Raw genomic sequence first — 57,671 nt, forward strand, 5'->3', positions numbered from 1 at the left:
AAACAGCACCTCCCTTGAAGGGATGGTGCTGTTTTTGTGCTTGTCGGGGCTGAACGAGCCGCTTGCGCTTTTCGGTATTGTCCAGCTCCTGCCGCTAGCCCCTCGAGTCGCTTCGAAAAATCCCTAAAAGTCTAAGACCGGACTTTTCGGAATTTTCCTCCAGAGCTTGTCGGGGCTGAACGAGCGGCCTCCGCTTTTCTATTCATACCTAATCCTAGAAACACCCGCTGCCAGAAAACCTGCTGCAAACAAGGTCAGGATGCCGATGCTTGCTGTGATGTCTGCGAGTGTGCCGCCGTTTGCGATCAGTTCTGTGAAGCCTCTCATGGCCCATGTCTGCGGAAGGAATTCAGCGATTTTCTGCATGAAAGCCGGTTCTATTTCAATCGGCCAGTAGACTCCGCTGATCATGCAGGTGGAAATGACGATCAAGGTTCCCATGGAGGATTGCTGCTCCGTTGTTTTCACTACTCCTGCAATGAGAAGGCCAAGGCCGACAATGGCAAGAAGCAGGGCAGATACGAGGATAAAGGCTGCGAGCGGATTTCCCCAGCTTATACCGAGCAGGAAATGGGTCGCTGCCATCAGCATGCCGAACTGCACCCAGCCGATCAGAAAGAAGGACAGCAGGTAGCCGCATGAAATCTCAAATTTAGATGCCGGTGTGGAAAGCATTCTGTACCAAACACCATTTTTCTTCGCTTCTAATATCGTTCCCGTGACACTCATCAGCATCATCATGACGAACATGATCGAAAAGCCTGCGGCTCTTGAAGTAATGCCGCTCATCGTTTTAGGCTGTCCGTCAGAGGAGATCTGCTCTTTTGCTGCACCTGATGAAGCGCCTGTTTCTTTATTGATTTTCTCAAACATTCCTTGCCAATTTTCTCCGCTGTAGCTGCTCCATGTCGCGGCAGCCTTTGCTTCGATGCTGATTTTATTCAGTTTTTCCGACAGCTGCTGCCTGACAGCTGCACTTGATGTGAAATCAGGTATATGCTCAATCGCTACAGCCGGGGCGCTGCCATCCATTATCCCTTCCTGAAAGCCTTCTGGAATGCGGATCACCCCGGATATTTTTTTCTCCTTCAGCTGCTCCTCAGCTGCTTTCGCTTCAGCCTGCTGGAAGTTAAAAAGCTCATTGTCTTTATTCAGTACATCAATATACGCTTTCGACAAAGCAGTGTGATCACTGTCTGAAATCAGCAGTTGAATTTTCGTGCTGCCTTCCCCTCCAAGCAGGCCGCCAAACAGCATGGTGAACAGGAGCGGGAGAGCCAGCATCAGCACATAGCTTCTCGGTTTTTTCAAAAGTCTCATCATTTCAAATGAGCAAAGTGACCATATTTTTTTCATTTGGGCTTCCTCCTTATCGTGCCTTCAGACGCCATGTTCCGATAGTAACGGAAACCAGGCCTATGCCAGCGAGTATCAAGATCGGTGCAGCAAGTGCACTCCATGCAGTTCCTGACATAATGTCAAGAAGGCTTGACAGCGCCCATTTGTTTGGCGCAAAATTTGAGATTTGCTGCATGATTTCAGGAAAAGCTGCGAGCGGGACCATTGAGCCGCCAAGCACGGCGAGAATCTGCACCCCAACGCTTGAGACCATGTCGGCAGCTTTTACACTGGAGATGACAGAAGCAAGAATCATTGATAAACCTGCTACAGCGACCGCGTACGAAATGCCAATGGCAAATACCTGTGCAAGGTTTTCTCCCCAATCTACTCCAAAGAAGAGATGAGTGGCTGTTAGGAACAAGCAAAACTGGATGATGGCGAAAAACATGGTGCCGTAAAATTTCCCAAGCAATATGGATATTCTCCCGGCAGGTGCCATCATCAGCCTTGCCAGCGTTTCCGTTTCTCTTTCCTGGAGAATTGATTTCGCTCCGTTCACGGCATTATAGAGAAGGAACATCACAGCCATCCCCGCTGCATAATACTGCATCGCTGTGACAGATTTTTTTCCTGTTGTGTAGTCCCCGATGGCCATGTCTTTTTCCGCTGTCCCGCTTAATTCCCCGCTGATCTCACCGGCAGCCGCTTTCATGTCAAGCTTGCCTGAGGAAACGGCCGCTGAAGCGGAAAGATCCTCAATTACAAGCTTTTGCGCTTTGGCCATTGTGCTCACTCTGCCTGTAAAGGATTCGGCAATCGAAGCCGCGATGTTTCCTTTGATTTCTTCGCCGGGCTTTGTATACACCTTCAGCTCTTTCAGATTGCCGTTCTTCAAATCCCGGCTCCAGCCTTCAGGGATGATCATGCCTGCGTCTGCATTCCCTTTTTGTATGTCTTTTTCCATAGCTGCTTTGCCGGCTGCCTCTCTTACTGAAACAAACTTGGATAAATCCTTGCTTTTCAGCACTTCTTTTTCAAAAACAGAGGTCAATGGATCATTGCCTTCCTTGACCAGTGCAATTACCGTAGTCGGGAGATTATCACTCCCGCTGAGAACCGATCCAAGGGCGCTCCCTAAAATCGCGGTCAGCAGAAGCGGCAGACAAATCATCATAATAAACCCGCGTCTGTCGGTAAAACGGATTTTGAAATCCTTAGCGGCTACAATCAAGCTTTTCATTCCTGGTTCCTCCTCTTAATCGCGCAGTGAGCGTCCTGTCAGCTGCAAAAATAATGTTTCTAGGTTCGGCTCCTGCAGCTCGAGTGACTGCACCAGAAGCCCCTGCGCAGAAGCGGCGGAGATAATTTTTGCTGCCGCATTCCCCTTGCTGCTCACATAAATCTCAAGTCTTGCTTCATCGCGGTCACTGATAATTTTCTCTATAAAATCAAGCTTGTTCAGCTCAGCGACCAAGCTATCCGAGAATTGGCTCAGGCCGATTTTTACGACTGTTCCTCCTGCAAGCCTGCTGCAGAGGTCGCTTCTTGTGCCAAGAGCGATCACCTTTCCCTGGTCAATGATGCCGATCCGCTCGCACAAGAATTCAACTTCCTCCATGTAATGGCTTGTGTAGATCACGGTCATTCCTTTTTGATTTAACTCTTTTACCGTTTCTAAAATATGATTTCTGGACTGAGGATCAATTCCGACGGTCGGTTCATCCATGATCAGGAGCTCCGGTTCGTGCATGAGGGCAGCACCGATATTAATCCTGCGCTTCATGCCGCCTGAAAAGGTTTCAACCTTCTCCGTTGCCTTGTCTTTTAGGCCGACGTATTCTAAGACCTCTTCAGAACGGATCTTGGCCTCCTTACGGGAGAGACCGTACATTCTTCCCCAGAAAATCAAGTTATCCCGTGCAGACATCGTTGGATAAAGTGCAATTTCCTGCGGCACGATCCCGATCTTTTTTTTGATTTCAGACGGGCTGCTTTTAACAGATGCACCGCCAACTAAAATATCTCCTGAGTCTGAAGCGAGCAAGCCGCAGATCATGGAAATGGTTGTGGATTTCCCTGCGCCATTCGGCCCCAGCAGTCCGAATGCTTCCCCTTTTTCAACTGAGAAGGTGACGCCTTTTACCACTTCTTTTTTATTGAATGATTTTTTTATATTCTGAACGGCCAGCATTCCATTCACTCCTTCGTTTATCTTCCTCCTTATCTTATTAGAAAAGATAAAACCTTCCATCTGCCTGAGGGGAGAAATATTGCCATAAAAAAAAGACCCCTGGAGGTCTTAAGAGATAGCCGCATATGCTGAAAGTCATGTCTCTGGAAACACAGTGATGCCGTAACGGACAGCGAAAATCGCTGCCTGTGTTCTGTCCCGCAGCGCAAGCTTATTGATTAAGTTGGATACGTGGTTTTTCACTGTTCCTTCTGTTATGTAGAGAACGCCCGCAATTTCTTTATTGCTCATGCCATATCCGATCTGCCTGAGCACTTCAATTTCGCGCTCTGTCAGGTCGCGCAGCGCGTCAGGCACAGGAGCTTCCTTCAGGCCTGTTTCAGTGCCTCTTGTTTTTTTCAATTCCTGCAGGATCTGTCCCGTTATATTCGGCGGCAGCACAAGTCCGCCTGCCTGAACGGCTCCCATTGCCTGGACGATGGCATCTGCCGGCATATCCTTCAGCAAATAGCCGCTTGCCCCTTCCTCCAGTGCTTCAAAAATCAGCTCGCTGTCGGAAAAGGTTGTCAGCATCAGCACCTTCACATCCTTCAGATGCTCTTTGATCAGACGCGTCCCTTCCACCCCGTTTGTTCCAGGCATCCGGATATCCATCAAAACGATATCAGGTGCGAGTTCCTTTGCTTTTTCAAAAGCCTCTTTGCCGTCTGCTGCATTTCCCACAACAGAAATGCCATCTTTCATATTTAAAAGGGTTGCAAGGCCTTCCCTCATTAATGGCTGATCATCCACAATCAATACCGTAATCATCCGTTTCCTCCTACTGACCATTTTTTCACGAGCAGCGGAAACTCAGCTGTTACCTTAAAACCGCTGCCAGCCTCGCTTTCAAAAGAAACATTTCCGCCATGCTCTTCCATCCGTTCTTTCATATTGATTAACCCAAAACCATAATCAATCTCTCCTGTGCCTGCTCCGTTATCTTTGATCTCAAGCCTTAAGGATGCTTCCGAACAGGACAGCAATATATTGCAGCCGCTTGCATTGCCATGCCTTCTTGCATTCGTCAGCGATTCCTGAACAACACGAATAATGGTCACATGCAGGGAAGAGGGAATAGCAGCAGGATCCCCTTTTACTTCAAAGGAGGTTTCCAATCCTGTTGTTTTATAAAAATCCTCCATCAATTTGCGAAGAGAAGGAAGCAGATGCGGCTCAGCCTCATCTGTATGAATGGTCCTGACTGAAACGCGGATTTCCTCAAGCGCGGTTCTGGCAAGGGTTCCGCATACTCCAATTGTCTCTTCTGCCTTTTCAGGCGCTGATTTCAAAAATTCCTTCGCCAGCTCAATCTGCACGAGGAGAGCCGTCATTTTATGGCCGACCGTGTCATGGATTTCACGGGCCATCCGGTTTCGTTCTCTTGTCATTGTCAGCTCCTCCACCTGCTTGGAATAATCATGGAGCTTTTCATGTGCCATCGAAAGAGCTTCGTGAGAAGAAGTCAATTCATCATATTGGGTGTTCAGCTGTTCTCTCGCCGCTGTCAGCTTCTGAATCAGGCTGCCGACAAGGGCGCTGAAGACTACAAAGAAAAGCGTCATCACGTTATCAAGAAAGTCAGCCGGCCCTGCTGAAATAAATTTTGTGTATGTCATCACAGAGAGCCAGACAAGAAAAAACAGGATGGAATAGGTTGTGAGAATTCTTTTATCAGAGGTACCCAAAAACACGGTGACGGCGACAATGCCGAACAGGATTAAATAAAGCGTTGTTCCGGGATAAAGAAAACCGAAAACTGCCGTTAAAGCAAAATCTGTTCCTGTGATTAACAGAAAATGCTTTTCAAAAGCAGCCGTATATGTAAAAAGATGAGTGACCGTATAAATAAGTGCAGCTATAACAGGGTAAATTTCAAGAGGGATACTGCTCTTTTCCCCTGTGGAAAAATAGAGATAGCAAATCATTAAAAACATAAGAATGCGGATATATTTCAGCAACTGTACTCCCCCTGGAGGTTCCTTCTTTTTCCTTCATCTTATCACCAGGGGTTCTCCTCCAACAATCCTTTTCCAGAAAGAAAAACAGGATTTACCAGTTTTTTAGCAGAAATAAGTATAATAGAATTTTCTGCGCTGAATCTCAAGCAGAATCCTGCTTCTGAAAGTTTATGCGATCGCCCCTTGACTAAGCAGGCTTAAAGCCGATACATTAATGTTTTAGACTGCTGGAATAATAATCGTATTCCTTCTTCAAAATCAAGCATTTTGTTATAAGAAAGAAGTGTTGTAATGGAAAGAAAATCCTGGATCCTGAGGATCATTAAAATAGCTGTTCCTGTCATCATGCTTTCCCTTATTATTTGGGAGGGCCAAAAGCAGATCGCAGAGATTGATATTGCCAATGTCCTGATCAGGGTAAAAACACTCTCTCCCGATCAGCTGCTGCTGATCATTTTTCTCGGACTGATCGCGATAGCTACCATGTCCCTGTATGATCTTCTCCTTTCAAGCCAGCTGAATATGAACATTCCGCTTTCTAAAATGTTTAAAATTTCCTGGATGGCGAATACCTTTAATAATATGCTCGGATTCGGCGGTTTCACGGGTGCGGGCTTAAGAGGAATGTTTTACAAAGCTTATTTCTCAGATACCGGAAAGCTGATGGCGGCGGTTATCTGGATGACTCCGTTAATGCTGACAGGCCTTTCGCTTCTCGCCTGGCTGCCCATTTTGCATCTCGTGAACATACAGCCGATTTTAGAGATGCACATCTGGCTTAAGTATGCCATATGGGGAATCGCAGCTTATTTGCCGGGTTATATTATTTTTTGGCTGTATTCGCACCGGAAGCAGCCGGACAAAATACCGTTCACTCCAAAAGCGGGATCATTTTTCGGCATGATTCTTGTATCCTTAGTTGAGTGGTCGCTGGCTCTCGCAGCAATGTACGGCATTGCTGAAGTGCTTGGAACAGGCATTTCGTTTCCGCATCTGGCCGCGATTTTTATTGCTGCTGCCATCGCCGGCGTCATCAGCATGGTGCCTGGCGGAATCGGCTCCTTTGATTTAATTATGCTGATCGGCATGGAGCTTTACGGCGCTGCCGCAAGCGATGTACTTATTGTTTTAATTTTTTACCGTATTTCCTATTACCTGATTCCATGGATACTCGGCCTGATGCTCGCTTCAACAGAGCTTGTTTCTTATACACAGGGCGCCTTGAAAAATACAAAATGGGAAAAGGCCTTTAAAACGTGGCGGCGGTATTCAGGTGTTCCAGAGCAGCTTTTAATCAATATCAGCCACTGGGCCCTGGCAGCTCTTGTTTTTCTGAGCGGAGCGCTTCTCCTTTTATCAGCGGCTACACCAGGGATGCTCGGGCGTCTGCGGTTTGCTGAAAACCTTTTGTCAGAACCCTTTTTGCACCTTTCTCATCAGCTTTCCGTCGGTGCAGGAATTGCCCTCTTGATTTTGTCTAGAAGCGTCCTGCATAAAGTGAAGCGGGCCTATACCCTGACGCTTATCGTGCTGCTTGCAGGAGCTCTCTTTACCTTTTCAAAAGGGCTCGACTATGAGGAAGCCTTATTCTTATTAGCCATCTCTGCGATTCTCTGGTTTTCCAGAAAGCGATTCTACCGGGAAACTTACCCCTTTTCATGGGGCTCGATCGCCATCCTGCTTATGACGCTTGGCACACTCCTTTTTTATGTTCTTTTCGGCTATTTAAAGCAGCCGTTTTTACATAAGCGCATTCCGGCTGAGCTGAAGGATCTTCTAGTGATGAAGCCTGATGAGCTCCTGTTCAGCAGCATTATCGGAATCATCATTGCTGTTCTTTTTCTGACAGTCGGCAGCAGGCTTCTTACCGTAAAATCGAAAGAATCCGCTCTTATTGATACAGAAAAAGTAGAAGCATTTCTGAAAAAATACCGCGGAAATGTGCTGACTCATCTTGTTTTCCTGCAGGACAAAGACATCTTTTGGACAAAAGATGAAGAGGTGATGATGATGTATAAACGGGCTGGCAGCAAGCTCGTTGTTCTCGGGGATCCGATCGGCAATCCGGAGAAAATCGGAAAAGCCATTGAGGAGTTTCAAATTTACGCGGATGAATTCGGCTTCTCGCCGATTTTCTATCAAATCGAAAAACAGTATTTCCCGCTTTATCACGAAAACGGCTACCAGTTTTTCAAGCTCGGGGAAGAAGCCTATGTAAACCTGCCGGAATTTACTCTTTCCGGGAAGAAAAAGGCTTCCCTGCGGGCGGTGAAAAATAAATTTGAACGGGAAGAATACACCTTTTCCATCATAGAGCCGCCATTCAGCGACGCCTTGATGGCTGAATTGAAGCATGTCTCAGATGACTGGCTTGATGGCAAAAGCGAAAAAGGCTATTCGCTCGGCTTCTTTGACAAGGACTATTTCGAGCGGGCACCGATTGCCCTGCTAAGAGGGCCTGACGGAAGCCTCGCTGCCTTCGCCACCCTTATGCCTGTATATGATGAAAAGGAAACCCTTTCGATCGACTTGATGCGCCATGTAAAAGACGCGCCAAACGGCACGATGGACTATATCCTGATTTCCCTCATGCTGCATGGACAGGAAACCGGCTACAGGAGGTTCAACCTCGGAATGGCCCCGCTGTCCAATGTCGGCCGAACAAAGTACGCTTTTCTCGGAGAAAGAATTGCTTCAAAGATCTTTGTTCACGGCCAGTTTTTTTATCAATTTTCCGGCATCCGAAAATATAAAGAAAAATACGCCGATGAATGGGAACCGAAATACCTGGCCATCCGCGGCAAAAGCTCGCTGCCTGTCACGATGCTGCAGCTGTCGCTGATGATCGGAAAGAAGCGAAAGAATTCTTAATTTTTATTACAGTCCAGCACAAACCTGTGACATAATGAATAGGAAATATTTTTCCAAAAGGGGTGAAAAAATGCCGGACATATATACTGTTTTGCTGCCCGTTTTAATCATTGGTTTCATCTTGTACAGAAGAATCAGCCGTTCTATCGGATTTCAGCCTTATAAAAAGAGAAGGCTCATCTTTAGAATGTGCCTGTTCGGATTGATCGGGGTGATGGTGCTGCTTGCAAGCTTAGCCCATCCGTTTTCTCTTCTGCTTGATGCAGCAGGCGTCATCGCAGGCCTCGTTCTAGCAAAGCTCGCGATAGACCACACCAAATTTGAAGAAAGAACCGGCGGACTTTTTTTCAGAACGCACATTTGGATTGAATCGATTGTGCTGTTTCTTTTTCTGAGCCGCATCGTAACAAGACTGGTGATGATTTATACAATTGAAAAATCATCCCAGTCTCCTGAGCAGCTTCAAAGCCAATTTTCCTCACCGCTTACAGCGGGAGTCTTCTTTCTCCTGGTGACATTTTATCTGATTTATTACGGAAATGTTTTAAGAAAAGGCACAAGAATGCGGCAAAAAGCAGCTTAAAGCTGATCCCGAGAGGATCAGCTTTTTTTAATATTCTTTGTTTTTGTAGATGTGCACAGTGATGTTGACAGATTTTTTGTAATCGGCACTTCGGGAAAATAAGGGCTGGATTTGGGAATATAACTGCCGGTTTCGGGAAATTCTCCCTCCCATTCGGGAAAAAGAGGGCGGGGTTCGGGAATATGTGATAGGACCGTTTTTTAAAAATGGATTATCACTGTGTAAAAGTTGTTTTTGGCTCCTCCAGTTAAGAGGCTGAGACTCAAATCCTTGCAGAATTCTCTGAAGCTGGCTGTTGGTGAATATTTAAGGCTGTTTGGTGAATATAACTGCCGGTTTCGGGAATATCCTCTCGAGTTTGGTGAATATGAAGCCTGGTTCCGGGAATATGATGCTGGGGTGTTCTTGAAAAAAAGGATTATCTCTTTGTAAAAGTTAATTTTGCCTCCTCCAGTTAAGAGGATAATGAGATTATCTCCCCCATTCTCCACATTAAAAAACCGGCATCCCAAAGAATACCGGTCTCCTGAAATTCTATTATCTTTCCGCCAGCACATCAGCAAAAGCCTTCCCGTACTCCGGAAGATCCGGCGGGCGTCTGCTTGAAACAATATGGCCGTCAGTCACAACGGCTTCATCATGCCAAATGGCGCCTGCATTTGTCATATCGTCTTTTATGCCTGGTGTGCTTGTAACCTGCACGCCTTCCAGAATTCCTGCCGAAATCAGCACCCAGCCAGCGTGGCAAATCTGGCCGATCGGCTTTTTCTCTTCGTGCATGTGGCGCACCATGTCCAGCACCTCTGGATAGCGGCGGAGTTTATCCGGCGCCCAGCCTCCTGGCACTAGAATACCATCAAACTCTGCAGGGTTAATGTCAGAAAAGGCGGCATCGGAAACAGCCGGCACCCCGTACTTCCCGATATAGGTTTCACCGGACTTTTCAGCAGCCAGTACAACCTCAGCCCCTTCTTCCCTCATCCTCATAACAGGATACCAAAGCTCAAGATCTTCAAATTCATTGCTCACAAGCTGAATGATTTTCTTCCCCTTTAAACGCATCGTCAGCTGCACCTCCGTAATGGATTGATGCCTTAACTGTACCATAAGGGAAAGTCTGTCTGCTATGAACTGAATTCCTCGAGCTGGCTATTGTAAAGCGAATAGTAATGGCCTTTTTTCGAAAGCAGTGTGTCATGTGTTCCGCTCTCTGCGATTTCACCATTTTCCAGCACTAAAATGTGGTCTGCATTTTGGATCGTATTCAGCCTGTGGGCAATCACAAAGCTTGTTCTGCCCTCCATCAGCCTTTGCAGCGCCTCCTGAATATTCATTTCTGTAATGGTATCAATGCTGCTTGTTGCTTCATCCAAAATCAAAATCGAAGGCTTAGACAATATGGCTCTGGCGATCGAAAGCAGCTGTTTTTGCCCCTGGCTGATGCCGCCTCCGTCCTGCTTCAGCAATGTGTCATACTGATCGGGAAGTTTTTCAATAAAGCTGCTGGCATTGGCAAGAACAGCTGCCTGTTCAACCTCTTCATCTGCTGCATCCAGCCGTCCGTAGCGGATGTTTTCCCTAATGGTTCCCTGAAACAAGAATGAATCCTGAAGGACAAAGCCCATATGGCTGCGAAGACTTTCCCGGCGGATGGTCTGGATCTCCCTCCCATCAATCAGGATGCTTCCTTCCTGCGCATCGTAAAAACGGGAGAGAAGGTTCGTAATCGTCGTTTTTCCTGCACCTGTTGCCCCTACAAAAGCAACCGTCTCACCTGGCTGGACCTTAAAACTGATATCATGGAGCGTCAGCGTGTCTTCATAGGAAAAGGAAACATGCTGAAACTGAACTTCGCCTTTTACCGACTGAACATCTCCGGCATTCTTTTCATCAGCTGCTTCTTCCTCCATATCCAAAATTTCAAATACCCGCTCAGCCCCTGCAACAGCTGACAGCAGGGTATTGAACTGATTGGACAGATCATTCAGCGGCCTCGTAAACTGCCTGGAATACTCCGTAAAAACAACAATGGTTCCAATTGAAATAAAACCATGCAGAGCAAGGTATCCTCCTACCCCTGCAATGACGGCAAAGCTCAAGTTATTCAAAACGTTCATCAGCTTTGGAATAAAGCCTGAAAACGTCTGCGCCCAGTACCCTGCTTCCCTGAGCTGCTCATTTTTCTCCTGAAATCTTTTGATGACCCTGTCTTCCTGTGAAAATGTTTTGATGATCTTCTGTCCGGAAATGGTTTCTTCAATAAACCCGTTCAATTCCCCCAAATTCTTCTGCTGCTTCTTAAACATTCTGCCTGTTCTGTTCGTAATCCATCTCATGCCAAAGAACATGATCGGAATAATCATCATCGTTAATAGGGTCAGAAGCGGGCTTAGCCAGAGCATGACTGCTACTGTGCCAATCAGTGTCAGAACGCTTGAAAAAATCTGGATCGCGGAGCTGTTCAGGGTCTGGCTGACGTTATCAATATCATTTGTCACCCGGCTCATCAGCTCGCCATGCTGCCGCTTATCGAAAAAAGGAATCGACAGCCTGTGAAACTGCTGAAACAGCTGCGTTCTCATTTTATAGACTGTTTTTTGGGCAATGCTCACCATCCAGATATTTTGCAGCCATGTTGTTAAAGAAAACAAGAAATACACGGCAGCTAACAGCAGCAGCTGGCCTGTCAGTCCATTTGTTTCTTTTGGCACAATATGGCGGTCAATCACATAGCCGATTAAAAAGGGACCAAGAAGCCCAAGGGCTGAGCTGAAAAGAACCATCAAAAGGACGACGGTCAGCATCCCTTTGCTTTCAGCAAGATAGCGCCAGATTCTGGCGAGAGTCCCCGTCCAGTCACTGGCCCGCTGCTTTTCTTTCTGCTCTCCTGCACGCCCTCCGCGAAATGACGGCCTCATACGGTTTCCCTCCTTCCAGCCTGTGAATCAGAAATTTTCCTGTATAGCGGCGAATCTTTCAGCAGCTCTTCATGGCTGCCCTGTGCGAGAAGCTGGCCGTCCTGCATCAGCAGAATATCGTCCGCTTCCATCGCTGTACTGATTTTCTGAGTAATGATAAAAATCGTTGATTGATATTTTCGAACCGCATCAAGCAGTCTGCCTTCTGTTTTCAAATCAAGAGCGCTCGTGCTGTCATCGAGCAGAAGAATCTTCGGCTTCCGAACCAATGCCCTTGCAACAGAAAGGCGCTGCTTCTGGCCGCCTGAAAGGTTGACTCCCCTCTGGCCAAGCGGTGAATCATACTGTTCCGGAAGCTTCATAATCGTTTCATGAATCTGGGCGCTTTCTGCCGCTTCCCTGATTTCCTCAAATGAAGCATCCTCTTTTCCCCAGGAAATATTTTCACTGATGCTTCCTGAAAAAAGCATCGCTTCCTGCGGTGCGTAGCCAATCTGATTCCTTAAATCCTCCAGCCTGAACTGGCGGATGTCCTTCCCATCCACGTGAATGCTGCCTCCTGCAGGATCGTAAAGCCTTGGTATCAGCTGAAAAAGGGAGGTTTTCCCTGAACCGGTCGCTCCCATAACAGCGATCATTTTGCCGGCTTTCGCCTCAAAGGAAATGTCCTTTAATACAAACTCATCTGCTCCAGGATATTTGAAGGACACTCTATCGAATACAACAGACCCTGCGGCAATCTTTTCATCCTGCCTCACATCTGCTGCATCAAACAAATCCACTTCCTCGTTCAGCACCTCGCGAAGACGTGCAGAAGAAGCTTTCGTCCGAGAAAAACTCATAATAATAAAGGAAAACATCGTCAGCGCCATCGTCATCCGAAGCGCATAATTCACAATCGCCACTACATCGCCGACAAGCATGCTGCCGCTTGCGACTTCATGGCTGCCAAGCCATAAAATCACGATGATGCCAGCGTTCATCACAAACAGCAAGATCGGCATTGACGTCTCGATCAGCTGCAGCACCTTGATCGTCCTGTCTTTCAATTTCCCGGACGATTCCGTAAACCGGCTGATCTCATGTCCGCTGTTCAAAAACGCTTTAATGAGGCGGATGCCTGATAAATTCTCCCTCATGATCCCGTTCACCTGATCCAGATTCTCCTGCACCTTCCGGAACATGGCGCCTGCCATTCGGAGCACCCATAAAAGAAAGAGCAGCAGCAAGGGGATCGTCACAAGCAGAACAGCTGCAAGCTTCGCATCGATCACAAGCGCCATCACGGTCCCAAAAACAACCAGCAGCGGCGCTCTCAGCATAATGCGCAAACTCATAAACACCATCGTCTGAATCTGCGTTACATCGTTCGTCAGCCTCGTAATCAGGGATGATGCCTGATAATGATCTAAATTCGCAAAAGAATACTTCTGGATTTTGCCAAACAGGCTCTTTCTAATATCATAAGCAAACCCCTGGCTCGAAAAACTGGCCAGAAACGAATTGGAGATCCCTGATGCAAACGCAAACAAAGAAATGCCAACCATCACCCAGCCCCAGGTAAACACTACATCCATATTTTTTGCTAAAATCCCCTCATTGATGATCTTCGCAATCAGCAAAGGCTGAACAAGCTCAACGCCAAGCTCCACCAGCATCAAAAGCAAGGCAGCGCCCATATGCAGCCTGTAAGGCTTTAAAAAACCAGACACTTTATGCATAGCCACACCGTTCCCCGTTCTAAAGTTTTAAAAATCCCAGCCAAAAACAGCCTCAGTTACTACTATAATAGCCCTTTGCTCAAAATATTTTAAACTTTTTGTTTACTATGTTAAATATTTTATTCGAGTAACGAAATATTGAAGTGCGGAAGCGGCTCGTTCAGCCCCGACAAGCGCTGGAGGAAAAATCCGAAAAGTCCGGGTTTGACTTTTTGGATTTTTCTGAAGCGTCTCAGATCGGGCTAGCCGCTGGAGCTGGACCACTGAAATGCGGAAGCGGCTTGAACAGCAATAAAAGTGAACCAAACTGCCTGATCTTCACTAAAGTCTTGCTCTTTTTCATCCGGCTCTTATAAAATTTGTTTTCGCTCTTTAAAAAAAGCTTTTTCCCGCTGGATGACGCAATTCAGGAGCACGTGAATTTCCTTTACTGTCCATTTTAACCAGTTTACTGTCCGCTTTAATAACTTTACTGTCCATTTTCACCCTTTTACTGGCGGAAACTGAAGATTCACTGTCCATTTTGCTCCTCTTACTGTCCAAACACTGTCCTGCACCGAAATCAAAAGAGCCCCAGCTTCCATAAGCTGCGGCTCTAACCTTTTAACAATCCTGCTTTTTCTCCAGCATATTTTTCAAAAGGCTCAAAAACTCTTCATCGCTTTTTTCATTCTTCTGATAGTCCAGATTATAGGCAAGCATCATCCGGACGAGCAAAAAGGCGGTCAGGGGCAGCGGCACATCGCTGAGGCTTCCCTGTTCGATCCCGCTCTTGACCATGGCGGATAATATCTGGACTGCATCCTCTTCGGAGTGTTTGAAACAGAGGTCAATTTCAGCCAATCGATATTCTCTGTATTCAGCTACAAGGGTAGCGACAAAGGGATCATGCCTCGCTTCTTCACTTATATAGCGGAGGAATTTTTCAATCCGGAACAGCAGGTCTTTCTCTTCACTGCTTCTTTCGAAAGCCCTTTGCCTCGTGACTTTAATATGCTTCATATAGCAATCAAGCAAAATTTCCGTCTTATCATTGTAATAGTAATAAATTGTCCCTTTTCCGATTCCGGCTGTTTTGGCGATTTCTCCAATGGTTGTATTTCGGACCCCGTTAGCCGAAAAAAGCTTCGTGGCAGCTGCTGTTATGCGTGTTTTCTTATCGTTGCCGTCCATATTTGAATCAATCCGCACCTATCCGACAATAGTCTTATGATTTTAATTTTCATTATACTAGTCTTATTGGCAACGTCAAACAAGCCTGAAAAAAGCAATCCTCCCATCCGCCCCCAGGATTTACTTTCCGCTTAGGTCTTATATATGATTTTAACCGGCAGGAGTTGTACTTTTAAAAGAAGGGGTATAGCATAATGAATGTGACCAAATCATAAATTTGGTCGAATTTTTCGCCGCAGTTCGACCAACTCGGCCATTCAGTCGAAAATGAGACTAGTATTCTAGAAAGAAGGTAATATTATGTGCGGAATTGCAGGATGGATTGACTGGTCAAAGGATCTTTCCAATCAGCAGCCAATACTAAAAGAAATGACAGACTCTATTATTCATAGAGGACCTGACGCGGACGGCTTCTGGTTTTCAGAAAGAGCGGCCTTCGGACACCGCCGGCTCATCGTTATTGATCCGGAAGGCGGAATCCAGCCGATGCTTTATGAAAAAGACGGCAAGACAATTGCTCTCACATACAATGGCGAACTGTACAATTACCTTGAGCTCCGAAAAGAACTGGAAGAAAAAGGACACACCTTTAAAACAGCATCAGATACAGAAGTGCTGCTGCATGCTTATCTTGAATGGAAGGAAGACTGCGTGAAGCACTTTAACGGCATCTTCGCTTTCGGCATTTGGGATGAAGCGCGCGGACAGCTGATGCTCGGCCGCGATCATCTTGGCGTGAAGCCCCTGTTCTTTGCCCGCCGCGGCAGCTCCATCATTTTCGGATCTGAATTAAAGGTTCTGCTTGCTCATCCTGATGTGGATGCTGTGGTTGACCGCGAAGGCCTTGCAGAAGTATTTGCCCTTGGACCGATGCGCACACCTGGAAACGGCGTTTTTAAAGACGTGGAAGAAGTCCGCGCCGGCCACTATATGACATTTACAAAAGAAAACACGAACGTTCAGAAATATTGGACGCTGAAAAGCAAAAAGCACGAAGATGACCTGGAAACAACGGAACAGACGATTCGCTCTTTATTGGAAGACACGGTAAAACGGCAGCTGCTTTCAGACATGCCGCTCGTCTCCATGCTCTCTGGCGGCCTTGATTCCAGCGGACTGACAGCGCTTGCAGGAAGAGAGTATAAACAAAACGGCAAAACGCTCAGCACCTATTCGATTGATTTTGTTAACAATGAACGGGATTTTGAAGAGGACTTTCTTCGCCGCGACCTTGATGAGCCATGGGTGAAAAAAGTAGCCGAGCATGTCGGAACCGATCATCACTCCATCGTTTTTGGGGCTGACAAGCTCGTTGAAAACCTGCTTGTTCCAATGCGCGCCCGCGACCTGCCAGGCGTCGGTGAGCTAGAAACCTCTCTCTACCTCCTGTTTGTTGAGATGAAAAAAGACGCAACAGTCGCCCTTTCAGGAGAGTCAGCAGATGAGGTTTTCTCAGGCTATCCCTGGTTTCACCAGGAGGAATACCTTGATGCCGATATTTACCCTTGGCTGAAAAACCTTGGCGGAATCGCGAGAATTCTTTCAGATGACGCCAAAGAGAAGCTGAAGCCGCAGGAATACCAAAAAAGACGCTTCCAGGAAGCTGTTAGCGAAATTCCATTCTTGGAAGGCGAAAGCGAGCTCGAACGAAAGCAGCGGCAAATGTCATACCTGTTCATCACCCGCTTCCTGCCGTTCATGCTTGACCGAAAAGACCGTGCCAGCATGATGACAGGCTTTGAAGTGCGCGTGCCGTTCTGTGACTACCGTCTTGTCGAGTATCTATGGAACGTCCCGTTTGAAGTCAAAAGTGTCGACAACATTGAAAAAGGCATCCTGCGCCGTGCCTTCAAGGAGGTTCTGCCTGATGATGTCCGCAACCGGAAAAAAAGCGCCTACCCAAGCACAAAGGATGACGCTTATCTAAAAGGCATCAGCAAATGGATGCTTGACGTGCTCGATGATCCTTCATCACCGATTCTGCCGCTCATCAACACGGAAATCATCCGGTCGATCGCAGACGGTACAAATGAAAGAGTCAAAGGCACAAATGCCCGCGGCCTGATTGACTATCTCCTGCAGATCAATGGCTGGCTGAAGGAATATAAGATAGAGGTCGTTTTATAAAAAGAGAGCCTGCCCGAGTGTGGGCAGGCTTTAATTTGATTTAGAGCTGATGTCAGGATGAGCTAAAAAGCAATACGTTTCTTTTCCGGCTTCTTGCCTTAAGTTTTGTCGGTATTGGAAAAAAATCCTTCGATCTTGAATGCTATTTTTCTGAGCTAACTGACTAAATAATAGGCTCCCTCTTGGAGGTAAAGCGTTTTTAGCATAATACTACTGAAGTTTATCCTTTAATCTCCTTCTTCTTTCCCGCATTTAAATTATCTATTATCTAAATATTTCTAAATCCACTTTTTCCATCCTAATTGATATACTGTACACAACCAACCCACAGGAGGTTCTTATGTTTCTAGCAATCTTGCTATTTATCCTCGCCGGACTGGCTGAAATCGGCGGAGGCTATCTGGTCTGGCTCTGGCTCAGGGAGTCCAAACCGCTGTCCTTCGGCATTGCCGGCAGCATTATTCTTGTGCTGTACGGCGTTATCCCCACTTTTCAAAACTTTCCTTCTTTCGGCAGGGTTTATGCCGCATATGGGGGTGTTTTTATTATCTTAGCTGTTCTTTGGGGATGGCTTGTGGATAAGAAAACTCCTGATTTCTATGATTGGGCGGGCGCCGCCATCTGCATCATCGGCGTCTCCGTTATGCTCTGGGCTCCTAGAGGCTAGAAGGAAATAAGGCAGTTATAACGAAATAATCCAGCAAAAGGAGGTTTGGGAATGGAGAAATTTGGTTTATACGGCAAGCTGATTGCAAAAGAAGGACAGAGAGGAATGCTTGCTGACATTCTTTTAGAAGCGGCAAGATCGATGAATACAATGAAAGACTGTGAAATTTACTACGTCAGCATCTCAGAAGATGATCCAAATGCTGTTTTCGTCTATGAGGTTTGGGCAAATGAAAGTGCGCATAAAGCTTCGCTCACACAGGAAGCGGCTCAAACGCTGATTGCAAAAGCAAAGCCGGTTATCGCAGGGATGGAGAGGATACATACCCTTGTGCCTCTTGGCGGGAAAGCATCAGGAAAAATAGATTAATTGAAAAACAGCCCAAGAATTTCGTGGGCTGTTTCCATTTACTTTGCTATTTCAATAGGGTGATGGTTTTCTTCAGAGCTCCACGCCTTTGTTTTGCGGATATATACAGCAGCAAGCACCGCAAAAACGAGTAAAATCAAATCATTCACAAACGTGCCGAATTTTAAAACGGTTCCGATCACAACCACAAAGTCTATCGCTGTATGCAGCAGGAGGGCTAAAAAGAAGTAGCCGATTTTCTTATTTTTAACCCCATAGAAAACCATCAGAGACAGAGCAAGCTGAATAAAGAATGCGAGTACCCGCTCAATCCCCATCATAAAGCTCATTTCCGCTGTAATGCCGAGCATGCTCACCTTAATTTGCTGAGCCGTATCTGCCGGCAGGTTCCAGCCATCGAGCGCCCCTGAATTTACCACACCAGACAGCACAATGTATTGAAGACAGGCGAAAGCGCCGACGATGATCATCTCAATCCCGCCATGTCCGGCGCCGTATGCGAGCGCATCCCTTCGCTCCCGGAATTTCTTCAGCATCCAGGCAAAAGCCACATACCGCCCTGTCTCCTCAAAAACCCCTGCTGCAAGCGCCCCGTAGCCGGCAAAATAATAAGGATTGGTTTTTATAAATGCGGTAGATTTGTTTACATTCAGTAAATAAAAATTCAAAGCGGCTTCCAGCACAAGGGCAAATACGACAAAAATGAGCACCCCAGTCAAAGCAGGCCTGACGAGTATTTTCTCTTTTTTTCTAAAATAAATAAATGCGGCGATTGGGAAAAGCAGTGAAAGAATTCCCGAAAAAATGTAGCCTGCGATTACTGAACCACTGACCATTTAGATCACCTCGGATTTTGGTTGTTTTAACAGCCAATTTTCAATACACTCCAGCATTTCTCCTGCCAGCGGCAGCTCTTTTTGTTCCTTGTACACCTTCAAAATCTTCAAGGGGGTTATGTTTCCGCTGTATTTCTTCAAGATATGGGTCATCTCCGGAATGATCGATACTTCTGTTTCACCCTTCACCAGCTCTTTCACTTTAAAAAGGGCTTTCTCCGGCACTTGAATATCCTTTTCTCCTCCTACTACTAAAACCGGGCATGAAAGTTCGGCAAAGTCCTCTGATGGGTCGTAGCTCGCGTGCTCCCGCAGCCATTTGGCGGGGAATTTTCTTCCAGCCAGCCTCATGACCTCTTTATCAGATTGAAGCATCTTGGCAATCAATTTATCATTCTTCTTTTTAGCTGTTTCGACAAGACGAAGCTTCTTAATGAGCCACCCTTTCAACCCCTTCAATTCAGCCAGGGCCTTATATCCGAATTCCCGCTGCCATTCAGACACCTCTGTCATCCCGATCGCTCCTCCGCAAAGCAATACAAGTCCTGCTGCTGACTCTCTTTTATTTATAGCAGGAGCAAGCAAAGCTCCTTCACTGTGCCCCAGTATATAAACTCTTTCTTTATCTACATATGGCAGCTCCTTTAAAAACTTCAGGCAAACGGCGGCATCCTCTACAAGATCGTGCATCCCCCTCCGGAAAGGATCGCCTTCACTTTGATAAGAGCCGCGCTTGTCATATCGAAGAACAGCACAGCCCATTTTGGCAGCTGCCTCGGCTAATTCCTTGTAAATATTCATTTTCAGCTTGCTGCTGTTTCCGTCTCTGTCACTGTCCCCTGTACCTGGAACGATCAAGATGGCTGGAATGTTCCCTTCTGGTTTTTCCGGTCTGGAAACCGTTCCCGCAAGCTTTACTTTGCCATGAATGGATACTTCCTCCTCATTCCATCTGCTATTCATCCTGTTTTCTCCCCTTCTCGCCTTCAGGAATGATAATGGTCGCGATTGTCCGTTTTTTTCTATCTTTCCGCGGTCCATATCCTCCAGCTTGCTCAAAAGCCTTTTTCAAGTTGTGAACAAATTCCCTGAATTCCCCATCTGATAAGTAAAGATCAACTTGTCTAAAAGAAACGCCATCCTTCAAAAGATCAATTTCGCCGTTTTCAACATAACTGCCGAACTGGTCAATCAGACCGCCTGCAAATTGCGTAAAAACCCTTAGCTGCTCTTCTTTTGTGCTATTTTGAAATTCCTCAGGTGAAAGGCTGATCCCTTCCTTTGCGATTTTATAGACCTTTTCGATGGCTCCTCTCACCTGATTCTCTGCCGCCACCTGAATGACATTTCCTTCTGCAAGCTTTTTCAAATGGCGGTACAGGGTAGCCTGCGGCACTTCCGGCAGCATTGAGGCTATTTCCTGCACGGTCAGTTCTCTTCCATTAACAAGTGTCTGTACGATCCGCATTCTAACCGGATGCAAGATAAGGTTTGCTTTAGCGTCCATAGTAACCACCTTTTATTATCATTATCGATAATGATAATAAAAAAGCAGTCTTTTGTAAATAGGCAGAATAATTTATAAAGCCCCCGCTGCGATACCGCAGCGGGGGCTTTCCGTCACACTTAACCGCTTACTCTCTCTCAGCAGTCAGCCTCGCAACTTCCACAATCACCTCAACAGCCTTCACCATATGATCCACAGAAATAAATTCGTACTTTCCGTGGAAATTCTCGCCGCCTGTGAAGATGTTCGGTGTCGGCAGCCCCATATAGGAAAGCAGGGATCCGTCCGTGCCGCCGCGGATCGGCTTTACGACAGGTGTGATGCCGAGATTTTCCATTGCTTTATGGGCGATGTCCACAATCTCTTTGACAGGTTCGATTTTTTCGCGCATGTTGTAGTATTGATCTTTGATTTCAAGCAGAATGTTTTCTTCCCCATAGGTGCGGCGAAGAATGGCTGCCGTGTTTTCAAAGTGTGCCTTTCTTGCTTGGAAGCTTTCTTTGGCAAAGTCGCGGATGATGTATTCCATTGCCGTTTCCTCTACTCCGCCTTCTATGGAGATTAGATGATAGAAGCCTTCATAGCCTTCAGTAAACTCCGGTGCTTCTTCGACTGGAATCATGCTATTGAATTCCATGGCGATTTTGGCTGCGTTTCTCATTTTGTTTTTCGCTGTGCCAGGGTGAACGTTTTTTCCTTTAAAAATGAGCTTGGCAGCTGCCGCGTTAAAGCTTTCGTATTCCAGTTCTCCAAGCGGCCCGCCGTCGATTGTGTAGGCATGGGCTGCGCCGAATGCCTGAACGTTGAAGCGGTGGGCGCCTCTTCCGATTTCTTCGTCAGGGGTAAAGGCCACCCGGATTTTGCCGTGCTTGATTTCTGGGTGCTGGATCAAGTAATTCATGGCCGTCATGATTTCCGTGATGCCGGATTTGTTATCGGCTCCAAGAAGAGTCGTGCCGTCTGTTGTGATCAGCGTGTGGCCTTTGTACCCGGAAAGCTCCGGAAAATCCTTCGGGGATAAAACAGTATGTAGGGCTTCATTCAGAATCATGTCTTTGCCATTATAGTCTTCCCATATTTGGGGGTTCACGTCTTTTCCTGTCATGTCTGTTGCTGTATCCATATGGGCAAGAAAGCCGATAACGGGCACGTCATGATCAGTATTGGAAGGTAATGTGGCCATCACAAAGCCGTTTTCATCAAGTGTGATGTCTTCCATGCCGATCAGTTTCAGTTCAGCGATCAGCATGTTGGCTAGCGTTAGCTGGCCAGGTGTTGACGGCCACTCTTTGCTTGATTCGTCTGATTGCGTGTCTACTTTTACATATGTGGTAAAGCGTTCAATCAATTCTTTTTTCATTCCCATCATCTCCCTTTTGTTTTTCCTCCTTATCATATCATGATCATCAAAAAAGAGCCGTTCGGATGAACAGGCTCTATCTTGTAATCTGCCGATTGGATCTTCTGAAAATCTGGTTCAGCACCTCGGAGAAGATGAGTCCGATGGCGATGGAGCCTGAAATCATGAAAGCTTTTGCTGCAAGGTTTGTTGCTGCATTGTAATCATTCTCAACGAAATTCCTCATCGCATCATACGCCATGCCGCCGGGGACGAGCGGGATAATGCCGGCGACGCTGAAAATGATCACTGGCGTTTTATAAATCTTAGAAAAGACGTGCCCTGTTACTCCGATAACGAGCGAGGCGACGATTGTGGCAACGACCATATCAAACTTCAGTGCCAGCACAACGTAAATAATCCAGCCGAGCATTCCGACGAAAGCGCATTTCAGGATTGATTTTTTCGGTGCGTTAAAGATAATGCCAAATGCGCCAGAGGCGATAAAGCTTGTGACCAGCTGTTCAATAATCATACTGCACCTCCCCTTACATGAGAGCGAAAACAACCGCTATTCCAGAACCGATGGCAAAGGCGGTTAAAAAGGCTTCTGCTCCTTTGGACAGACCTGATACGAGATGTCCGACCATTAAGTCCCTTACTGCGTTGGTAATTAAAAGACCCGGCACGAGCGGCATGACGGAGCCGATAATCATTTTATCAAGCTCATGTCCAAAGCCGTGCGAGAGAAAAAACATCGAAAGCAGCCCGATAACAAAGGAGGCAGCAAACTCTGAGAAAAATTTAATCGGCACAAGCCTGTGGCTGTAATGCAGTGTTAAAAACCCGGCGCCGCCTGCGATCACAGATGGAATAAAGTCAGGCCAATGTCCCATAAACATGATGGTAAAGCAGCCGCTTGAGATGGCAGCCGCAATCAGCTGAATCCAGAAAGGGTATGTATGGCCTGAGGCTTCAATATGCTTCAGCTGGGCATACGCTTCTCCAAGCGTCATCTCACCGCTTGAAATCCGCCTGGAAACCTGGTTAACCTGGGCGACTTTTTCTAAATCGGTTGTTCTTTGAAGGATGCGGATCAGCTTCGTTTTCGTCGGCTCCCGCCCCTCTATGGAAAAAATAATGCCGGTCGGGGTGACATAGCTGTTGGAATCTTCAAAGCCGAATGCTGCAGCCATTCTTGTCATCGTATCCTCAACCCGGTACGTTTCAGCCCCGCTTTGGAGCATAATTTTTCCGCCAAGGAGACAAACGTCCATAATTTCATATGTAAGTAGCGGCTCATTTTTCATCAGTATCTCTCCATGCTCATTTGCTGTCCTGTTCAATACCTCTCAGTGTATAGGAAAAAAACATTGAGGACAATTTTTTCAATTATTTCATTTTCTTTTTATTTTCCTTCAAAACTACAAAATTAAAAAGGGATTTTATGGAATAAGAAGAAGTGGTATGACGGCAAGACTATAAGATAAGGATGGATGCAATGGGAATCATCTTGCGGAATGTAACAGAAGGGAATTTCAGCGACGTTATCGCCTTAAGCGCAGATAAGCCGCATCCGAACGGGCGCCTTCCTTTAATTTTTGAAAAGTACACAGCTTCAAATGTCTACTATATCGCTCTCGCTTCATTAAAATTGTGGGTAAACAGAGTCATTTATTTTGAGGAATGTCCGGTAGGCTTTGCCGTACACGGCTTTTATAAGCACATGGTGCCTGAGCTCATTCACCTGATGATTCACTCTTCCTTCCAAAATAAGGGGTACGGAAAAGCCGCACTGCCTCTTTTATTAGCGGAAATGGCCGATCTTTATGGGGCAGACTATATTCACGCTGCAGTCAAAGCGGAAAACGAGAGGGGAAAAAAGTTTCTCCAAAATGCAGGTTTTCAGGCAGAAAAAGAACCTGGCACGTACAGTCTGTTTCTGCAAAAAAAATAAGCGGGGAACCTCCCGCCTATTTTTTCTTTTCTGCTGCCTGTGCCACTTCATTTTTTAAATCATCAAAGGATTGGCCCTGGAACAGCTTGCCGTCTATAAAGATGGCCGGCGTGCCTTCCACCTGCAGCTTTTTGCCGATGTTCAAATCCTCATCAGAGAGGCTTTTTCCTTCGTTGTTTTTAAAGGCTTTTTGAACTTTGGCGGCATTGTCTTTTCCAGCCGTTCCTGTTAATACCTGCATCAGGACAGGTTCTGTGAAATAGTCCATTTTTTCATATTTCTGGTCGTCAGGCTGTTTGGCATAGAGGCTTTCGTGGAACTTCCAAAAGGCTTCATTGCCGAGCTCCTTGTAGACTGTTTCAGCAAACTCCGCTGCGCGGAATGAGTCATTATTTATAAACGGGAATTGCAAAAAGTAAAATTTCGCCTTTCCGGTGTCAACCAGCTGCTTTTCTATTTCCGGATAAGAGGAGAGGGTGAAAACTTTGCAGTATGGGCACTTGTAATCGCCGAATTCCACAATGCTGACAGGTGCAGATTCTTTGCCTAAGTAAGGCTGATCTTTGAGGGTCATTTCACCTGCATTGTTCTGCTTGCTGCCGAGAACGAACATAATAATAATGCCGATGATCACAATGACACCGATGCTGATCAGTATCCATGGGACACGTTTCCCCTGCTGCTTTTTCGAGAGGTTCTTTTTATTAGTAGGCTTGCTCATTTATTCACTCCCTATATGTATTCACTCAGTTTCCAATCAGTTAAATTATAGCGAAAAATGCTGAAGAAGTGGTGTGAAAGTTTTTCGACGATTTTACCTATTAATTTTCAAGATTTGATTATTTTACCATTTTTTAGGGTATAGGGGTATTGGAATGATAGAAAGGGGGAGGAAGATGTCAAAGAAAGCTACGGCCGCAGTCATTGCGGTGTCGGCAAGTCTTTTACTTGGCGGGTGCGGAATGCTTCCGCGGCTTGTGCCGCAGCAGACAGCCTCTGAAAGCAGCACAAAAACAAATGAAGCCGTCATTCAGGATGATTCTAAAAGCTTGGAAGAATCCGCGGACAGCAGTACAAATACAGATGAAGGAAGCAGCGGGACTTCCGAGGACAGCAGTACGAATATAGATGAAGGCAGCAGCGGGACTTCCGAGGACAGCGGTACAACCGGTGATTCCGGACTTTCGGAAGGCACAGAAACGCAGGAACCCGATCAAGCGGACCCCTCTCCAGAGCCGGCAGCACCAGGCGGCTCAGGTGAAATGCCCGCACGAGACGTCCTTCTGGGCAGCGGCGGAACAGGCGGCTTAGAAGAACTAGCCAGCAAACCGGAAGCAAAGGTGCCGGCAAATGTAAAAAAAGAAGTGCTGTCTATGCTGAAAAAAAATCTCGATACCTTTAATAAGGAAGACCTGGAAGGGTACATGAGCACTCTTTCCAAAAATCCTGAGGGCTTTGACAGAGAGAGCGAGCGCCAGCTATTGGAGGATACCTTTGCTCAGGCTGATATAAAATCAACTCTTTTAACATCAAAAATTATTGAATATGAGAAAAATACTGTGACGGTTTATGCCGAATGCAAAGTGAAGGTTTCAGCACCTGCTGCAATGGCAAGCCAAAAAATCAGCAAATCACTGAACGTTTTTACAAAGGACCCGGAAGGATGGAGAATGTCTGCTTCAATGATGATTGATACCGGGAAAATGGAATAGCCCGATGCAGCGGGCTTTTTTTGTTAGTCTGAGTATTGAGCAGAAAGCCGTATGCGCCTGAAAAATCTTCTATTCAATTTTCAAAAAAGGTATAATACAACAGTATGATAAAAACGCACGGCAATACACATACATAGCCGGAAGCCTTTCTGCTGCTGCGAATGAAAACTTGAGGAGAAAAACATGGAAACAAAAGCAAAAGCCCTCTGCGATTATCTTGTGGAAAACAGCGAACGGTTTACAGAAGATTGGTTTTCCTATCAGAAAGTTAGAAAAGGATCCGATTATTCTGCTGATGCCCCGTCCCACATTCAGCAAAAAATAAAAACACAGAACACAAAATATGTAGAGCTTGTCGCCGCAGCACTGGTCCGTACTGAGGATGACATGAAAGAAAGAATCAGGGAGTGGACCGCACAAACTGGCACAGACAGAGCTGAATCAAATACAACCCTCAATGAAGTAGCCTGGAACATGAGCATGTTTCGGAGGGTTTACTGGAACTTTATTGAACAATTTACAAATGAAACGACTCTGGATATTAAGGCATCCGATGTATTCTACTGGGAAAAAAAGCTGAATCCTGCCCTGGATTATGTGCTGGAATCATTTATTGAAGCTTTCATGGAAGTGCTGATGAACAGGCTTCATGCCCAGTCCATGCTTATCAGGGAATTAAGTGCACCTGTTATCACTCTGACAAACCGAATCGGCCTGCTTCCTCTCATCGGAGACATTGATACAGCACGGGCTGTAAGCATTTTGGAATCTACGGTGCAGCAGAGCCTGCATAACCAGATCTCAACGCTCATTCTGGACTTTTCCGGCGTCTTTATTGTGGATACGATGGTCGCCCAGCAAATTTTTCAGCTGATTGAAACACTGAAGCTTGTCGGAGTGGAATGCATTCTTTGCGGCATCCGCCCGGAAGTAGCGCAAACCTCCATCCAGCTCGGGATTGACTTTTCAGACATCCGCACGGAAAGTTCGCTGAAAAAGTTAGTTCAAAGGCTGGCTATTCAAGAATTTCAGTAACTAAGAAAGTCAGAAGCCATTCCAGACTCAAGCTTGCATCTGGGTCTCGATAAATAGGCTTCAGATACCTTATAAAACCTGATCTTTTTAAAAAGGACATCCGGCACTCTAGGCTGGATGTCCTTTTTCGTTACAGCCCTTTCACCCTAAAGGCTGCTCTTTTGTTTGGCTGCTGCCGCTTTTTCCATCTATATCCTTCTTTTCCTGCAAAGCTTCCACGATAAATATCTGCTTTTATTTACAAAAAATACCATAAAATGAAACATATTGATGGTTTTATAGATATATACATAAATGCCGTTTCATACCGTCCATACCGGGAACCTAGTAACCGTAACACAAAAAAAGGAGGCTAAAAAACATGATGACAACTAAAAAGATTCTTGCATCTTCTGGAATTGCCGTCCTTCTAGCCGCTGGTTCTTTCGGTGCCCCTTCAACTGGATTTGCAGCTCCAAAAGCTGAGGCTCAAGCGCCCGAAGTACCGGTAAGTATTGATCCTGTAGCCATCGGAAATGCTATTGCTGATGCTGTAAAATCAGCACAGAACAGAGACGGATTTGTTAAAGCCGCCAGGGAGAAAGCTTTCTATGCCGCAGATGAAAAAATGAATGTCATGGTCATGAATACAAGCCAGGATTATGATGACACAGGGCTTAATGGTGTGCAATATTTTGATACAGCAGAATATGATGGTGTCACATACGGAATTTGGGTTTTCGAAGATGGAAAGTTCGTTAATAACGGAGACGGCGGATACATCAACTGGGCCTTCAGAGGATGGTTTGACCGTGATGGCGGCACTGTAAACTTCCATCGCCCATAGTCTCAGATAATGTGCTGTACCTATAATAAACAAAAACCCGGCAAACGCTGCCGGGTTTTTGCATTAGATCGCTTTATCCTGTTCCATCGGTGCACTCACACGCACTTCATGAATTTTCCCATCGTCTTCGAGCTTCAAATATGGACTGCGTCCTTTGTTTACCCCATCGACAAGCCATTCCGGAGAATCTCCGAGACTTCCGCTGCACTGTACCTCAATATGGTAGCGCGCTGCACCATATTGGTACTCTATTTGAAAGCTTTCCCAGTCCTCTGGTACACAAGGAGCGATGTGCAGCTCATCTCCTCTGCGCTTCACGCCGAGCACATATTCGAGCCCTGCCTGATACATCCAGCTTGCTGCTCCCGTATACCAGGACCAGCCTGCCCTCCCTTTATGAGGGCTTGCTGTATAAACATCAGCGCTCATAACGTACGGTTCATTGCCGTATATCTGCACTTCTCTTTTCGTATCGGTATGGCTGATTGGGTTCAGCATCGAAAACAGTTCGAATGCTTTATCCCTTCTGCCAAGCTCAGCCCATGCGGCGATTCCCCAGATAACGCCGTGTGTGTACTGGCCGCCGTTTTCCCTGATGCCTGGCGGATAGCCCTGAATGTATCCCGGGCTTGGCTTTGTTTCGTTAAAGGCTTTTGTTAAAAGCTTCGCAAGGCTCCACTCTCTGTCAACAAGCTCTGTGTCAAAGGAGCGCATCACACGCATCATCCGCTCCTCTGTGGTTCCTTTTGACAGCACGGCCCATGACTGGGCAATTGCATCGATGCGGCATTCTTTGTTCTTGATCGTGCCAAGCCATGTGCCTGCATCGGTAAAGGCTCTTCTGAACCAGGCGCCGTCCCAGGCATTCGCATTCAGATTTTCCTGCAGCCTTGCTGCTGCTTTGCGGAATTTCTCCGCTTCTTCTTTCTCCAAGAGGTTCTCCATTTTTTCAAACCGCTTCAGAATATCAACGAGGAACCAGCCAAGCCAGACACTTTCTCCTCTGCCTTTTGCCCCAACACGGCTCATGCCGTCATTCCAGTCGCCAATTCCCATGAGCGGAATGCCGTGCTCTCCGAATTTCAGCGAATGCCGTATCGCTCTCAAACAGTGCTCAAGCACTGTTCCTGCTTCTGATGAAACGACCGTATCCTCATACCGTTCAAGCTCTTCTTCCTTCAGCACTGGACTTGTTAAAAAGGAGACGGTTTCCTCTAAAATACTGAGATCTGCTGTCTGTTCCACATATCTTGAAACGGTATACGGCAGCCACAAGAGATCGTCCGAGAATTTCGTTCTGATTCCCTTGTCTGTTTCTTCATGCCACCAGTGCTGCACATCACCCTCTGCATATTGATGGGCGGCATGAATGAGAATCTGTTTTCTCGTAATAGAAGGCTTTGCGTGAAGAAAAGCAAGCGCATCCTGCAGCTGATCGCGGAACCCGAAAGCTCCGCCAGCCTGATAAAATGCCGTTCTCGCCCACATCCGGCTCACGAGCGACTGATACAGGAGCCAGCCGTTTAACAGAATATCCATTTTCCGGTCTGGCGTCTTTACCTGCACGCTTCCGAGAAGATGGTTCCAGTAAGAAGCTGTTTCTGCTGATGCCTTTTCATAAGCCTGCTCCCTGCTATATTTTCTGACCAGCTCATGGATGCGGTCCAGCGAATCTGTGCAGCCGAAAAGGACGGTGACCTCTGTTTCGCTGTTCGGCTCAAGGGTGATGCGCGCCTGAAGCGCACCGCAGGAATTTGCAAAAATGCCTGAACGGTTCGTAAGCATCCCGTTTTCAAGAGCTGCAGGGTGCTCAATTGTCCCGCCTGCCCCAAGAAATTCAGCCCTGTCTCCTGTATAGGACACACTGCCGCCCTGTTCAGGAAGCACCATATGCAAAAAGGCGATTCCGTCCCTGAAGGTGTCCTGGTAGCTGTTTCGGGCAAGCAGCGTCTGATAAGCGTGGTCCCATTCTGTTTTGATAAAAGAAGCCTGCTGCTCTCTTAACACGCCAAGCACCCATTCGGCATAATAGGTAACGGCAATGTCCCGCTTTTCGCCGCTCGTGTTTTGCAGCGTGAGCTTGATCAATTTCAAAGGATCATCCTGCGGGACCGTGGTTTTCATCGTATGGACAAGATCGCCGTCCAGCTGTTCCACAGTGCTGCTGCCAAACCCATGGGTCACTTTATAGCGCAGCCCGCTGCCGGCAGGTTTCGGTGCTGCCGACCACGTTTTACCGGCATCATCTGTTAAATACAGGCACTCGCCTGGCTTATCAAGCACAGGATCATTGCCCCAAGGCGTCAGCTTGAATTCCCGGGAATTGTTCCACCACGTGTACCCTGTGCCAAGCTCTGTGAAAAGGGTTCCGAATTCAGGATTGGCCATCACATTCGACCATGGCCGAGGCAGGTAGGCGCCGTTTTGAACATGGATTTCATAGGCTTTGCCGTTTTCAGCAAAACCGCCCCATCCGTTGAAGAATTCGCCGTTAAAGCTGAATTTTGCAGTCTTTTGTTCAGCCGTCCCTTGAGGCAGGGCCTGCTTTCTTTCGCTTCTTGCAGGCTGGAACCCGCCCGCAGAAAGCTGTGTGGACAGCGCCGGCCCGCCGGCATGAAGAAGAACATGGGAAGCGGCTGTGAGCAGCGTTCTTTCCTCCTCTTTCATCTGGGCGGCCTTTAAGACAACAATTCGCTTCATTTCTCCGATGCCCTGTGATGCAAGATCATCGCGGAGGCGGTTCTTCAGAAGGTCCTGATAGCCGCCTGCTGTCTGGTCCAGCACAACAAGATCTGCTTCAACCCCAAGCATGCTGATATATTGATGCTGGCGGGAAAGCAAGAGCACAAACGGCAGATCAGCAAGCGACCTGATGGTCACCAGGGCAAAAGGCACATCACCGCTTACTCCGTATGGCCAAAGGCTTTTTTGCCCAACAGTGTTCTGCTGGACTGCCAGGCGCTGTTCTCTTTTCAGCGGCGGCCTGTACAGAAGCCGTCCAGCAAGAATATGGGCTTCAGCTGCTTCTTGAAAAGAAAGATTCCGCTGCCTGAGATCCATTCTGGACCTGAGCCATGCCATGTTAAAGACACGGTCTGCCTGCTTCGGCTCTTTCAGTTTTTTCAACATGCCGAGGGCTTCTTCCCTGCTTCCCGCTGCACCTGTGACAGCATAAACATGTGCCGTTTCTCCTGGTGCAAGGTGGAGGCTTCTTCTCATAATGAAAGCGGGATCTGTCACAGAGCCAGTTGTCCCTTCAAGGCGGGAGCTGATCGCTTTTGGCTCTTTGAGCGAATAGCCGCGGCTGATAAACTTTGCTCTGTCCGTTTCAAACTCGTATTCCGCTGAAGCAGCGCCGTCGGTAAAAACCGTGTGCACCGCCCATTTTTCCTCTTCTCCTTCTTCACGCGGCCTTCTTTTTGCGAGCAGGCAGTGTTCCTGTTCGGCATGGCTTGTATCAACAAAAAGCTTGCTGAAGGCAGGATGAGATGTGTCTTCTGCCTGCTTGGCGAGAGAAAGCTCAAAAAATGTAGTGATTTCAAGCGTGCGTTCTCCGCTTGTGTGATTCACAAGCTTTAGCCTTCTGACTTCAGCATCCTCTTCAGGCGAAACAGCTGTTTCAAGCTTGAATGAAATGCCGTTCTGCTTACCTTCAAAAGCTGTCCGGTCAAACCGGAAAACGGTTTTGGCCTCTTCCGGTTCCCCGCACGGAAACCTTCCAGTGCTATAGGCTTCTTCAGTGCTTCTATCATACAAATACAAGACAGGTCCTGAAGCATCTGATACAGGATCCTCTCGCCATCTTGTCAGCATCGTGTCCTGCCATTTCAGCATCCCGCTGCCGTCAGCTGTCGAAATGCTTGAAAGCCGGCCGTTGGATAAAACGTTAACTTCAGGCTGTGAGGGACGTTCGGTAAAGCTTCTTTGCTCCTGTTCAAGCTCTGCCCCAAAGTCCGGCGGATTCGCAGCAAGTCCGATCGGCTCTTCAATCAGCGCCGCTTTTTCCGGTATGCGTTCCTGCAGCAGCAATTCTGCAGCCTTCACCCCAGGATCGGCATGAAATCTCTTCACAAAAAGATCATCAAGCAGCAGATTGGCAATGGTTAGCAGACTCATCCCCTGGTGGTGCGCCATATAGCTTTCCACTGTTTGATGGGAAGCATTTTTCGGAAGGCGTACAGGGGTAAAATCAACAGCTTCGTAATATCCGTACTGTCCTTTGCCTCCGTATTTCTCATAATCCCTCAGCGCGTCCCACCCTTTTTCGCCTGTTTCAGGCAGTGCCAGGATGGCGGCGTACGGAGCAGAAACAAGGTTTTTTTCAAGCCCTCTTTCAAGTCCAAGACCAGGGACGCCAAAGGCCTGATACTGGTAATTCATCTGATAATCAAACGCGTAAAATCCGCTTTCAGACACCCCGAACGGCAGCTTGTTTTTAAGGGCAAACTGTATCTGGCGGCTGATCGCCCCTTTATACGTTGAACTCCAGATGGTGTCTTCATAGGTGCGCATAATAAGCCGCGGCATAAAATACTCAAACATCGTGCCTGACCAGGAAAGAAGGGTTTTCCGGCCGGCAGCCACCGTCATCGTCCTTCCAAGCGTAAACCAGTGCGACACAGGGATCTGCCCGAGAGCAATTCCGGCAAAGCTTGCCTGCCTTGCCTCAGATGCCAGCAAATCATACAGAATGCTGTCCTTTTGATTGGCTTCCAAATGATAGCCAAGGCAAAAAAGCCTTTCGTCAGGATTGTAAAGCGCCTGAAAATCTGTCTGCTCGATCAGCCTGCTGATTCTATCCGCGAGAAGAAGAGCTCTTTCCGAATGCTCCTCTTCCTGTTCAAGGCCCTGTCTGACAGCCATTAAATAAGAAACATAGTTGCCTGAATCAACCGTTGAAACATATTTCGGAAGCAGCGGCTCGCCCGATTCGGTATCATACCAGTTCAAAAGGTGGCCATGCCACTTTTCAAGTTTTTCTGCCGTACTGATGGTCCTTTCCAGCCTGTCAAGCATCATCTCTCCGTCAATAAAGCCCAGATCCCTTGCAGCAGCTGTACTGGCAAGATATAAACCGATGTTAGTCGGTGATGTTCTGTGCGCAATTTTTTCATTTTCCGCATACTGCACATTATCAGGCGGCAGCCACGAATCCTTTTCCGTGACATAGTCTTCATAAAAAGACCAGATTTCCCCTGCCAGCTGGTTTAATTCCCCGCTTCTTTCTGTTGCCCATTTCAGGCTGTCTGCTTTCTGCGGTTTGTTCAGCATTATTATCAGAGGACGCGCGGCAATCAGCCAAAGCAGAACGGCAGCTGTTCCTGCCAGGATTCCTGCTGCTCCGTCTGCCAGAAAGGCGATACCGATAAAAAGGACGATCACCGCATAGGCGGCAGGTTCAAATAAAAACACAGGCCCTTTTTTCGCTTTTCGGTCTGTTTGAGCAGCTGTCATCCATTCCAGCAGATTGCGCTTGGAATAATAGAGGCGATAGAGCGTTCTTCCTGCCGCATCCAGTGACAGCACCGCTGAAAATGGAAGCACAGAAAGCTGAAGTGCACTTTGCCAAAAGCTTGCCGCGACTCCTTTTGTACCGCCTTTATCAAACATGGAAGAAAAGAGGTTTCGGAAAAACGGCAAAAAGACCGTTAAAAGTACAATGGTTTCCCATACAAGCGCATGGCCCGGAAGCCAAAACAGCCCAAAGAAGGCAGCAGCAAACAATCCTGGTGCAAGCAGGCTTCTGCGCAGGTTATCCATAATCTGCAGCCTCGTCTGGCCGCACAAATCAATCTTCCGGCTGTAGCCTTTCCGGTCAGGACAAGCTCTGCCAAGCCACTTCAGCAGCTGCCAGTCACCGCGGATCCAGCGATGTGCCCGCTTTTGGTAGCTGTAATAAGACGCAGGGTGAGATTCCACTACCTCCACATCAGAAACGAGCCCCGCTCTTAAAAACCCGCCTTCCAATAAATCGTGGCTAAGCACATGGTGATCCGGTATGCGGTCTGCGAGTGTTTTGCGGAACGCCTCCACATCAAAAATCCCCTTGCCGGCGAAAATCCCTTTTCCGAACAAATCCTGGTAAGCATCTGAAACGGCAAAAGCATACGGATCAATGCCAGGCTCGCCCGCCCAAAGCTCTGCAAAGCGGGAGGACTTCACAGAATCATAGCTGACACCGATGCGGGGCTGAAGAACGCCGTAGCCCTCTGTTACCCTTGTGCCCTCTTTATTCAGCTTTGGCCTGTTAAACGGAAAGTGCATGGTTCCGGCAAGCCTTGCGACAGAACCGATGGGAAGCAGTGTGTCATGGTCAGCCGTAAACACATACTTAATTTTTGGAAGAATCTCCAGGCTGCCGGTAATGGCTGTAAAGCTCGTTTTTTCGCTTCCGCCAAGGAGCTCGGCAAATTCTACGAGTTTTCCGCGCTTTCTCTCCCACCCCATATACACACCGTCTCTTTTATTCAATAGGCGCGACCGGTGAAAAAGAAAAAACTTATCTTTTCCATACTTGTCAGAGAGCGCTTGTATCCGCTTGGCAGCATGAGCCAGAATCCGCTCATCATTTGGCACGCTTCCTTCCTTTGCATCTGTAAAGTCAGCGAGTATTCCAAAATAAATATTTTTCTGCCTGTTTGCCATATAGTGCACAAGCAGCCTGTCACAGACATCATCCACTTCCTCTATGCCAGACCAAATAATCGGCATCACAACCATCACCGCGGCATCCTCTGACACCTGTTTTGAAAAATCATAGCGCAAGAGCCCTGATGTCCGGCTGCTTCTGACTATGGCCTCATGCATAAAGGTTTTGACCCATTCGCTTACAGGGAGAGCCAGAAAAACAAGAACCGCTGCCCATGAAAGAGGACCAAGCGTTTCTCCCCTTCCGACCCAAAGTGAGGCCAGAATCAGCAAAACAGCAAATAAAACAGCAGTGCCGGCCAAATAGGCTGTCATCGGGCGCCGCTTCACCGCATTACGCGGCAATCGGCGCGGCCTTGCTGTTTTCGCAAGCTCGTCACGGAGAAGCTTAATGCCATCAGGTTCGATCAGGTAATAGGCAGCACAGCCTTTCCGGCTGAACTCTTCTAAAGCCCTTGCTTCCTGTGCGAGTCTGACAGCTGTTCTTGCTGTCACGGTTTCAGGAAGGCCGAGCCTTCCTGCGATCACTGCAGCATGGTCTCTGAGCCTGTCCCTGCTTTCATCATCCAATTTTTTATAATCGCCCTTTTCATCCCCAAGAAGAATCTGCTCCACATGGCAAATCCTAATAAACGTATGCCTCCAGGGCATCCGTTCAAGATCATGAAGGCTTTTTACAAGATTGCCTGACGTGACCTGAAGCTCTGCCTGCAGCTGATGCTCCATTGAAATCATCTGTTCCAGGCTTTCTTCCCCATTATCAACGTGCGAACTCAGCCAGTCATGAACCACACGGATATCCGGTTCCCGCTCCCGCAGATGCAAAACGAGATGGACGGTTTCGACCGGACCAAAAGGCTTTTTCGCCGCTTCTTTTTCAAGCAGGGCTTTGACCTCTTCCTCATTTAAGCTCTTGATCTGCCGGAGCAAAAAGCTGATGCGGCTGCACACTTCATAATGATGCTCAACCGTTTTCATTTTTTCAGCCAGTATTCTCGTAATGGCAATTCCCATTACAACAGGCAGCGCCCAGCATTCATTTACTTTTAAAACTGAAACTTCCTGATAGGCCTTGACATAATGTTCAAAAGAATGAGTATCATAGGCGCCGTCAGAGGCTTGCAGATAATCCCTGCAAAGTCCATAGATTCGGGGCAGTCCGCCTCTTACTGCAGGCAGCTTGGCGATCGATTTTTGCGGAAGCTTCCGAACGGCAGCCTGTGCCTGTGTTTCCATAAAATTAATATGATCCAAAAGCCAGCTTTCCGCAGGCTGATGGCAATCAGCCCTGCTGCTGCTGAGCTTTACTGCAAATGAATGCAAGTTTTTCATATCCTGATTAAAGTCTGACCAGAATCCAGAAGATGGCCGCTTTTCCGGGTTTAATTCATGGGTCAGGGCAAATTCCTGTGCTCTCTCTCGCAATTGCTCGCTGTTGGCAATCATAGCAGCCTCCTAAACAATAATAAGAAAAATATCCCCCAAGAAGCGCTGAAATATACCAAATACCCACCTAATTCGTGTGAATTCTAATTAGTTGGAATTTACAGAAAAATATCTTATTCTATAAAGTACTAGATTAAAGGGGTGGAAGAAATGGAGAAAGTATCAAAGCAGCATCTGATTTATGCCATGAGTGCAAGCAATGAACCTGTACTGAAAGTAAAGCCGGGAACTGCCGTTTTATTTGAGACGTGCGACTGTTTTGAAGACCAGATTACCTCTGAAGACACACCCTTTGACGCGCTGGACTGGGATAAAATCAATCCAGCAACAGGTCCGGTGTATATAGAAGGCGCTGAATCCGGGGATATTCTGGCTGTCAGAATTGATAAAATCGCCATTAAAGACAAGGGCGTCATGATGACAGGACCAGATTTAGGGGTGCTTGGCGGCGAATTGAAACAAAATACCATCAAAATGATTCCTATTGAAAATGAGCATGCGATGCTGAGCAGCACGCTGCAGATTCCGGTCAATAAAATGATCGGTGTGATCGGAACGGCTCCTGCTGAAGGCGCTGTATCCTGCGGCACACCTGATGATCACGGCGGCAACATGGACTGCAAGGAAATCACAGAGGGCGCCGTTCTGCTGCTGCCAGTCAATGTTCCCGGAGCACTTTTAGCGCTCGGAGATCTTCATGCTGCAATGGCTGATGGAGAAGCTGCTGTCTGCGGTGTTGAAGTAGCAGGAGAAGTGCTCGTCAGAATTGATCTTATTAAAGGAAAAAAATGGCCGCTGCCGATGATTGTCAATGACACGCACATCATGACACTTTCCTCAAAGGAAACCTTGGATGAAGCATCCAATCAGGCTGTCATTAACATGGTAGACTTTCTCGATACAGAAACTGGCATGGACAGAGATGAAGCGATTTTCCTTCTCTCGCTTGCAGGCAATCTGAAAATCTGCCAAGTTGTGGATCCGAATAAAACGGCCCGTGTGGAGCTGCCGCTTCGGTATGTGGAAAATCAATTCAGCCTTGACTCCCTTTTGAGAGGAGCAAAGGAACATGTCTAAAAGTGTTTCAGAATTTGGCTATAAGCAAGAGCTGAAGAGGTCCCTTACATTAAGGGACCTTATCGTTTACGGCATGATTTTCATGGTGCCGATTGCCCCGTTCGGCATATACGGCTATGTCGCAGACGGCTCAAAAGGAATGGTGGCGCTCGCCTACTTAATCGGAATGGCGGGAATGATCTTCACCGCTTTAAGCTACGCCCAGATGTCTAAAGCCTTTCCGATTGCCGGCTCTGTTTATTCTTATGCGCAGAGGGGCATTCACCCTGTCGTCGGCTTTTTTGCCGGATGGGCTGTTCTGCTGGACTACATATTAGTGCCCTCCCTGCTTTACATCGTTTCCGCCAATGCACTCGGTTCGCTGCTTCCCGCTGTTCCGGCGTGGATCTGGCTTGTTCTTTTTATTGTGATTAACTCAGTTATCAACGTACTCGGCGTTGAATTTACCGCAAAAGCCAACATGATTATTCTGGCCTTTGAACTCATTGTGCTCTTTCTTTTTATCATCATCGGCATTGTGGCGATCAACAAAGGCATCGGCTCTGGATTTTCCGCAAAGCCGCTGTATGATGAAAGCCACTTCAGCTTCTCGCTCGTCATGGGCGCCGTTTCCCTTGCTGTTCTCAGTTTCCTTGGGTTTGACGGAATCAGCACGCTCGCTGAAGAAACTAAAGGCGGCAAAGACACAGTCGGAAAGGCTGCCGTCTGGTCCCTCTTGCTCGTCGGCGTTCTCTTTATCGTCCAAACGTGGATCGCCTCCCTGATCATGCCGGACTACAGCAAATTCAAGAGCCTTGACACAGCCTTTTACGAAGTGGCAGAACTCGCAGGCGGCGTCTGGCTGAAAAATCTCTGCATCATTGCAACGGCGATCTCATGGGGGCTCGCAAACGCCCTTGCCGCTCAGGCAGCGATCTCAAGAATTCTCTACAGCATGGGCCGGGACCGCAATCTTCCGAAGGTGCTCGCCAAAGTGCATCCTAAATTTCAAACCCCTTATTTCAGCACCATCCTGGTCGGCGTGATTTCCATTATCATCGGCCTGGCGTTCATGGGGAAAACCTCTGCGTTAACCTCACTCGTCAACTTTGGGGCGCTATCGGCGTTTTTGCTATTGCACGTATCAGTGATCTATCACTTTATTATTCGAAAAAAATCCACCCGCTATTTCGCGCACCTTGTTCTGCCTGCAGTTGGATTTCTCGTAATCGGGTATGTCGTGTACAGCCTTGACGCTGCATCAATTACACTTGGGATTGGGTGGCTTGTGATCGGGGTTCTTTATTTCTTGTTTTTGAGAGGCAGGAATAAGGATGTGACGTTTGAGGAGACGATGTAGGATTTGAGGGGTACGGTGCAGGTTGGGGTGAGGCAGCCTCAAATCAGACGAAATCTTCTTTATTTCCGGCTTAATTTTACTTCTGCTATGATTTTGAGCTGGCAGGAGAACCTTCATTGGTGCTTTATGCGCAGATTTAGGCTGTTTATGCGCGGGTTTCAGCATTTTATGCGCGGGCTCCCCGGGAGCTTGATGCGCAGGCTCCCAGCTTTCACAAAAAATAAAAAGGCGGCTGTTGATCACATTCCAACAGCCGCCTTCTTTTCTTATATGCTCCCTATAACCTACACATTAAGGGAAGATTTTGTTCCAATTGTTTAGGTGTGCCTTATATGGCGATGATGAAACCATTTTTCAGCTGCTGCTTTTTTGTTGATCAGCGGAACAGCCAGTCTGTCTAAGCCATAATGGTAAGCTGCAGCTCCGGCAAACAGAAGGAGAATGGCTTCTGTATACATCAGCGGGTTGGTGCTGACTGTGCCGGCGAGCATAAAGTTCAGATTCATAAAAGCCCCTGCAAGAAGAGCCGGTACTGTAAAGAGTCCAAGCACCAATCCCAGCCCTGTAAGAAATTCACCCCATGGTATGATAGCGTTAAAGAAACCTGCATTCGGAATAGCTGCATGCTGCAGAAACTGGGCGTACCAGCCCTGTACAGCAGGATGCTCTCCCCCTGCCTGGGCCAAAGCCCCTTTCAAAAATCCTGTTGCATCAAATCCCCCTGTTAGCTTTTCATAGCCAGCGGCCATCCATTGATAGCCCACCCACAAACGAAGCACCGTCCAAACCACTGCCATTTTCGGACCTCTCAGCCAGTTCATGGCTTCCCATCTCCTTTAGTTGGTGTGAAGAAAGAGTTTGTGAAATTTTTCACTTTCTTTCTTCACTTTTAATATACTGCAGATTTGGAAAAAAGGAAGTGGTTTGTGAATAGTTTCACAAAAAGTTAACATTTGTTTCCAAATGGGAGTAAAAAGAGAATAAAATGCCGTGCTGGCTGTTTTTTAAGCCCATAATGATTGCTTTTAGCAGAAAATGCGTGAAATCATACCTATTTGAAGCAGTTTTGACGTTTTTCACTTTACTCGACTAAAGAATCCTCCGGAATACATGCGGGTTTCGGAAGTTTATATGCGGGTTAGCGAATTTTATTTGCAGGTTTCAGAATTTTATTTGCAGGTTTTGGATTTTTAAATGCAGATTTTCTCATTCACATGCAGGTTTCCCTGTTTACATGCAGGTTCCAGCTTTTATGTGCAGGTTCCCCCTCTTATGTGCGGAGTCTGCCCTTGCACTAAATAAAAAAACCGGAACCAATAAGGTCCCGGCTCAAACCGCTCTGGCTTCAAACAGCCCCTCCAGCTCCTCGGATGGCAGCGGCGGGCTGTAATAGTAGCCTTGAATAGATGGACAGCTTAGCTCTTTTAAGAAAGAGAGCTGTTCTTCTGTTTCGACTCCTTCTGCGACGACTTCAAGATTAAGGTGACCTGCAAGGGTGATGATGCTTGAAATAATCGCATTGCTTTGCTCGTTGGAATTGATTCTTTTGATAAAGGAACGGTCGATCTTCAGCGTATCAAGCGGCAGATCCTGCAGGTAGCTTAAGGAGCTGAAGCCTGTCCCAAAGTCGTCCAGGCTGATTTTAATGCCCCGGCTTCTTAATTCATCCAGTTTTTTAATGGTTTCGCTTCTATTTTCAATCATCGTGCTTTCCGTTATTTCAATTTCCATATAAGCCGGATCCAGCTCATGCTTTCTTAAAATGCTGCAGATGGTTTCCACAAGCGACTCGTCATAAAAGTGATAATGGGAAAAATTGACGGCAACTTTTTTAACCGGTGAACCGTCCTGCAGCCATTGCTTCATTTGCTTTGCTGCTTTGTTCAGGACAATTTCTTCCAGCTTTTTGATTTGCCCTGATTTTTCCGCAATCGGGATAAAAACAGCCGGGCTGATCATCCCCATTTCCGGATGGTTCCACCTGACAAGCGCTTCAGCACTGTTATATTGCCCGCTCGGCAAATGGTATTTCGGCTGATAAAAAACAGTCAGCTCGTCTCGATGCAAAGCTTTGCTAAGCTCTGTTTCCAAATAAAGTTCATGGTGCAGCGTTTCATTCAACCCGTCCTGGTAGCGGACAATGGTGTTTACTGCAGAGGCTTTGGCAAACTTCAGAGCAACACCTGCCATGCGGAGAGATTCATCCAAGGGAACCAGTGCCCCGGCATCTTCTGCAGCGCCCGCTCTGCAGGATAAGTTGATTTCCATATCCTTAATCGAAATGGGCTTTTCCAATTCCTTCATCATTTCTTCTAAGATGCTTTCCCAATCCCCGCCTGAATAGATAAAAGAAAAGGTTCCCGTATCCAAACGGGAGAGCAGACAGTGCTCTGGGAGACGCTTTTTCAGCCGTTCAGCAGCCATTTGAAATGCCTGCTCAGCTGTATTTTCATCATATAGATCAGCAATCTTGGACAGGTTGACGATGGACACTAGTATTAAAGCGAACGGCCCGCTGGCTGATGCTGCCATTTTTTTGAACATCTTTGAATTCGGCAGCTGTGTGGAGTCGTCAAAATAGGCAAGCTGATGAATCTTGTCCTCTGCCTTTCTGAGATCCGCCATATCTTTCACAATGCAGTACAGGCCGCTTACCTTGCTGTCAGCCATAATCGGAATAACAGATGTCAGGGCGCGGACCGTCTCTCCATTTTTTCTCGGAAGATCCATTTCAAAAGAAAACGTTGTGCCTGAAAGGGCGTCTTTAAAATAGGGCGACACTTTGTTCATATCGCTGATCAGTTTGTACGTGCTGCCGATCATTTCTTCTTTTTTAAACCCGAACAAAATAGATGCCGGGTTATTGACGCTTGTTATCACTCCTTTTGTATCAAGCGCAATCACAGCATCCAGGTTATGCTGAAAAAGAGATTCATATTCTTCCTTCGCAAACTCCAGCTTTCGGTAAGAGTAATAGGTTGGCACAAAACCGAGGATGACCAAAGCGATCAAATCCAGCAGATAAGGCAGTAGGACATTCAGATGATCTGCCAGTACAGCGTTTGTGCTGAGCGGAACCACAGATAAAATGACCATGTATGGAATGCCGGCAAGAGCAACACCTGCAAAAATGCTTCCAAGCAGCTTCCAAACGGCAGCCGCTTTTTTAGAGGTTTCCTCCATAATCTGATAGAGCAGCTGAACGGCTGCTGAACTGAACCCGAATACAATAACAAAGCACATGGCAACGAGAATAAAGTTCCATTCCGCCTTACCGGCATACAGAGGATAAAATCCAATATAATCACCGGAAAGCAGGGAAAGTGTTACAAAGATACAGATGAAAATAAACCGGTGAAGCTTTGTTCGCTTAACCGTTAAAAACTTGAACAAGATGTATAGGATCAAGATAAATAAAAGCAGCGTGCCTATTTTAGCCATATCCAAACTTATTGATAAATGCAGAGACTTGTAAAACAGCAGCTGTGTACCCCAAAAAAGGGTTCCGACAAGAATAGAAGGGAAAAGCCGCTTTTGGGCTGTCCCGCTCACAAAGCTTTTGGCATAGTGAAGAATGAGAAAGCACGTCACACAGCTAAGCGCTGTACAGAGAAAATAAACAGGGATATCAACGAAAGAATGAAGGCTGTCAGCTTTAAGCAATCCCGTTAGTTCCTTTCCGCAGCAAAGAAAACTCCTCACCAATAGTTATTTAAACCTATTATAAAATACCTAATTTCAGATTACTACTGCTATTTACAGAAATATGACAGGTCCTCAGGCTCATATGGTGTTCTGGCCGTTCATCGATTATAATCAATGTAACCAACAATTAAAGGAGATTTACCTATGGAAGAACAAAAAAAGAAAATGACACTGGAAGAAGCGGTCAAGGCGAAGCTTGCGAGCAAAAAGCAGGAGCAGGGAAAGGCCAGCCACGGAATTGTAAAAACAGCCAAAAAGCTGCAAAGCCAGCAAACGAAAAAGATTAACAATCAGCGCAAGCGGATGGGCGTGTAATGGACGGCAAAAAGCGCGCTGACATCTCGCCAGGCATTGAAGTAAACATAGTGCTGAAAGAAGATCAGCGGTCAGGCAAGCTGACCAATGGGATTGTGAAGGATATCCTCACAAACTCTTCAACACATCCCCACGGGATTAAGGTGCGGCTTCAGGACGGGCAGGTAGGCAGAGTGAAAGAAGTTTTGAAAAAGTAATAGGAAATAAAGAATGCTTGGAGCATATGCTCCAAGCATTTTTCTTTGTGCTTAATCTTCAGGCTCTGTTAAATTTGGCTGTTGATTTCCGTTTCAGGCGTCCGCTTTCCGCGGGGCGGGCGGTGAGCCTCCTCAGAGCTATCGCTCCTGCGGGGTCTCACCTGTCCCGCTGCTCCCGCAGGAGTCTCCCGCCTGCCACTCCAATCAACAGGTGCGTATAAATCAGTATTTTTCTTTAACATAGCATAAATTTATAAGTCTTTATTCTTTATTCATAACACCATATCTATTTTCTTTACCCATCCATGAACTAGCATCCCGCCACTTCAAACTCTTGGAGGAAATCCAGCTATTCTCAGCAAGAGCACGATCTTCTGGTTCCCAATGATAGTTATCAGCCCAATAAAATAAACCATCATGTAAAATTAGTTTCGCGTCATAAATGATAGAATCATAATTAATTGGACTTGGAACAATATGAAATTGAGTGACGCCCTCAAAAAGCATTTCAATTGCAGACGGGCTGCTAGCTTGCCTTTGGAAAAGAATCCGCACATTAGTATCCAGTTCCATGGACATTCCCATCGACAAGTTTTCATCAACATAACTCTCCGTCCCCATGTACAATTCCTTTAAACAGCTATCATGAAATCTACCAAATATTTCCATTAGATGTTCAATTTCTTTATTCCCTTTAACCTTTACCCATTCCATCGGAAACCTCACCCTAATTCAAGGAGTCTTTAAGTACCTAAAACGGCCGCTCCGCGCGAACCCCTCGCCGGGATGGCTTTGGTTCTTTTTTGGCAGCGGGCTTCATCGGGTTTTTCGCAAGAGCTTCCTTCAAATAGGTATTTCCATTTTGGCTTTTTACCTTCAACAGTTCGTGCAGCTGCAGGATATCGTCAAGCGCTCTATGGGATTGGGATGATCCAAGTCCATGCCGCTGCATCAGATAGAGCAGCTTTGAGCTCATAAAGCCGTATTCCTTCCACGGGATATGCCGTACAGAACAGTGCCATCTTAGGGAGCCTGCCTCAGGATACATAGCGGATACAAAGCTTCTGTCAAAGGAGGCATTGTGGGCAACGATAAAGTCTGCTTTTTTCAGCAGACCCTGTATCAGCTCGTCATCGAAAGCCTCCCCTTCTACCTGTTCAAATGGTATGCCGTGAATCCGGTAAGCGCTGCTGTAGTTGGACAGCGCTGTATGTGACAAGGGGTCTCTCAGATACGAGTGCTCCTCGGTCACACCTTTAAATTCATCCTGTATCTGATCATATTGGAACAGCAGCATCCCGATTTCAATCATTTCATCTCTCGCAGGTGAAAGTCCTGTTGTTTCCACATCCAGCAGCATGCCTGTGAGAATTCGTTTATCGCCGATCATAGAATCCCTCTTTTATTCTAAAATTAGTATCTTCTATTCTATCATTTCTCTTGATGAAAATACTTCATTTTGATCGTAATTTTGCCGTTAGAAGAAACAAGCTGCAGGAGATCCTTTATATGGAAACGTTTGACTGTCTTCCTGCTGGGGAAAGTTTTTGTATAGAACAGAAAGATACCGAAATGGAGGAATTCTTGTGTCTATCTTTTCAAAAGAAGCTTTGGCTGGAAGTCATATCCTGATTACCGGAGCAACAGGCGGCATCGGCCTGGAAACGGCCATCGCCTGTGCAGAGACCGGGGCGAACGTCACCCTGACCGGCCGAAACGGTGAAAAGCTTGAAAAAGCCAGGCAGGCGTGCGTAAAGGCCAATGATAACGTCAAAATTTTCACTTGCCCGGCAGACCTTGCAGATCCTCTGGACCGCAGCCGGCTCACAGAGTCAGCAAGGAATGAACTTGGACCGATTACAGGCCTTGTGAATGCAGCTGGAATCAGCGGAGGCAATACACTGGATCAGCTGGAAGAAGCAGACCTTCGCAGAGTGATGGAGCTCAACTACATGTCTGCTATTCTCCTGACGCAGGATGTTTACAAGGATATGATGGAGCATAAACAAGGAGCAGTTGTAAATGTTTCTTCCCTTTCAGGGCTGAGAGGAACTCACGGCGGAACATCGTATGCAGGCTCCAAATTTGCCATGATCGGGTTTACGCAGTCATTTGCGCTTGAAGCGATTGAATACGGCGTCAGAGTAAATGCTGTCTGCCCAGGATATGTTGACACTGAAATGGGGCGAAATGCCATTAAAAGGCGCGGGGAAAAAGAAGGCCGGCGTTATGAAGATCAGCTAAAAATCGCGGAGGAAGGCATCCCGTCCGGCCGGATCTCCACAGCGGAAGAAGTGGCGAACAGCATTGTTTTCCTGTTAACAGATGCAGCCCGGAACATTGTCGGAGAGTCTCTTAAAATTTCAGGCGGCGTTGTGATGAGGTAGGAAAAACTTCCCGGAAAAAAGGATAGATTCCGGGTGCCTCCCTGCCTTATGATAGAAAGGTATGCAGTTACCTTAAGGGAGGCATTTGATTGAACCATTACCTCTATGATCTGCCGGGAAAAAACAGCTGGCCGAGGTATCTTTCCTCACTGGCTGTCATGATAGGGTTTACCATTTTAGGAAGCATTTTTTATGCGGCAGCAGGGATTTTGACTGTTTTGTCAGACAAGGACCAGGAATCTTATTTTGATCTGGCAACTGGGGCATTTGCAGGCCTCGATCCTGTTCTTGATCTTACCTATCTCATGCTGGTCTATGTATTCTGGCTCGCCGGCATCTGGATTTCCATCAGATTTATTCATAAGCGGACGCTGACTTCGCTTGTTACACCGCGGAGGCGGATTAACTGGCGGACTGTTTTTTGGTCATTCGGCATCTATTTTCTGCTGACAGCGCTTTCCCTGGGGATTGACGCGCTCATTTACCCGCACAATTATATGCTGAACAGACCTGATCCTCTTCATTTTCTCACTCTGTTTGTTGTCGTGCTCTTGCTCGTACCTATCCAGACAACGGTTGAGGAGCTGTTTTTCAGGGGATTTCTGCTTCAGTGGATGGCAAAGAAAATCAGGAGCATTGCAGTGCTTTCCGTCCTCATGGCCATTATTTTCGGCTCGCTCCATTTCGCCAATCCGGAAATGGGACGCTCCGCTATATGGGTAGGACTCAGCTATTTATTTATGGGGTTTATGCTGACTTTCATTTCGGTGAAAATGGGAACGCTTGAGCTTTCCATCGGCGCCCACATGGCAAACAACATGCTGCTATTTTGGTTTTTCGCAGATGAAAAATCCGTTGGCGGTGTATTGCCGGCTCCGTTCAGGGTGCTCGACAGCGACCCTGTCACTTCTTTCCTATGGGAAGTGTGCGTGATGGTACTTTTTTATATACTTTCAGTCAGAAAGTTTAAAAGAAACAACACTGAAGCAAAAACGAAAGAAATTCAGGCAGGATAATACAGAAAGGGGCGAAAACAATATGGATTTGCAGGAACGGCTGATTGCGATTAATGAGAACGGCGGTGCTGAACAGCAGGCGGAAATCAAAGAATTTGTGAATGAGTTTGTTAAATCCGGCGAATACTGGGCCATCTCGCCCTGGACCGAGAATTCTGAAGAAGCAAGACCGTTTGTGGGCCTGCTCGATAATGAAACACCCTGCTACTTTGTTTTTACGAAAAGCACGAATGCAACTAATTTCGGAAAGCATTACGATTTAAGCAATGAAGCAGGAGAATGTCTCCTTCTGAAACTGAAGGCAGACCGTTTTCCAGATCAGCTGAAAGAGCTGAAAAGCAACGGCGTTGAAGCCGTACTGTTTGACGAAGGCGCACCAAGTTTAATGATCAATATTTCTACTATTCTTGAATTGCTCGAAGCTCAGTAAGGCCCCTATGCGGGCCTTACTTTTTTTAGGTGGCATCTGACCCTGCCGGATAGTATCATTAATATAACGCTTGATTACGAGTTGGAGGTGTACAGAATGGCACATCAGCACCTGCTGCCTGATACTGCAGCGTCTCATGCAAAGCCTTGGATTGGAAAGGGCGATACTTTGCATGGGATGGAGATAAAGCTTTAGTTTATCGCCCCCTCGCCCTGTTTCCAATGCATGCTTTGCCCTTCATCATATCTAAAAATGATAAGGAGCTGGCAGTCATGAAACAGGTAAAAGCGGCCGCAGTCCTGCCTGAACGCCTGATCGCTGAAATACAGCAGTATGTTCAGGGAGAAACGATCTACATCCCCCGCGCGAAAAAGGAACACAAGCGGTGGGGATCGGAATCAGGCGCCAGAAAATATCTGGATGAGCGGAATGCGCAGATCAAACAGGAATACAAAAATGGAACAGCCCTCAGCATTCTTGCTGAAGAGTATCATCTGTCCATTGAAACGATTAAGAAAATTGTTTATTCGAAAGTATAGCGGTTAGGAGAGACGTCCTTGTGAGGGCGTTTTTTTTTCATCTTATATAAGCTAGTGGCTTAACCTTCCTTCTAAAGCGTTTTATTTTTTCTTACCCGTATAATTCTTCTATATAGAAACGTCTTATTACTATAATGACTTATAGGAGGGAAAATAGATGGAATCAATGATCAGCATCAGCCAAAACTTCGTCAATGAGACCCGGAAATTAAGAGATGAATACGAAGAAATCGTTTCAGTATACTCAAAGGATCTGTGGAATTATTGCAAATATATCACTGGTTCACCTTGGGATGGGGAAGATCTTTATCAAGAAACGATGATCAAGTCTTTTGGACTCCTGCCCCAGCGATGGAGTGAAATTACAGACAAAAAATATTATTTATTCAGGGTTGCCACAAACACCTGGCTGGATCAATGCAGAAAACTCAAGCGGGAAATAGGAACATTAGAGGAAGTATCTGAGCCGGAGACAGATTTTACAGATAGTCTTTTATTGGAAGAGATCCTCACATCCTTAGAGGCTAATTTAACGCCTAAACAAACAGCTGCATTTCTGCTGGTAGAAATTTTTAAGTTTAAAGCAGAAGAAGCAGCCGGAATTGTTAAAAGTACTCCGGGCGGTGTCTATTCTTCTGTACAGCGTGCAAGAAGAAAAATTGCTTCCGTGGATTTTTCAAAATCCACACTGCATGGATCAGCACAACAAGACAATCCAACCATTAAAGCCTATTTAGAAGCCTTTAACAATGGCGATTTGGATCGTATGCTGCAATTATTCAGCGATCAGGCACAAAACGAAGCAATCTTTGGTTTCCAGGAATTTTCTAAAGCAGAAATGGTAAAAGGTTCCCTCAAATTTGGATTGCCTGGCCATACAGCGCATGAAACCATTCTATGGGGCAAACCAGTAATCGTTATTTTAGCTGCTGGTGAACAATGTCCAGAAATTCATGATATTCAAATGCAAGAGGTCGAAAACGGAAAAATAGTCAGCCATAAAAGTTATTTTTTCAGAAAAGAATTTATACTGGCTGCCGCTGAAGAGCTTGGTCTAAAAGCACAGTTAGTAAAACCGCCTGTACATTGGGAATAAGCGTGAGGGGATGATGTTTAATCCCCCTTTTCTGTTTCACATCCATCCTTCTAAAACCCTCCATTTTCTGGCGAGTACGCTTCCCAATCATTGTCTCCCTTTCAATTCCTCCTCCATAACTCTTATAATAAAGGTAATTCTACGTTTGCTCAGGAGTGAATCTCATGGAACCATTTATACGAAGCGATCAATACAATTTTATTAAACTTCAGCTGCGAAACCTGATTGGCGGCCATGCATCTGTTAATGACATAGATGTTCTAAAAGCGCTGGATTCGCTTGCAGCTGAAAAATCCGTCAATGTATTTGAGGACTTAACAGCAGAACAGCAGCAGATTCTTGAGCCCATTTCTTCGATCAGGGATAAAACAGAGGCAGCGGAGTATTTGGCAGGTTTGAAGGAATATGTCATCCCCTTCTGGCATGTCACAGATATGACGGTTAAAAAGCTTTTTCCAAAAGCAAAAAAACTGAAGCTGCCGCCGCTGGATGCCATGGATTTAAAGGAAACCACTTATATTGGCTGGGATGATATCGGCTCCGGGAGAAAGTTTTTGATTGTTCCTTATGAAAATAAGCTGATCGGACTCTCCGGCACATACAGCAGCATCAGCCAAAGAGGCCTCTGCCATATTTGCAGCAGATTCAGCGATGTTGGCATGTTTATGACAGAAAAAAAAGGCCCTGTCCAGGACACTTTTATTAAAAGAGGCAACTACATTTGCCAGGACAGCTTGAAATGCAACAGCAGCATTACCTCCCTCGACAAGCTGAATGACTTTGTTGGACGGCTGAAATAAGAATGAAGCCTCTTATGGATGGACAACATGCTATAATAGAGGAACCCATTAAGAAATGAGGCTGCTATGATGCTAACATTTGAAGAAAAACTGGCGATTGCCGAATCGTTCCCTGAGCTGGAACGAAAAGATGTATCCTTGAAACGAGTCAACTTCCACTATCCTGATAGTGTGTTTGATAAAAAAGTGGTGATTCAGCATTTGCACCCGAACGGTAACGGATTTGTCTTCGGCGGGCACCTGAAGAATGCTGAGACAGATGAAAGAGGCTTTATCAATATCAGAGACTTTTCTGAAGATGCGCTTCGAAAAATAATCAAGGATTCCATCAGCTCCCTCTCCGAAAACTCAGATGCTGCCAAGGAAAGTGCCATCATTGGTGAAGGCGAAGAACAGCGGTGGATCGGAGAAGACAACCAAACACTTCTTCTCGTTTATGAGGATGAATGGTGGAACGTCTATACCGGTTTAAACCTTGAAGCTGCTTTCGGTTCTTATGAAGAGGCGGAGGATTATTTGATGGATGAAGGTTTCAGACGGCAGGTTTGATCAATTGAAAAAGACACAGCAGGCTATATTAGCTGCTGTGTCTTTTTGTTTCCTGCTCTTCCTCAAGATCCTTCCTTGCAGCGCCAAGATCCTCGGCAAGCTGAAGCAAGGCTTCGTTAATCGGCCAAATATAATAAAGGTAGTGCAGCAGGTGAATTTGGGCATGCTCTCTTTTCCCATCTGTTTCAGGTCCTTTTTCAATCGTTTTCCGCTGCTTCTCAAGCCCTCTGACTGCTGCTGAATTCCGTTCATTGGCGAGAAGGCTTGTAATGATATCAATATTTCCCTGAAGCACATCTTTAATATGAAGAATGGCCAGTCTGTATTCAGGCGCCTGCTCTCTTTTCAGCGTCCTGTTTGAAGAAGCCACCAAATGCTTTGCATAGTAATGGACAGCGCCAAGGGTGTTTATCCACTTGGAAAAGCCGGAAGGATCCAAAGAGCCGGCTCTCCGGAAAATCTGCTTTGTATGGTTTTTCATTTCCTCCAGTTTCTGATCCATTTCAAAAGCTGTATTTGTAAAATCAAGCAAGGTTTGCTCCCCGCTTAACAAATGATTCATGTATTCATTGAGGCAATTTTTCAGATCCTCTAAATACTCAACTGATAGATCGGCCACTTTGTCTTTTGTTCTGACCGGCAATAGCCAGTAGGAAACAACAAAAGCAATGCCTGCCCCGATGATCGTATCAAGGACCCTCGCGCCAAGCAGCTGAAGCGTCACACCGCCGAGAAGCAGATCATACATGAGAGCCATCATCATCGTGATAAAGAAACTCATCAATGTATAGGAAACCTGGAAAAGATAAAAGGCCAGGAAGATGCTGGCAAACAAACAGATCAGCTGCAGGGCTTGCTGGCCTTCCACAGCAAGAGCCATGCCAAAGCCTGCAATCCCGCCAAGCACTGTCCCAAAGGAACGCTGAAAGGCTTTAATATACGTTCTTCCGACAGACTCTGTTCCCAAAAGCACAATAAAAGCGGTCAGAAGAATCCAGTACTGGTGGGTTGATGTCAGCAAATAGCCGAGCACAATGGAAATCGCTCCGGCGACAAGGGCCTGCAGAGCTTTTTTTCTCGGCAGGTTGTATTTATCTTCTTTGTCTTCTTTGTCTTCCTGATCTTCCTCTTCGTCTGTTTGCTCCGCTGCCTCACTGTTCACATCCAGGAGGTATTCCCTCAGTTCATTGCCGGAAAGCTTTTTATTCATGGCCTCCTGAATGCTGAAGGCCCCTTCAATGACGTGATTGGCAATGGTTTCAATTCTTTGCACCAAATAAAGCCATTCCCCTGATTGTTCCTTTTCAGTATAAAGGTCATTCAGTGCAAATCTGATGCCCTGAAGTGCTTTTTCCGCCTCCTGCAGGTGGAATGTCTCATATTCCTCAGCCAGAACCTCCGCATTCCGGATCGATTCCACTACCCAGACGAGCAGTCTGCGAAGCTCTGTATATTCCAGCGCATGGCTGCTTTTGAGCTTGATAATGGCATCTGTTAAAGCTTCTGTCAGCATCTCTGAATCAAAAACGTAAAGGCGCAGCTGGTTTGTCGAGACCCCGGGCCAAACTTTGTGAACCTCTGCCGATGATAAATCTCCCGAAATCATCCGGGCATATTCCCGCAGTCTTCTTACATTATTGATAAGCTTCCGGATTCTTTCAGGCTTTGTAACAGGATCTTTAATCATCTCAAGAATCAGGCTGAAAGCGAGGTTCGTTTGAGTGTGAAAGGATCTTATGCTTCTTTTTAAAACCTTTTCAGGATTTGTTTTAAAAAACACAAAATTATAAAGGAAAGCAAATGTTATTCCGACTAAGATACCTGCAAAGAGCCATGGCAGCTGTGCCGGCTGCAGGCGGAGGAGGCTCGCAAAATAGATCGACATGAATCCGACCATACAGATCGAAAAATATCTTGCCCCATATTTCTGCAAATAAAAGGCCAGGACAACCACAAGCAAAATGACGGCATCCACAAGATGTCCATATCCGGAAAGAAAGGAACCCAGTGTTACAGCCGTGATGCTCGCGAGAGGCAGGAGCAGGGTGGTGATTTTTTTCTGTTTTTCTGTATCATCCGCAACAGTTAAAATCCCCATCATGCCGAGTACCCCTGCAATAATGGCTGCCGGTACTGCTTTTCCTTGAAAAATGAAAAGCAGGAGCAGCATAGTAAAAACGGACGACATTACGCTTAATATAACTTTGCCCGCCTGCTCAAACCGCTTTAAACCGGGATCTGAAGCAAAAAGGCGGGCAAGCCAGTAAAATTGCATCTGCCAGCTTCTCATATTTTTTCTCATATCTATAGGTTAATCCATTTAGAGCTTTTTAACAAAAAAACCGCTTGTTTCATTGATACAATTTCAGGATCGCTGCTGCCTGTTCCTTTATTTCCGCTTGAAGCTCTGCAGGCCTGAGCACCTTCGCCTCACTGCCTAAGGCGAGCAAAAGCGCTGATGTAAAAGGGATTTCGCTGCTGTCCAAATGGCCGCGAATAAACCCTGAGCCATCCTCCTGTTCAATTAGCCAGTTCTGGAAAACCGGATGACTCCTGCAGAGCCTGACCCCTTCTTTTGAAAGAGCAATATCAAATAAGACGTCTCCCTTTTCCTCAGCCTGATTCAGAAAGTCTTCAAGCGAAGGAATGTCTCCATCATATGGTTCTATTTCTTTTAAATTAAGAATCCGGTCTGCCCTGAAAAGCAGAATTTTCCCCTTCTCTATTAAGTAAGCAGGGACATACCACAACCCTGCTTCCGAATAAATGCCGAGAGGAACAGCCTTGTGATTTCTGATTCCTTTTTTTGAATCATACTCCAAGACGGCAGCCATTTTAGACAAGGCGGCATCTGTAATTTTTTCAAGAAGAGGCGCTTCAATCATTTTATAATGCGGCGTCCGGATAGCCACCGCATGTTTCAGCCTGTCTAACTTCTCTTTACTGTGCGCAGGCAGATTACCATAAAATTTCTTCAGCGCCGACTGAATATCAATCTGGAAAGGCAGGGAACGGTAAGAAGAAAGGGATTCATAGGCAAAGTAGATGGAGATCGCCTCATCTGCCGTAAATCGAATGGGAGGCAGCAGATTTTGATTCAGCATCCTGTATCCTCCTGCCCTGCCCTGTTCTGAATAAAAAGGAACACCCCACGTACTCAGCTCTTCCAAATCCCGCTGAATGGTTCTAAGTGAAACCCCGAACTCCTCAGCACATTCTTTTGCTGTAAAAGCACTTCTCTGATTAATGTATTGAAATAGCTCAAACAGCCTTTTTGATTTATTCATCTGCCGCCGCTCCTTTTCTTTTAATTATGTCACAAGCTGTCATATTTTAACGCTATCATAACAGCAGAAACAAAAAAGGAGGAATGCAAAATGAGAGAAACAGTATTGTACATTGCGATGAGTCTTGATGGTTACATCGCACGGGAAGATGGGGCCATTGATTGGCTTGAAGCAGCAGAAGGTGAAGGAGACAACGGTTACGGAGAATTCATGCAAACGATAGATACTGTCATTATGGGAAGAAAAACATATGATCAGGTTTTAGGGTTTGATATGCCCTTTCCTTATCAAGAGCAGGAATGCTATGTCTTTTCCAGCAAAAAGAAAGGAAAGGATGCGCATGCCGTATTTTGGGAAGGCTCTCCTAAAGAACTGATGAAGGATTTGAAAACGAAAGAGGGGAAGGATATCTGGCTGGTCGGCGGATCTGACCTTCTGCATGACTGCATGAAAGAGGGGCTAGTAGACAGGTATATGATTGCCATTATCCCAGTACTGCTTGGAAAAGGAATCCCTTTATTTAAAAGCGGATTCCAAGAACAGCATGTGAAGCTGACAGGTACAAAGGAATATGGCCAAATTGTGATGCTTTCTTATGAAAGGCTTAAAAGTAAACCGCTCAATAGCTGAGAATCGATGGCTTGATGCTTTTTATGGTAAACTTAGAGTAGGAAAAATATATTTTAGAAATGAGGAATTATATGCACGATAGGAAAAAAATAAAGAATACTAAGCTCAGGCTGTTGGTGCGCGGATTAATGGTCGTTATTGGCGGATTCATCGCAGCCTATGGTCTGGAAACAGTCCTTATCCCGAATCACGTCTCAGATGGCGGCGTAACGGGCCTCAGCATTGTTGGCTCAGAACTGTTCGGTTTACCTCTTGGTGTCTGGATCACCATTTTAAATATCCCTTTTATCTGGTTAGGCTATCAGCAAATTGGAAAAACCTTCGCAATTTTTTCTGTTATTGGTATAGCCTCCCTAGCAATTGGTACACACCTCATGTATTATACTCCCGCTATTATTGAAGGAGATACCCTGCTAATAACCGTTGTCGGCGGTATTATCCTTGGTTTTGGAATGGGTTTGGCACTGCGTAATGGCGGTGCGTTGGATGGAATCGATATGCTCGCTGTATTGCTTTCCCGGAGATTGCCGTTTGGGACAAGTGATCTTATCCTTTTCCTGAATGCTTTTGTTTTTATCTTTGTTTCAATCGTATTCGGACTAAAGGGAGCCTTCCTTTCAGCCATAGCTTATTATATCGCTTCAAAAGTCATCCATATCGTGGAACAGGGACTAAGCGGAACGAAAACCTTCCAAATCATTACCTCTCAGCCTGAAATCATGATCGAAACGATACGCGACCGTTTAGGACGGGGTGCAACCTATAAAAAAGCATACGGCGGCTTCTCAAATGAAATGTTCAAAGAAATCACCTGTGTCATCAATCGCCTCGAAGAAACCAAAATCAAAGAAATCATCAATGAAATCGACGATACAGCCTTCGTTACCGTCTACGACACTGTCGAAGTAAAAGGCGGCAGCTTCAGAAAACGCAACATTCACTAAGTTAGGACAGGCAACATATCTGCTGATTGCTTCTATGATCAGGAATTGTTAATTCCCATGATAAAACCGGCCCTTTTATTAACTAAGGGCCGGTTTTTTTGCTTTCTTTTGATCTGGGCGCAGCACTTCTTTACTGTGAGCCACTTATTGCGGCAGAGCAGCTGCCTGATATCGGAGGATTCCTTCGAGATGTCGGCGGATTTCCTATTATATCGAACACTCTCCCCTGGATATCGGCGGATCGCTTTTCTGCACTTAACCAAATGCAAAAGGAGCCCCGAAAGGCTCCTTTTTACTTATCTCTTCATTGTTTGCTTAAGTACATCGAAAATATGAGTATTTTCATATGTGCCAGACAGCTTGTCAGCGCCAGGGCCCATTGCAGTGAGCGGTACATTGGAAGCGGTGTGGCCGGAAGTTGTCCAGTCAATAACAAATTGCCCTTGAGAATCTGCTATGTTAAACGGACCGTCTTCTTTGGAGATGCCGTCGCCGCTTTCATCCTTTGAATCTACACCTTCTACTGTCAGGCCGCCGCATTCATGGTCAGCAACAGTAAGTACCAGTGTATCAGGGTGCTTCTTCGCATATTCTTTGGCGATTTGTACGGATTTATCAAGCTGTTCTCCTGCTTTCAGCATCAGCTTGCCGTTGTTTTCATGAGACATTTCATCAATTCCTTCTTCCTCTACCATCAGGAAGAAGCCTCGTTTGTTTTGAGACAAAGTATCGATTGCTTTTGTTGTCATTTCAGGAAGGGTTACGACCGGATTGTAAAGGTCGCCTTCGCCTTCAGGTTTTTGTTCAAACATTTCTTCGTTGGCAAAAAGGCCAAGCAGCTTGTTATTCTTTGTCTTCATCAGGTCGCGTCGGTTTGTAACGTAAGAATAGCCTAATTTCTTTGCTTCATTCACAAGGTTGCCCTGTGTGCCTTTGCTTGCTTCAGAAGGGTCTTTTGCAGGTTTGTCCTCAAACTTCCCTGCATTTCCAGCGGGATACCAGAAGTCTTCACCGCCGCCTAAAAGAACGTCCACACGGCTGTTTTCAAGGTACTGCTTCGCAATATCGCTTTGCTTCGAACGGTCTGATACATGCGCACCGAATGCGGCAGGCGTCGCATCAGTGATTTGGCTTGTTGTGACAAGACCAGTTGATTTTCCGGCTTTATCAGCCATTTCCAAGATCGTTTTGACAGGCTTTTTTTCCGGGTCTACCCCGATTGCCCCATTATATGTTTTTACTCCTGAAGCCATAGCTGTTGCAGCGGCTGCAGAGTCTGTTACAACGGTTGTTGAGCTCGTGTGAACGTTTCCAGAGTAAGGCATTTTGTTCATTTCCAGATCTTCTTGAAGTCCCTTAGCCGCAAGACGGATCGCTTCGCGGTGAGCTGGACCCATTCCATCCCCGACGAATACGATGACATTTTTTGCTTTCTTAGGCTGTGCTTGCTTGCTGTTTCCTTTGGCATCTGCACCGTGACTAAACCCAAGGCTTGAAATTAGAGCCAGAGACAATGCAGCTTTTACCATAGCATTTTTCTTCTTTCCCATTTCCTTCACTCCCTTAATTGTTTGTCTACTACAGGTTAGTGGAAAAGTATTAAGGCAGTTTAAAAAAGATGTAATATTAGGAAGTCTATCATGTGTCAGAATTGTAAATATAGTCCTATTATTCTATTTATTTCGATTTTGCAGCCTTAATCATTTGACCGGTAAAAAGGAAAACCAATACACTCTAAGAAAAGTATCTGGAAAGGAGAGCTAGCCATGAACACATTTAAGGCTTTAGTGCTTGCAAAGCAAGGCGATGAGGTAACAAAAGACGTCAAAGAACTAAGCGTGGATGACCTGCCTGAGGGGGATGTTCTTGTCAAAGTCAGCTATTCAGGGGTCAATTACAAGGATGGTCTCGCTGGCAAGGCAAACGGAAATATTGTCAAAAATTATCCTTTCGTCCCTGGTATTGATATGTCAGGAACTGTCGTATCGTCAAAGGATTCCCGCTTTAAAGAAGGGGATGAGATTATTGCCACAAGCTATGAAATCGGGGTATCCCATTACGGCGGATACAGTGAGTATGCCAGACTTTCCGGCGACTGGATTGTTCCTCTTCCTGAAGGATTGTCATTAAAGGAAGCCATGATCTTCGGAACGGCCGGCTTTACTGCAGCCCTCTCAGTGCAGCGGCTTGAGGAAAACGGCCTCGCTCCTGAAAAAGGGAAAGTGCTTGTAACAGGCGCAACTGGCGGAGTTGGAAGCATTGCTGCAGCGATTCTCGCCAAAAGAGGATATGACGTGACAGCAAGCACAGGAAAGGAATCAGAGCACGGCTACTTGCGCGAGCTTGGCGCGAATGAAATTATTCCTAGAGAAGATGTGTATAACGGAGAATTAAAACCATTGGATAAACAGCTCTGGCAAGGAGCAGTCGACCCAGTCGGCGGCAAACCGCTTGCGTCCGTGCTGAGCAAAATCCAGCAGCACGGCTCAGTGGCAGTAAGCGGGCTTACAGCTGGCGGTGACGTGCCAACCTCTGTTTTCCCGTTTATTTTAAGAGGAATCAACCTGCTTGGCATTGATTCCGTCTATTGTCCAATGGAAATCCGCGAAAAGCTGTGGAAACGAATGGGAGATGACCTTAAGCCTGAAGCTCTTCAGCAGATGGTAGAAAAAGAAATCACACTGGAAGAGCTTCCTGACGCAATGGACCGGATTCTGGACAGCAAGGTGAGAGGCCGGATTTTGGTCAAATTTTCGTGATTGCTGGTCTTCTGGCAGCTGACTCTTCCTTCTTGAAGGTAAAAAAGGAGCTTGTTCATCCAAGCTCCTTTTTCCTATTACCGTATTTGCCCGCTGCCGAGCATCATATATTTAATGGTTGTCAGCGCCGGCAAGCCCATCGGCCCTCTTGCATGAAGCTTTTGGGTGGAAATGCCGATCTCAGCGCCAAATCCAAGCGCGCTGCCGTCTGTAAATCTCGTAGAGGCATTATGATAAAGTGCTGCAGCATCGACGAGCCTCATAAAGGCTGCGGCTGTTTCTTTATTTTCAGTAATAATCGCTTCCGAATGCTTTGTGCCGTACTGGTCGATGTGCTCTACAGCTTCTTCGAGACTGCTGACGGTTTTAATGGCAATCGCCAGTGAAAGATATTCATTCTCCCAGTCTGATTCATTGGCAAGAGAGGCATTCGGTAGAATGTCCAGCACAGGTTCATCACCATAGGCGCGAATTCCGTTTTCCTCAAGCGCTGCCTGCAGTTCCTGGTGATGCTTTTTCAGCCAGTCCTCGTGAACGATCAATGTTTCTGCGGCATTACAAACAGCTGGACGGTCTGTCTTGGCATTGATCAGAATATCCAATGCCTTTTTCGGTTCTGCTTCCCTATCGAAGTAAATATGACAGTTCCCTACACCTGTTTCTAACACAGGCACTGTGGCGTTTTCCACAACTGCCTTGATTAATGCGCCGCCGCCCCTTGGAATCAGCACGTCAATGTGCTCTTTCATTGTAAACAGCTGCTTTGTTGCTTCTCTGTCTGTACTCGCAATAAATTGCACCGCTTCTTTTGGAATAAGTGTATCCTGAAGCGCTTCATGCATGACAGCTGATATAGCAGCATTAGAATGAATCGCAGAGGAGCCGCCCTTTAACACGATCGCATTGCCTGATTTAAGCGCAAGCCCTGCCGCATCCACTGTTACATTTGGACGAGCTTCGTAAATCATGCCGATCACACCAAGCGGAACACGGACCGTTTTGACGTCAAGGCCGTTTGCAAGCGTCCATTCTGACAGAACATCGCCAGTTGGATCCTCAAGCTTTGCGACTTCTCTCAGTCCTTCTGCAAAGCTCTGAATTCTTTCCTCAGAAAGAGACAGCCTGTCCATAAACGCATCTTCAAACCCTTTTTCACGTCCATTTTCAAGGTCCTTTTTGTTTGCTTCTAAAATAAAGACCGTTTCTTTTTCCAATTGATCAGCCATGATATGAAGAGCCTGATTTTTTTCCTCTTCTGTCAGGCCGCTCAATGTTTTGGCCGCTTTCTTCGCTTTCTTTGCTTGTTCTTCAACAGTTGCATGCTGACGTTTCAA

At 46.4% G+C, this 57,671-nt stretch carries 48 protein-coding genes and 1 pseudogene (1 of these 49 running past the window's edge); 23 read left to right on the forward strand and 26 right to left on the reverse strand.

Annotation, left to right across the window (positions count from 1 at the left end):
- Positions 1-198: 198 nt before the first annotated feature.
- From LRR81_RS07060 to LRR81_RS07080, 5 genes and pseudogenes are all read right to left on the reverse strand, one after another.
- Positions 199-1,356 carry an ABC transporter permease gene (locus LRR81_RS07060; RefSeq protein WP_231788646.1) on the reverse strand — a complete coding sequence of 386 codons (1,158 nt, stop codon included), beginning with the start codon at positions 1,354-1,356 and terminating at the stop codon, positions 199-201.
- Between the two features lie 13 nt (positions 1,357-1,369).
- Entirely contained in the window at positions 1,370-2,581 is a 1,212-nt protein-coding gene (locus tag LRR81_RS07065; RefSeq protein ID WP_231788647.1) for an ABC transporter permease, read from the reverse strand.
- Positions 2,582-2,757: 176 nt separating this feature from the next.
- Positions 2,758-3,532: pseudogene (locus LRR81_RS07070) on the reverse strand (ABC transporter ATP-binding protein); the annotation flags it as partial.
- 135 nt (positions 3,533-3,667) lie between these two features.
- Positions 3,668-4,342: a response regulator gene (locus tag LRR81_RS07075; protein ID WP_231788649.1), complete on the reverse strand. Its 675-nt coding sequence runs from the start codon at positions 4,340-4,342 to the stop codon at positions 3,668-3,670.
- Positions 4,339-5,532, reverse strand: a complete 1,194-nt coding sequence (locus tag LRR81_RS07080) for a sensor histidine kinase (protein WP_231788650.1) — start codon at positions 5,530-5,532, stop codon at positions 4,339-4,341. The genes LRR81_RS07075 and LRR81_RS07080 overlap by 4 nt, the downstream gene beginning before the upstream one ends.
- A gap of 291 nt (positions 5,533-5,823) precedes the next feature.
- Here LRR81_RS07080 and mprF point away from each other — a divergent pair, with 291 nt between their 5' ends.
- A complete protein-coding gene (gene mprF, locus LRR81_RS07085; protein WP_231788651.1) occupies positions 5,824-8,403 on the forward strand; it encodes a bifunctional lysylphosphatidylglycerol flippase/synthetase MprF in 2,580 nt (859 codons plus the stop codon).
- Between the two features lie 70 nt (positions 8,404-8,473).
- Positions 8,474-8,986 carry a CcdC protein domain-containing protein gene (locus LRR81_RS07090; RefSeq protein ID WP_231788652.1) on the forward strand — a complete coding sequence of 171 codons (513 nt, stop codon included), beginning with the start codon at positions 8,474-8,476 and terminating at the stop codon, positions 8,984-8,986.
- A gap of 537 nt (positions 8,987-9,523) precedes the next feature.
- Here LRR81_RS07090 and LRR81_RS07095 read toward each other — a convergent pair.
- The 5 genes from LRR81_RS07095 to LRR81_RS07115 all read right to left on the reverse strand — a co-directional run bounded on the left by LRR81_RS07095 (position 9,524) and on the right by LRR81_RS07115 (position 14,798).
- Positions 9,524-10,048, reverse strand: a complete 525-nt coding sequence (locus LRR81_RS07095) for a type 1 glutamine amidotransferase domain-containing protein (RefSeq protein ID WP_231789079.1) — start codon at positions 10,046-10,048, stop codon at positions 9,524-9,526.
- A gap of 62 nt (positions 10,049-10,110) precedes the next feature.
- Entirely contained in the window at positions 10,111-11,904 is a 1,794-nt protein-coding gene (locus LRR81_RS07100) for an ABC transporter ATP-binding protein (RefSeq protein WP_231788653.1), read from the reverse strand.
- Positions 11,901-13,625: an ABC transporter ATP-binding protein gene (locus LRR81_RS07105; RefSeq protein WP_231789080.1), complete on the reverse strand. Its 1,725-nt coding sequence runs from the start codon at positions 13,623-13,625 to the stop codon at positions 11,901-11,903. Before LRR81_RS07105 ends, LRR81_RS07100 begins: the two co-directional genes overlap by 4 nt.
- Positions 13,626-13,997: 372 nt before the next feature.
- Positions 13,998-14,147: a hypothetical protein gene (locus tag LRR81_RS07110; protein WP_231788654.1), complete on the reverse strand. Its 150-nt coding sequence runs from the start codon at positions 14,145-14,147 to the stop codon at positions 13,998-14,000.
- Positions 14,148-14,228: 81 nt separating this feature from the next.
- Positions 14,229-14,798, reverse strand: coding sequence for a TetR/AcrR family transcriptional regulator (locus tag LRR81_RS07115; RefSeq protein WP_231788655.1), 570 nt, complete (start codon positions 14,796-14,798; stop codon positions 14,229-14,231).
- A 300-nt stretch (positions 14,799-15,098) separates the two neighbouring features.
- Here LRR81_RS07115 and asnB point away from each other — a divergent pair, with 300 nt between their 5' ends.
- From asnB to LRR81_RS07130, 3 genes are all read left to right on the forward strand, one after another.
- The gene (gene asnB, locus LRR81_RS07120) at positions 15,099-16,925 is read left to right on the forward strand and encodes an asparagine synthase (glutamine-hydrolyzing) (protein ID WP_231788656.1); all 1,827 of its coding nucleotides are present in this window, start codon (positions 15,099-15,101) and stop codon (positions 16,923-16,925) included.
- Between the two features lie 340 nt (positions 16,926-17,265).
- On the forward strand, positions 17,266-17,592 hold the full coding sequence (locus tag LRR81_RS07125) for a YnfA family protein (protein WP_231788657.1): 327 nt from the start codon (positions 17,266-17,268) through the stop codon (positions 17,590-17,592).
- Between the two features lie 51 nt (positions 17,593-17,643).
- Positions 17,644-17,961 carry a putative quinol monooxygenase gene (locus tag LRR81_RS07130; protein WP_231788658.1) on the forward strand — a complete coding sequence of 106 codons (318 nt, stop codon included), beginning with the start codon at positions 17,644-17,646 and terminating at the stop codon, positions 17,959-17,961.
- A 38-nt stretch (positions 17,962-17,999) separates the two neighbouring features.
- Here the strand turns inward: LRR81_RS07130 and LRR81_RS07135 are convergent, their stop codons facing one another.
- From LRR81_RS07135 to LRR81_RS07160, 6 genes are all read right to left on the reverse strand, one after another.
- Positions 18,000-18,797 (reverse strand): YhfC family intramembrane metalloprotease, encoded by a 798-nt coding sequence (locus LRR81_RS07135; RefSeq protein ID WP_231788659.1) that lies wholly within the window; start codon positions 18,795-18,797, stop codon positions 18,000-18,002.
- Positions 18,798-19,760, reverse strand: coding sequence for an alpha/beta hydrolase (locus tag LRR81_RS07140; RefSeq protein ID WP_231788660.1), 963 nt, complete (start codon positions 19,758-19,760; stop codon positions 18,798-18,800).
- The gene (locus LRR81_RS07145) at positions 19,753-20,304 is read right to left on the reverse strand and encodes a helix-turn-helix domain-containing protein (protein WP_231788661.1); all 552 of its coding nucleotides are present in this window, start codon (positions 20,302-20,304) and stop codon (positions 19,753-19,755) included. The genes LRR81_RS07140 and LRR81_RS07145 overlap by 8 nt, the downstream gene beginning before the upstream one ends.
- Before the next feature lie 127 nt (positions 20,305-20,431).
- The gene (gene pepT / locus LRR81_RS07150) at positions 20,432-21,664 is read right to left on the reverse strand and encodes a peptidase T (RefSeq protein ID WP_231788662.1); all 1,233 of its coding nucleotides are present in this window, start codon (positions 21,662-21,664) and stop codon (positions 20,432-20,434) included.
- Between the two features lie 76 nt (positions 21,665-21,740).
- Positions 21,741-22,178, reverse strand: coding sequence for a threonine/serine exporter family protein (locus tag LRR81_RS07155; RefSeq protein WP_231788663.1), 438 nt, complete (start codon positions 22,176-22,178; stop codon positions 21,741-21,743).
- Positions 22,179-22,191: 13 nt separating this feature from the next.
- Entirely contained in the window at positions 22,192-22,953 is a 762-nt protein-coding gene (locus LRR81_RS07160) for a threonine/serine exporter family protein (RefSeq protein ID WP_231788664.1), read from the reverse strand.
- Positions 22,954-23,144: 191 nt separating this feature from the next.
- Between LRR81_RS07160 and LRR81_RS07165 the strand changes: the two genes are divergently transcribed.
- Positions 23,145-23,600, forward strand: a complete 456-nt coding sequence (locus tag LRR81_RS07165; protein WP_231788665.1) for a GNAT family N-acetyltransferase — start codon at positions 23,145-23,147, stop codon at positions 23,598-23,600.
- Positions 23,601-23,616: 16 nt separating this feature from the next.
- Here the strand turns inward: LRR81_RS07165 and LRR81_RS07170 are convergent, their stop codons facing one another.
- Positions 23,617-24,321, reverse strand: a complete 705-nt coding sequence (locus tag LRR81_RS07170; protein ID WP_231788666.1) for a DsbA family protein — start codon at positions 24,319-24,321, stop codon at positions 23,617-23,619.
- A gap of 175 nt (positions 24,322-24,496) precedes the next feature.
- Between LRR81_RS07170 and LRR81_RS07175 the strand changes: the two genes are divergently transcribed.
- The 3 genes from LRR81_RS07175 (at position 24,497) to LRR81_RS07185 (ending at position 27,173) form a co-directional block, all read left to right on the forward strand.
- Complete coding sequence (locus LRR81_RS07175; RefSeq protein WP_231788667.1) at positions 24,497-25,312, forward strand: hypothetical protein; 816 nt, start codon at positions 24,497-24,499, stop codon at positions 25,310-25,312.
- A gap of 183 nt (positions 25,313-25,495) precedes the next feature.
- A complete protein-coding gene (locus LRR81_RS07180; protein ID WP_231788668.1) occupies positions 25,496-26,347 on the forward strand; it encodes an STAS domain-containing protein in 852 nt (283 codons plus the stop codon).
- A 361-nt stretch (positions 26,348-26,708) separates the two neighbouring features.
- Positions 26,709-27,173: a stress protein gene (locus tag LRR81_RS07185; protein ID WP_231788669.1), complete on the forward strand. Its 465-nt coding sequence runs from the start codon at positions 26,709-26,711 to the stop codon at positions 27,171-27,173.
- A gap of 63 nt (positions 27,174-27,236) precedes the next feature.
- Here LRR81_RS07185 and LRR81_RS07190 read toward each other — a convergent pair whose 3' ends face one another.
- Positions 27,237-35,267 carry a GH36-type glycosyl hydrolase domain-containing protein gene (locus LRR81_RS07190; protein WP_231788670.1) on the reverse strand — a complete coding sequence of 2,677 codons (8,031 nt, stop codon included), beginning with the start codon at positions 35,265-35,267 and terminating at the stop codon, positions 27,237-27,239.
- Positions 35,268-35,417: 150 nt separating this feature from the next.
- Between LRR81_RS07190 and LRR81_RS07195 the strand changes: the two genes are divergently transcribed.
- Positions 35,418-36,344 (forward strand): acetamidase/formamidase family protein, encoded by a 927-nt coding sequence (locus LRR81_RS07195; RefSeq protein ID WP_231788671.1) that lies wholly within the window; start codon positions 35,418-35,420, stop codon positions 36,342-36,344.
- Entirely contained in the window at positions 36,337-37,683 is a 1,347-nt protein-coding gene (locus LRR81_RS07200; protein WP_231788672.1) for an APC family permease, read from the forward strand. The genes LRR81_RS07195 and LRR81_RS07200 overlap by 8 nt, the downstream gene beginning before the upstream one ends.
- 317 nt (positions 37,684-38,000) lie before the next feature.
- Here LRR81_RS07200 and LRR81_RS07205 read toward each other — a convergent pair whose 3' ends face one another.
- Positions 38,001-38,504 carry a DoxX family membrane protein gene (locus LRR81_RS07205; RefSeq protein WP_231788673.1) on the reverse strand — a complete coding sequence of 168 codons (504 nt, stop codon included), beginning with the start codon at positions 38,502-38,504 and terminating at the stop codon, positions 38,001-38,003.
- 508 nt (positions 38,505-39,012) lie between these two features.
- Positions 39,013-41,346 carry a sensor domain-containing protein gene (locus LRR81_RS07210; protein WP_231788674.1) on the reverse strand — a complete coding sequence of 778 codons (2,334 nt, stop codon included), beginning with the start codon at positions 41,344-41,346 and terminating at the stop codon, positions 39,013-39,015.
- Between the two features lie 186 nt (positions 41,347-41,532).
- Here LRR81_RS07210 and LRR81_RS07215 point away from each other — a divergent pair, with 186 nt between their 5' ends.
- Together LRR81_RS07215 and LRR81_RS07220 are read left to right on the forward strand one after the other, a co-directional pair.
- Positions 41,533-41,703 (forward strand): hypothetical protein, encoded by a 171-nt coding sequence (locus LRR81_RS07215; protein WP_231788675.1) that lies wholly within the window; start codon positions 41,533-41,535, stop codon positions 41,701-41,703.
- On the forward strand, positions 41,703-41,900 hold the full coding sequence (locus LRR81_RS07220) for a YwbE family protein (protein ID WP_231788676.1): 198 nt from the start codon (positions 41,703-41,705) through the stop codon (positions 41,898-41,900). The genes LRR81_RS07215 and LRR81_RS07220 overlap by 1 nt, the downstream gene beginning before the upstream one ends.
- Before the next feature lie 261 nt (positions 41,901-42,161).
- Here the strand turns inward: LRR81_RS07220 and LRR81_RS07225 are convergent, their stop codons facing one another.
- Entirely contained in the window at positions 42,162-42,614 is a 453-nt protein-coding gene (locus tag LRR81_RS07225; protein WP_231788677.1) for a hypothetical protein, read from the reverse strand.
- A gap of 37 nt (positions 42,615-42,651) precedes the next feature.
- Complete coding sequence (locus LRR81_RS07230; RefSeq protein ID WP_231788678.1) at positions 42,652-43,290, reverse strand: exonuclease domain-containing protein; 639 nt, start codon at positions 43,288-43,290, stop codon at positions 42,652-42,654.
- Positions 43,291-43,486: 196 nt separating this feature from the next.
- Here LRR81_RS07230 and LRR81_RS07235 point away from each other — a divergent pair, with 196 nt between their 5' ends.
- The 7 genes from LRR81_RS07235 (at position 43,487) to LRR81_RS07265 (ending at position 48,717) form a co-directional block, all read left to right on the forward strand.
- Positions 43,487-44,287: an SDR family NAD(P)-dependent oxidoreductase gene (locus LRR81_RS07235; protein ID WP_231788679.1), complete on the forward strand. Its 801-nt coding sequence runs from the start codon at positions 43,487-43,489 to the stop codon at positions 44,285-44,287.
- Positions 44,288-44,376: 89 nt separating this feature from the next.
- Positions 44,377-45,303 carry a CPBP family intramembrane glutamic endopeptidase gene (locus LRR81_RS07240; RefSeq protein ID WP_231788680.1) on the forward strand — a complete coding sequence of 309 codons (927 nt, stop codon included), beginning with the start codon at positions 44,377-44,379 and terminating at the stop codon, positions 45,301-45,303.
- Positions 45,304-45,325: 22 nt separating this feature from the next.
- Entirely contained in the window at positions 45,326-45,733 is a 408-nt protein-coding gene (locus LRR81_RS07245; RefSeq protein ID WP_231788681.1) for a hypothetical protein, read from the forward strand.
- A 272-nt stretch (positions 45,734-46,005) separates the two neighbouring features.
- Complete coding sequence (locus LRR81_RS07250) at positions 46,006-46,272, forward strand: CD3324 family protein (RefSeq protein WP_231788682.1); 267 nt, start codon at positions 46,006-46,008, stop codon at positions 46,270-46,272.
- A gap of 157 nt (positions 46,273-46,429) precedes the next feature.
- Complete coding sequence (locus tag LRR81_RS07255; RefSeq protein WP_231788683.1) at positions 46,430-47,368, forward strand: sigma-70 family RNA polymerase sigma factor; 939 nt, start codon at positions 46,430-46,432, stop codon at positions 47,366-47,368.
- A 164-nt stretch (positions 47,369-47,532) separates the two neighbouring features.
- The gene (locus LRR81_RS07260) at positions 47,533-48,168 is read left to right on the forward strand and encodes a FusB/FusC family EF-G-binding protein (RefSeq protein ID WP_231788684.1); all 636 of its coding nucleotides are present in this window, start codon (positions 47,533-47,535) and stop codon (positions 48,166-48,168) included.
- Positions 48,169-48,237: 69 nt separating this feature from the next.
- The gene (locus LRR81_RS07265; protein ID WP_231788685.1) at positions 48,238-48,717 is read left to right on the forward strand and encodes a hypothetical protein; all 480 of its coding nucleotides are present in this window, start codon (positions 48,238-48,240) and stop codon (positions 48,715-48,717) included.
- A 28-nt stretch (positions 48,718-48,745) separates the two neighbouring features.
- Here the strand turns inward: LRR81_RS07265 and LRR81_RS07270 are convergent, their stop codons facing one another.
- Positions 48,746-51,007 (reverse strand): FUSC family protein, encoded by a 2,262-nt coding sequence (locus LRR81_RS07270; RefSeq protein ID WP_231788686.1) that lies wholly within the window; start codon positions 51,005-51,007, stop codon positions 48,746-48,748.
- A gap of 61 nt (positions 51,008-51,068) precedes the next feature.
- Entirely contained in the window at positions 51,069-52,004 is a 936-nt protein-coding gene (locus LRR81_RS07275; protein ID WP_231788687.1) for a helix-turn-helix transcriptional regulator, read from the reverse strand.
- Positions 52,005-52,094: 90 nt separating this feature from the next.
- On the opposite strand from LRR81_RS07275, the gene LRR81_RS07280 reads away from it, so the two are divergent.
- Together LRR81_RS07280 and LRR81_RS07285 are read left to right on the forward strand one after the other, a co-directional pair.
- Complete coding sequence (locus LRR81_RS07280; RefSeq protein WP_231788688.1) at positions 52,095-52,634, forward strand: dihydrofolate reductase family protein; 540 nt, start codon at positions 52,095-52,097, stop codon at positions 52,632-52,634.
- Positions 52,635-52,705: 71 nt separating this feature from the next.
- Positions 52,706-53,578, forward strand: a complete 873-nt coding sequence (locus LRR81_RS07285) for a YitT family protein (protein ID WP_231788689.1) — start codon at positions 52,706-52,708, stop codon at positions 53,576-53,578.
- Between the two features lie 296 nt (positions 53,579-53,874).
- Here LRR81_RS07285 and LRR81_RS07290 read toward each other — a convergent pair whose 3' ends face one another.
- A complete protein-coding gene (locus tag LRR81_RS07290; RefSeq protein ID WP_231788690.1) occupies positions 53,875-55,128 on the reverse strand; it encodes an alkaline phosphatase in 1,254 nt (417 codons plus the stop codon).
- 216 nt (positions 55,129-55,344) lie between these two features.
- Here LRR81_RS07290 and LRR81_RS07295 point away from each other — a divergent pair, with 216 nt between their 5' ends.
- Positions 55,345-56,337, forward strand: coding sequence for an NADPH:quinone oxidoreductase family protein (locus LRR81_RS07295; protein ID WP_231788691.1), 993 nt, complete (start codon positions 55,345-55,347; stop codon positions 56,335-56,337).
- 77 nt (positions 56,338-56,414) lie between these two features.
- Here the strand turns inward: LRR81_RS07295 and LRR81_RS07300 are convergent, their stop codons facing one another.
- Positions 56,415-57,671, reverse strand: partial view of a glutamate-5-semialdehyde dehydrogenase gene (locus LRR81_RS07300; protein ID WP_231788692.1) — the 3' portion only. 12 nt of this gene lie beyond the right edge of the window; the window shows 1,257 of its 1,269 coding nt (coding positions 13-1,269); the start codon falls outside the window, past its right edge; the stop codon is at positions 56,415-56,417.

The organism is Metabacillus kandeliae (genome assembly GCF_021166585.1).
In the GTDB taxonomy this organism is placed as follows: domain Bacteria; phylum Bacillota; class Bacilli; order Bacillales; family Bacillaceae; genus Metabacillus_B; species Metabacillus_B kandeliae.

Excerpts from the sequence above, each read along its gene's own strand:
- LRR81_RS07275 (WP_231788687.1), bottom strand. The coding sequence starts at position 52,004 with ATGAATAAATCAAAAAGGCTGTTTGAGCTATTTCAATACATTAATCAG.
- LRR81_RS07270 (WP_231788686.1), bottom strand. The coding sequence starts at position 51,007 with ATGAGAAGCTGGCAGATGCAATTTTACTGGCTTGCCCGCCTTTTTGCT.
- LRR81_RS07090 (WP_231788652.1), top strand. The coding sequence starts at position 8,474 with ATGCCGGACATATATACTGTTTTGCTGCCCGTTTTAATCATTGGTTTC.
- LRR81_RS07105 (WP_231789080.1), bottom strand. The coding sequence starts at position 13,625 with ATGCATAAAGTGTCTGGTTTTTTAAAGCCTTACAGGCTGCATATGGGC.
- pepT (WP_231788662.1), bottom strand. The coding sequence starts at position 21,664 with ATGAAAAAAGAATTGATTGAACGCTTTACCACATATGTAAAAGTAGAC.
- LRR81_RS07185 (WP_231788669.1), top strand. The coding sequence starts at position 26,709 with ATGATGACAACTAAAAAGATTCTTGCATCTTCTGGAATTGCCGTCCTT.
- LRR81_RS07230 (WP_231788678.1), bottom strand. The coding sequence starts at position 43,290 with ATGATCGGCGATAAACGAATTCTCACAGGCATGCTGCTGGATGTGGAA.
- LRR81_RS07130 (WP_231788658.1), top strand. The coding sequence starts at position 17,644 with ATGGAGAAATTTGGTTTATACGGCAAGCTGATTGCAAAAGAAGGACAG.
- LRR81_RS07245 (WP_231788681.1), top strand. The coding sequence starts at position 45,326 with ATGGATTTGCAGGAACGGCTGATTGCGATTAATGAGAACGGCGGTGCT.
- LRR81_RS07145 (WP_231788661.1), bottom strand. The coding sequence starts at position 20,304 with ATGGACGCTAAAGCAAACCTTATCTTGCATCCGGTTAGAATGCGGATC.
- LRR81_RS07115 (WP_231788655.1), bottom strand. The coding sequence starts at position 14,798 with ATGGACGGCAACGATAAGAAAACACGCATAACAGCAGCTGCCACGAAG.
- LRR81_RS07250 (WP_231788682.1), top strand. The coding sequence starts at position 46,006 with ATGAAACAGGTAAAAGCGGCCGCAGTCCTGCCTGAACGCCTGATCGCT.
- LRR81_RS07215 (WP_231788675.1), top strand. The coding sequence starts at position 41,533 with ATGGAAGAACAAAAAAAGAAAATGACACTGGAAGAAGCGGTCAAGGCG.
- LRR81_RS07200 (WP_231788672.1), top strand. The coding sequence starts at position 36,337 with ATGTCTAAAAGTGTTTCAGAATTTGGCTATAAGCAAGAGCTGAAGAGG.
- LRR81_RS07265 (WP_231788685.1), top strand. The coding sequence starts at position 48,238 with ATGCTAACATTTGAAGAAAAACTGGCGATTGCCGAATCGTTCCCTGAG.
- LRR81_RS07125 (WP_231788657.1), top strand. The coding sequence starts at position 17,266 with ATGTTTCTAGCAATCTTGCTATTTATCCTCGCCGGACTGGCTGAAATC.
- LRR81_RS07280 (WP_231788688.1), top strand. The coding sequence starts at position 52,095 with ATGAGAGAAACAGTATTGTACATTGCGATGAGTCTTGATGGTTACATC.
- LRR81_RS07170 (WP_231788666.1), bottom strand. The coding sequence starts at position 24,321 with ATGAGCAAGCCTACTAATAAAAAGAACCTCTCGAAAAAGCAGCAGGGG.
- LRR81_RS07285 (WP_231788689.1), top strand. The coding sequence starts at position 52,706 with ATGCACGATAGGAAAAAAATAAAGAATACTAAGCTCAGGCTGTTGGTG.
- LRR81_RS07160 (WP_231788664.1), bottom strand. The coding sequence starts at position 22,953 with ATGAAAAATGAGCCGCTACTTACATATGAAATTATGGACGTTTGTCTC.
- LRR81_RS07140 (WP_231788660.1), bottom strand. The coding sequence starts at position 19,760 with ATGAATAGCAGATGGAATGAGGAGGAAGTATCCATTCATGGCAAAGTA.
- LRR81_RS07180 (WP_231788668.1), top strand. The coding sequence starts at position 25,496 with ATGGAAACAAAAGCAAAAGCCCTCTGCGATTATCTTGTGGAAAACAGC.
- asnB (WP_231788656.1), top strand. The coding sequence starts at position 15,099 with ATGTGCGGAATTGCAGGATGGATTGACTGGTCAAAGGATCTTTCCAAT.
- LRR81_RS07190 (WP_231788670.1), bottom strand. The coding sequence starts at position 35,267 with ATGATTGCCAACAGCGAGCAATTGCGAGAGAGAGCACAGGAATTTGCC.
- LRR81_RS07095 (WP_231789079.1), bottom strand. The coding sequence starts at position 10,048 with ATGCGTTTAAAGGGGAAGAAAATCATTCAGCTTGTGAGCAATGAATTT.
- LRR81_RS07295 (WP_231788691.1), top strand. The coding sequence starts at position 55,345 with ATGAACACATTTAAGGCTTTAGTGCTTGCAAAGCAAGGCGATGAGGTA.
- LRR81_RS07205 (WP_231788673.1), bottom strand. The coding sequence starts at position 38,504 with ATGAACTGGCTGAGAGGTCCGAAAATGGCAGTGGTTTGGACGGTGCTT.
- LRR81_RS07060 (WP_231788646.1), bottom strand. The coding sequence starts at position 1,356 with ATGAAAAAAATATGGTCACTTTGCTCATTTGAAATGATGAGACTTTTG.
- LRR81_RS07135 (WP_231788659.1), bottom strand. The coding sequence starts at position 18,797 with ATGGTCAGTGGTTCAGTAATCGCAGGCTACATTTTTTCGGGAATTCTT.
- LRR81_RS07100 (WP_231788653.1), bottom strand. The coding sequence starts at position 11,904 with ATGAGGCCGTCATTTCGCGGAGGGCGTGCAGGAGAGCAGAAAGAAAAG.
- LRR81_RS07165 (WP_231788665.1), top strand. The coding sequence starts at position 23,145 with ATGGGAATCATCTTGCGGAATGTAACAGAAGGGAATTTCAGCGACGTT.
- LRR81_RS07110 (WP_231788654.1), bottom strand. The coding sequence starts at position 14,147 with ATGGACAGTGAATCTTCAGTTTCCGCCAGTAAAAGGGTGAAAATGGAC.
- LRR81_RS07255 (WP_231788683.1), top strand. The coding sequence starts at position 46,430 with ATGGAATCAATGATCAGCATCAGCCAAAACTTCGTCAATGAGACCCGG.
- LRR81_RS07220 (WP_231788676.1), top strand. The coding sequence starts at position 41,703 with ATGGACGGCAAAAAGCGCGCTGACATCTCGCCAGGCATTGAAGTAAAC.
- LRR81_RS07065 (WP_231788647.1), bottom strand. The coding sequence starts at position 2,581 with ATGAAAAGCTTGATTGTAGCCGCTAAGGATTTCAAAATCCGTTTTACC.
- LRR81_RS07225 (WP_231788677.1), bottom strand. The coding sequence starts at position 42,614 with ATGGAATGGGTAAAGGTTAAAGGGAATAAAGAAATTGAACATCTAATG.
- LRR81_RS07290 (WP_231788690.1), bottom strand. The coding sequence starts at position 55,128 with ATGGGAAAGAAGAAAAATGCTATGGTAAAAGCTGCATTGTCTCTGGCT.
- LRR81_RS07195 (WP_231788671.1), top strand. The coding sequence starts at position 35,418 with ATGGAGAAAGTATCAAAGCAGCATCTGATTTATGCCATGAGTGCAAGC.
- LRR81_RS07175 (WP_231788667.1), top strand. The coding sequence starts at position 24,497 with ATGTCAAAGAAAGCTACGGCCGCAGTCATTGCGGTGTCGGCAAGTCTT.
- LRR81_RS07260 (WP_231788684.1), top strand. The coding sequence starts at position 47,533 with ATGGAACCATTTATACGAAGCGATCAATACAATTTTATTAAACTTCAG.
- LRR81_RS07075 (WP_231788649.1), bottom strand. The coding sequence starts at position 4,342 with ATGATTACGGTATTGATTGTGGATGATCAGCCATTAATGAGGGAAGGC.
- mprF (WP_231788651.1), top strand. The coding sequence starts at position 5,824 with ATGGAAAGAAAATCCTGGATCCTGAGGATCATTAAAATAGCTGTTCCT.
- LRR81_RS07155 (WP_231788663.1), bottom strand. The coding sequence starts at position 22,178 with ATGATTATTGAACAGCTGGTCACAAGCTTTATCGCCTCTGGCGCATTT.